This window comes from Bradyrhizobium sp. BWC-3-1 (genome assembly GCF_032917965.1).
In the GTDB taxonomy this organism is placed as follows: domain Bacteria; phylum Pseudomonadota; class Alphaproteobacteria; order Rhizobiales; family Xanthobacteraceae; genus Bradyrhizobium; species Bradyrhizobium canariense_D.
Genome location: NZ_CP136625.1, coordinates 3,019,713 through 3,077,383 on the forward strand (window position 1 = coordinate 3,019,713; position 57,671 = coordinate 3,077,383).

Genomic DNA, 57,671 nt, shown 5'->3' on the forward strand with positions numbered 1-57,671 from the left:
GGCGACGCCAAGACCATACCACTTCGTGCCGCAGAATCGAACTGATGTCAGTCTTACGGTAGGAGTGGATATGAGCCACAGGTCCGAAACGGCGTTCGAGCGGGTCACGCTTCCAAGGCTGCAGCTGTGGAAGGAGGAGGGGCGGCGCCTCGTGATGACGACCGCCTATGATGCGGTCACCGCACGCATTGCGGATCCCATCGTGGATATGATCCTTGTCGGAGACAGCGTCGGCAACGTCTGCCTCGGATTCGATAATACGCTGCCGGTCAGCATGGCGATGATGAATCACCATCTCGAGGCGGTTGCGCGTGCGAAGCCTCGAGCCTTGCTCGTGGCCGATATGCCATTTCTGAGCTTTCACCTCAGTCCCGAGGACACGATACGTAACGCCGGAGGTTTCCTGCAGCGTGGCGCTGACGCCGTGAAGCTCGAGGGCGGATCCAAACGCGTCGCAATGATACGTGCCCTGGTCGAGTGCGAGATTCCCGTGATGGGTCATCTCGGCCTGACCCCGCAGAGCGTCAATGCAATGGGCGGATTCAAGGTGCAGGGCCGCAAGGCCGATGACGCCTTGCGCCTGCTCGACGACGCCCATCGCCTGCAGGAGGCCGGCTGCTTCGCTCTGGTCCTGGAAGGCATCCCGACCGAGCTCGCTGCGCGAGCGACGGAAACGCTGACGATACCGACCATCGGGATTGGCGCAGGTCCTGGTTGTTCGGGGCAGGTGCTGGTGTTCCACGACGTGCTCGGCTTGATTGAAGGCCATGTCCCGAGATTCGTTCGGACCTACGCCGACGGCTTTCGGGTGTTGCAGGAGGCGCTGTCGCGTTGGGTTGCCGATGTCCGCAACGGTACATTTCCGGCACCGCAAGAATCCTATCGGCTTCCCGAAGGCATAGGTGAGACGATCGCAAACTGGGCGCCTTCCAACCGAACCCGATGTGAAGCGTAGATATGCAGACAATCACGACGGTCGCCGAGCTTCGCCGCGCGCTCGCGGACGCTCACAGAGCCGACAAACGTGTCGGACTTGTACCGACAATGGGCTATCTGCACGACGGCCATTTGGCGCTGATCGAGGCCAGCCGGGCGCAATGCGACGTCACCGTGGTCAGCATCTTCGTCAATCCCACCCAGTTCGGGCCACGCGAGGATCTAAGTACGTATCCGCGCGACTTCCAGCGCGATGAGAAGCTATGCCGCGATGCCGGTGTTACGATCGTCTTCGCGCCGGTTTCACAAGAAATCTATCCTGCTCAATTCGAGACCTTCGTCGAACCGGGCGAGCTCGCGAAACCGCTTTGCGGCGCTTTCAGACCGGGACATTTTCGTGGGGTTGCGACGGTTGTATGCAAGCTGTTCAATATGGTGCAGCCGGACGTCGCGTTCTTCGGGCAAAAGGATTTTCAGCAGTGTGCGGTCGTGCGTCGGATGGCCATCGATCTGAATCTGCCGATCGAGATCGTGACCGTGCCGACCGTTCGGGAGGCGGACCGTCTCGCAATGAGCAGCCGTAACCGGTATCTCAGCGAGGAAGATCGGGGGCAGGCCCTCGCCATCAGTCGTGGACTGTTCGCCGCAGCGGAGGCGTTCGGCTTGGGAGAGCGGAACGTGGACAAGCTGGTTGCAATCGCCAAGAGGCATTTGGAAACGGTTGATCAGCTGCAATACCTCGAGCTCGTCGACGGCGACACGCTCAAGCCCGCGTCAAGTCCGCTGCACCGCCCCGCGGCGCTGTGCGTGGCCGCCTATGTCGGCTCGACGCGGCTTATCGACAACGTGATACTTCAGCCAACTCCATAGTGCGACAGAGGCGAAAGAATCGTTTTGATTGAAGCTGTCCGACGCGAAGCGCCTCAGGCAGGCCGTCCTCACTTTCGTAGGGCGGCTGAACGGATCATCTTCGAAGAAGTGCAGTTTCGGCGCGCGGACCGTCAGGTTCTTGCCATTCCCGAGCTTCGCCTGGACGAGCGCCGGATCGGCCTGGTTGGTGACAATGAGAAGGGGCGCGCGGTGCTCGAGCTCATGGAAGCTCGGCCTTCTGAAGCCGAGGCCGGAAGGCAGGCAGCTGGAGCCGAGCCGCCGCCACCACACCCGCGGCTCGTCTTCCTGCCTCGACCCGGCTCGGCCGGGATCAGCGCCGCCGAGCCGCCCGCGAACGGGCGCGCGCGAAGGCTCCCTGACTCCTCCTGAGCGGCTTCCGTCGAGCCTCTGGTCATCCCGGAAAACCGAAAATCGTTTGCCCAAGGCTCGAATCGCAATGCTCCCTTCGCGAGCTGATGCTACGGTACGTCCAGCAGGGGGACTAACGCTGGGCCATCTACCGAATATTTCAAAACTCACCTCTTGGGCCTGAATAGATCACGCGGCTTTCCAGCGCTTACGAGAAGGCCCTCCGTACGATTGGCGTACAGGATCGAAACGATCCGCTCACCGAAGTGATACCGCCGGGAAGATCATTGAGATCGGGCAGACGGGCCTCAAGGACCCCGCCAAGATCTGCCTCCGGGCCATCGAGGAGTTATGCCTACCGAAAGGATAATTGCGAATAAAAAGGTCCGAGGTTCCCGCTGCATGTCAGGGCGCGGACAGGTACTCAGACACATCGCCGAATTACAGATCAGCTCGGCGTCGCCGAATTCACCGGTTCCGGATCGCCCGTGGCTGAACGCGAGCGCCTGCGCAGCCGGGTTTTCGCGAGAGCGCTTCGGCTCGCATGACGGCGACATCCGCTCGCGGGTGGCTCGCTCATCCCGTCATGAAACGAGTTCGAGTCTTTCCCGGGGGCCTTTTCCGCCTCATGCGACCGGAGAAGCGCCCTTCGCGCAGAGAAATCGGACGAGGTTTGTAGCTGTTCTCGCGGTAAACGCCCGCAACGAAATCGCAATGAATTGGGTGAAACGACAGTGAACAAAACGGGACGGGAACGACTGCCACACCAAGAAATATCAATAACTTAAAAGATACTCACTGCGTTCGGGACGCAGAGGCCCCACGGTCAGATCGCAACTTGAACCGAATGTCGGTATCGGTGGTTGCGCCTCCGGGATTTGAACCTTATTCGAGCACCATTTGGGTAGCGAGGAATCGCGCTCGAACGGCGGCTTTTGACGGGCTATCGGGAGGCCAGCTCGGGAGTTAGGCTGCCCGCCGATAAGAAAACAGGGCTTCCAAAAGAGTGGGTTTAGCGATGTAGCGCTCTAGTGACTCCAACCCCCGACAAGCAACCCCCGCGGCCCACTCCACAAGGTCTTGGCGAGCGTGCGACCTTCGGGTTCGTGGATGATCGCTATCCCGCGTTGGCCTTCAACCCCGCGGCCTGGATGCCGGCCACCGCACACGCCTCGTCATTGTCCGACGTGTCGCCGGAGACGCCGACGGCGCCGAGCAGCGTCGTGCCGTCCATGATCAGCACGCCGCCGGGGACCGGCACCAGCGCGCCCTTGGCCATGGTGTTCACAGCATCGATGAAATAGGCCTGCTCCTGCGCGCGCTGGAAGAGGGCGCGTGAACCGATGCCCAATGCGAGCGCGCCATAGGCCTTGCCGTGCGCGATCTCGGCGCGCATTAGGCTGGTGCCGTCCTGCGCCGCGGCGATCTTGAGCACCCCGCGGGCGTCGAGGATGGTAACCACCAGCGGCTTCAGCTTCAGCTCGGTGGATTTCGCGAAGGCGGCATCGAGGATCTTGCGGGCGGTGTCGAGGGTGAGGTCAGCCATGGCTGGTTTCCTTTGCAACGGGAGGGATTGCGGATTCGGTCTTCGCACGATCGAGGCTCACCGCCAGCACGCGCGCAACGTGAAGCGCCTCGCGCTGGGCGCCGTCGTGGATCTGGTGTCGGCAGGAGGTGCCGTCGGCAACGACGAGCGTATTCTGGTCCGCGCGCCGCACGGCGGGTAGCAGCGAGAGCTCGGCCATCTCGATCGAGGCATCGTAGGTGTCCGCGCCATAACCGAACGCGCCGGCCATGCCGCAGCAGCTCGACTCGATGGTCTCGACCTTCAGGCCGGGGACGAGGCGCAGCACCTGCTCGACCGGCTTGAACGCGCCGAAGGATTTTTGATGGCAATGGCCGTGCACCAGGGCTTTGTCAGCGACGGTGCCGAGCGGCAGTTGCAGCCGGCCGGCCTCGGCCTCGCGCACCAGGAATTCCTCGAAGGTCAGCGCATGGGCGCCGACGGCCTTGGCGTCGTCGTCCTTGCGCAGCGAGGCGAGCTCGTCGCGCAGGGTCAAAAGGCAGCTTGGCTCGAGGCCAACGATCGGGACGCCGCGCGCGGCGAAGGGCGCGAATGCGGCGACGAGACGATCGAGCTCGGATCTGGCTTCGTCGACGAGACCCGCTGACAGGAAGGTGCGGCCGCAGCACAGCGGACGGCTGCCGCTTGCAGGTTTCGGTAGATGCACGCGATAGCCGCCGGCTGCGAGCACGCGCAACGCGGCCTCGAGGTTCTCGCGCTCATAGATGCGATTGAACGTGTCGGCGAACAGCACCACCTCGCGCCCGGTTTCCGGCCCGACCGCCTCGGCCGGCGGCACGAACACGTCGCTGCGGAACGCGGGCAGCGCGCGGCGGGCGCTGATGCCGGCAAAGCGCTCGAACAGCTTTCGCAGCAGCGGGCTGCGGTTGCGCAAATTCGTCAGCGATGCGAAGCGCGACGCGAGGCCGGCATAGCGCGGGAGGTAGCCGACCAGGCGGTCACGCAAGGTCAGGCCATGCGAGGCCGCGCGCGCGGCAAGCACCTCGATCTTCATCTTGGCCATGTCGACGCCGGTTGGGCATTCGTGGCGGCAGGCCTTGCAGGACACGCAGAGCTTTAGCGTCTCCATCATCTCGTCGGAGGAGAGCGCGCCTGCGCCGAGCTGGCCGGAGATCGCGAGCCGTAGTGTGTTGGCGCGGCCTCGCGTCACGTCCTTCTCGTTGCGCGTCGCGCGGTAGGACGGACACATCACGCCGCCCTCGAGCTTGCGGCATGCGCCGTTGTTGTTGCACATCTCGACCGCGCCCTGAAAGCCGCCGCCGGCCCCGGGATAAGCCGACCAGTCGAGTTTTGTCTTGAGCTCAGCGACGCGATACTCAGGCGCGAAGCGAAACAGCGAGCGATCGTCCATCCTGGGAGCGTCGACGATCTTGCCGGGATTGAGCACGCCATCGGGATCGAAGCGTTGCTTCACCTCGCGGAAGTCGGCGACGAGGCGCTCGCCAAACATCGTTTCGTGGAATTCGGAGCGCACCAGGCCGTCGCCGTGCTCGCCGGAATGCGAGCCCTTGTATTCGCGCACCAGTTCGAAGGTTTCTTCGGCGATGGCCCGCATCGCCTTGACGTCCTTCTCCAGCTTTAAGTTCAGCACGGGCCGCACATGCAGGCAGCCTTCGGAGGCGTGAGCATACATGGTGCCGCTGGTGCCGTGCTTGGCAAACACCTCGCTCAGACGCGCGGTGTAGTCGGCGAGATGCGGCAGCGGCACGGCGCAGTCCTCGACGAAGGAGACCGGCTTACCCTCCTGCTTCATCGACATCATGACGTTGAGGCCGGCGGCGCGGAAATCGGCGATCCCGCTCTGCAGCGCGGGGTCGGTGATTTCGACCACGCCGCCCCATTTGCGCTTGTCGTTGTTCCAGCCGAAGCCGAGATCGCCCATCAGCTCGCCGAGCTGCTTCAGGCGCACGAGGTTGTCCGCCTGGTCCTCCTCCGCGAACTCAACCACGAGCACCGCATCCGGATCACCCTTGATCGCGGTGGAGATGATGGGCCGGAACATCGCGATGTCGCGGCCGAGCGCCAGCATGGTGCGGTCGACCAGCTCGATCGCAATCGGCTTCAGCTTGACTAGATGCTGGGCCGCGTCCATCGCCTCGTAAAAACTGCCGAAATGGCAGATACCGAGCACCTTGTTGCGGATCACGGGCCACAGCTTCAGCTCGACCTTGGTTGTGAAAGCGAGTGTACCCTCGGAGCCGACGAGAAGGTGCGCCATGTTGTTGCGCGCATTGCGCGGCACCAGCGCATCGAGATTGTAGCCGCCGACACGGCGCTGCACTTTTGGGAAACGCGCCGCGATCTCCCCGGCTTCGCGGGCGCCAAGATCGAGCATGTCGCGGAACAGGGCGCGGGCGCTGTCGTTCGCATCGAGATCGGAGAGATCGCGCGAGACCTCGCCGAAGCGGCTCAGCGTGCCGTCGGCGAGCGCGGCCTCCATCGACAGCGTGTTGTCGCGCATGGTGCCGTAGCGCAGGCTGCGGCCGCCGCAGGAATTGTTGCCGGCCATGCCGCCGATGGTAGCGCGCGAGGCCGTGGAGACATCGACTGGAAACCAGAGGCCGTGCTTCTTCAGCTGGCGGTTGAGGTCGTCGAGCACGATGCCGGGCTCGACCACGCAGGTGCGCCCTTCGACGTCGAGCGACAGGATCCGGTTCAGGTGCTTGGAGAGATCGACAACGAGGCCGTCATTGACGGTCTGGCCGCATTGTGAGGTGCCGCCGCCGCGCGGGGTCACCTTCAGTCCCTCGTCGCGCGCGATCGCCAGTGCCTTGAGGGCGTCGTCCATGGTGCGCGGCACCACCACGCCAGTGGGCACGATCTGGTAGAAGGACGCGTCGGTGGCGTAGCGGCCCCTGCTGAAAGCGTCGAACAGGACGTCGCCGGTGATTTCCCGAGCAAGACGGGCCGCGATGCCGTCCTTTTTGGCCAAATCCTGTGATTTCCCGGGCACTTCCGCCGCCATGGTCCGCTCTTGCCTGTTCGCCGCCCCCGTCTTGCTCCCGGTCACGGCCCTTGGCAAGGCGAGCCCTGCTTCTTGTGCATTGACGGACCCCGCCCGGCGAGGGACAAGCCCGGCGAATAGTGATATTCGAGCAGCTCGCTCAGCCTCCTTCAGCCAACAGGCTCGAAGTCGAGCTAGGCTCAAGACAGACTCAGAGACCGGGAAGGACGCCGATGACCGTGCATACTGGAAGGCATTTTCTCCAGATTCCAGGACCGACCAACGTGCCCGACCGGGTGCTGCGGGCGATGGATATGCCGACGCTGGACCATCGCGGTCCGGAGTTCGCAGAGCTCGGTTTCGCCGTCCTCGCCGGCATGCAGCGGGTGTTCCGCACCAAGCAGCCCGTGATCATCTTCCCCTCGTCCGGCACCGGCGCCTGGGAAGCTGCGATGGTCAACGTGCTCGCGCCCGGCGACAAGGTGCTGATGTGCGAGACCGGTCAGTTCGCCGTGCTGTGGCGCGGCATCGCCGACAAGTTCAAGCTCGACGTCGACTTCATCCCGAGCGACTGGCGCCATGGTGCCGATCTCGCCGAGATCGAGAAGCGGCTTGCCGCCGACAAGCAGCACGCGATCAAGGCGGTCTGCGTCGTCCACAACGAAACCTCGACCGGCTGCGTGACGCCGCCGCTGGAGGTGCGCAAGCTGCTCGACCGGGTCAAGCATCCCGCGCTGCTGATGGTCGACACCATCTCCGGCCTCGGCTCGATGGAGTACGAGCACGATGCCTGGGGCATCGACGTCTCGGTCGCGGGCTCCCAGAAGGGCCTGATGCTGCCGCCGGGCCTCGGCTTCAACGCCGTCTCGGAGAAGGCGCTCGCGGTGGCCAAGGCCAACCCCGGCATGCGCTCCTATTGGGACTGGCAGGAGGTCATCGGCTTCAACAAGCTCGGCACCTTCCCCTATACGCCGGCCACCAATTTGCTCTACGGCCTGCGCGAGGCGATCAAGATGCTGGAAGAGGAGGGGCTCGACAACGTCTGGACCCGCCACAAGCGCCACAGCGCGGCGACGCGTGCCGCGATCAAGGTCTGGGGCCTGGAGACGCAGTGCGCCGATCCTGCCGCGCATTCGCCGGCGCTGACCGGCGTGCGCGTGCCTGATGGCCACGATGCCGACGCCTTCCGCAAGGTGGTGCTGGAAAACTTCGACATGTCGCTCGGCACTGGTCTGAACAAGGTCAAGGGCAAGGTGTTCCGCATCGGCCATATCGGCCATTTCAACGATCTGATGTTGATGGGCACGCTCGCCGGCGTCGAGATGGGCCTCGATCTTGCAAAGATCCCGCACCGGAGCGGCGGCGTGTTGGCGGCCATGGACGTCCTGAAGGGACGCGACGTGGTGCCGATGGCCAAGGCTCAGGTGGCTTAAAGGCTCAGGTGGCCTGAAGGCTCAGCTTGCCTGAGCCAACTTCGAGAAAAGAGAGCGCGCGATGAACGCACCGACGACCGCCAATGAAGACCTGCTCTACTCCGTCACGGACGGCATCGCGCGGATCACCTTCAATCGCCCGCAGGCGCGCAACGCACTGACCTTCGCCATGTACGAGCGCATGGCGGAGATCTGCCAGGAGATCAACGCCGACCGCTCGATCAAGGCGCTGATCCTGACCGGCGCCGGCGACAAGGCGTTTGCCTCCGGCACCGACATTTCTCAATTCCGTGCGTTCAAGACCGCGCAGGATGCGCTCGACTATGAATCCCGCATCGACCGCGTGCTCGGCACGCTGGAGCAGTGCCGCGTGCCCGTGATCGCGGCGATCGCGGGGGCATGCACCGGCGGCGGAGCCGGAATTGCGGCTTGCTGCGACCTGCGCATCGGGACTGAAACGACGCGCATCGGGTTTCCGATCGCGCGCACGCTCGGCAACTGCCTGTCGATGTCGAACATCAGCCGCGTCGTCTCGCTGGTCGGCCCCGCCCGCACCAAGGATCTGATCTTCAAGGCGCGCCTCGTCGAGGCACCGGAAGCACTGGCCCTCGGCCTCCTCAACGAGATCGTTCCCGACGTCGAGACGCTGCAGCGCCGCGCCGACGAGACCGCCAGGCTCGTGGCGAGCCACGCCCCGCTGACGCTTGAAGCGACCAAGGAGGCAGTGCGCCGTATCCGCCGCACGCTGTCGCGCGAAGAAGGCGAGGATCTGATCCTCAAGGCCTATATGAGCGAAGATTTCCGCGAGGGAATGGACGCCTTCCTCAACAAGCGCACGCCGAACTGGAAGGGCAAGTAGCGCATCTGCGGCGTGGCTTCGTCAGCCGAAAGTCATAGGCAGCGGGATACCCGCGTGCTTGAACTCGCTCGCATTAGTCCGCACAATGCGTCGAGAAGCAAAGCTAATAATCCAGGGGACGAAACTCGTGCGAATTCTAGTGAAAGCTGTTGGCGTCGCAGCAGCGCTATCGTTGAGCACGCCGGCCTTTGCCGGCTGGGAGCCGACCAAGCCGGTCGAGATCGTGGTCGCCGCGGGCGCGGGCGGTGCCTCCGACCAGATGGCGCGGATGATGCAGGCCGCCATCCAGAAGAACAGTCTGATGAAGCAGCCGATCGTGGTCTCGCTCAAGGGCGGGGCTTCCGGCGCGGAAGCACTGATGTACATGAAATCCAGCGAGGGCGATCCCAACAAGGTGCTGATCGCCTATTCGCTGATCTACATGCTGCCACTGTCGGCGAAGATCCCGTTCAACTGGCGTGAGCTGACCCCGGTTTCTGTGATCGCACTCGACCAGTTCGTGCTGTGGGACAACAGCGCGGGTCCCAAGACGGTGAAGGAGTTCGTCGCCGCCGCGAAGGCGGCGAGCGCCCCGTTCAAGATGGGCGGCACCGGCTCCAAGCGCGAGGATCACGTGCTGACTGTGTTCCTCGAACAGAAGACCGGCGCGAAATTCTCCTATCTGCCCTACAAGTCCGGCGGCGAGGCCGCGACCCAGCTCGTCGGCAACCACACCGAATCCAACGTCAACAATCCATCCGAAAATCTCGAAGTCTGGCGCGCGGGCCAGGTGCGTCCGCTCTGCGTGTTCGACAAGGAGCGAATCTCCTACACCAGCAAGGTGACCGAGACGCAGTCCTGGGCCGACATCCCGACCTGCAAGGAGGAGGGCGTCGATGTGCAGTATCTGATGCTGCGCGCGATGTTCCTGCCCGGCAAGGTCACGGCGGAACAGCAGGCCTTCTATGTCGAGCTGTTCCACAAGGTGACGCAGACCGCGGAATACAAGGACTACATGGAAAAGCAGGCGCTGAAGCCGATCTTCCTCACCGGCAAGGACATGGTGCAATTCCTCGAGGAGGACGATGCGGTCAACAAGTCGCTGATGACGGAAGCCGGATTCGTCGCGAAGTAGCGGCCTCTTCTCGCTCGCCCCGTTCTTTCGGAGACGCGACGAGCTTTGCTCTCGATGGGAGGTTGGGGTGAGGGGTCTCTCCGCGAGTCCAACTCTCGCCGTCCCCTTTGAGACTTCCCGCACCCCACCGTCTCTCCGCAAGCGGGGAGAGGGGGGAATTGAACTTACTCCGTCCCAAACGGCTCATGCCCCAAACCGATCTTGAAATCGTCGTCGACGATCCGACCGCGCCCGAAGACGACTCGCCTTCCGTCGTCTCCTCCGGCACGATCGAGATATTCGTCTGTCTCTTGCTGCTCGCGCTGGCCGCCACGCTCGGCTACGACAATTGGCGCACCGGCGCCTCCTGGGATTCGACCGGGCCGGAGCCCGGCTATTTCCCGTTCTATCTCTCCGTCATTCTCGCTGGTGCCAGCCTCTACGGCCTGATCGTGGCGCTGGTCGCGAACCGGGCGGCGCCCGAAACCTTCGTCACGCGCGCGCAGGCCCGCCGCGTGATGGCGGTGTTCGTGCCGACGCTGCTGTTCTGCCTGGCGACGCAGTTTCTCGGCCTTTATGTCGCGAGCTTCCTGCTGATCGCGAGCTTCATGCGCCTCGTCGGCAAAATCGCGCTGTGGAAGTCGCTGCTCACCGCTGTCGTATTCACGGCGATCATGTTCGTGACCTTCGACGTCGCCTTCGACGTCATCATGCCGAAAGGGCCGCTCGAAGCGGCCTTCGGCCACTAAGGCGAGCCCGCGATGGAAGCTTTCGGTCTCTTGCTTCACGGCTTTGCGGTCCTGCTGACGTGGAAGACGCTCGTGCTGATGATGGTCGGGCTGGTGCTCGGCATCTTCGTCGGCGTCTTGCCCGGACTCGGCGGACCCAACGGCGTCGCGATCCTGTTGCCGCTCACCTTCACGATGGATCCGACCTCGGCGATCGTGATGCTGTCCTGCATCTATTGGGGCGCGCTGTTCGGCGGCGCGATCACCTCGATCCTGTTCAACATCCCGGGCGAGGCCTGGTCGGTCGCGACCACCTTCGACGGCTATCCGATGGCGCAGCAGGGCAGGGCGGCGGAGGCGCTGACGGCGGCGTTCACGTCCTCCTTCATCGGCTCACTGGTCGCGGTGCTCCTGATCACCTTCCTCGCCCCGATGATCTCGTCCTTTGCGCTGAAGTTCGGCCCGCCGGAATTTTTCGCGGTGTATCTCTTGACCTTCTGCTCCTTCGTCGGTCTCGGGCGCGAGGCCAAGCACAAGACCGTCATCTCGATGTCGCTGGGGCTGTTGCTGGCCGGCATCGGCATGGACACGGTGTCTGGCAATCTGCGCATGACCTTCGGCTCGTCCGAGTTGCTCCGCGGCATCAACTTCCTCGTCGCCGTCATCGGCCTGTTCGGCATCAGCGAGATCCTGCTGACGATGGAGGAGCGCCTGGCGCTGCGCGGACACGCGGCGAGCATTTCGTTGCGCGTCGTGCTGAGTGTGTGGAAGGACCTGCCGAAATACTGGGTGACGCTGCTGCGCTCATCCTTCATCGGCTGCTGGCTCGGCATCACCCCGGGCGGCGCGATCGCGGCCTCTTTCATGGGCTACAATCTCGCCAAGCGTTTCGCCAAGGACCCCGAGAGCTTCGGCAAGGGCCGCATCGAGGGCGTGTTCGCGCCAGAGACGGCGGCGCATGCCTCCGGCACCGCGGCGCTGCTGCCGATGCTGGCGCTCGGCATTCCCGGCTCCGGCACCGCCGCGATCCTGCTCGGCGGGTTGATGGTGTGGGGGCTCAATCCGGGACCGCTGCTGTTCGTCGAGCACAAGGATTTCGTCTGGGGCCTGATCGCCTCGATGTATCTCGGCAATGTCGTCGGCCTTGTGCTGGTGCTGACGACGGTTCCGATCTTCGCCTCGATCCTGCGCGTGCCGTTCGCCGCCGTGGCGCCGATGATCGTGGTGTCGTGCGCGATCGGCGCCTATGCGATCCAGAACGCGATGTTCGACATCTGGCTGATGCTCGGCTTCGGCGTCGTCGGGTACGTCTTCAAGAAGATCGGCATTCCGCTGGCTCCGTTCACGCTGGCGCTCGTGCTCGGCAACCGGGCGGAGGATGCCTTCCGACTGTCGATGATCGGTGCCGGCGGCGACCTCAAGGTGTTCTGGTCGAACGGCCTGGTCGGCTCGATCACGACCTTGGCGATCGTGCTGCTGTTCTGGCCTGTGATCGACGGCTTCCTTGCCCGGGTCGGATTGACGCATCGCGCGAACTCGCGGCCACGCTAATTCATTAAAATCAGTAGCAAAATCAAGATCCTACGCAGGCTTAACGTGCTCGTCATCCCCAGCTGCTTTGAGCACGATTGTTTCTCAATGTTGCCGCTGCGTGACAGCCAGACGCGGCCCTTAAGCCTATCCTGTGGCCAGATTCAGCGGGAAGGTTTTTTTGATGAAGCAAATTGCATTGGCGGTTACGACCGTGATCTCCCTATTTGGAACCAACGCCGTGGCGGCGGACTTGGCGGCGAAGCCTTACGCGAAGGCGCCTGTCATGGTCGACCCCGGCTACAATTGGAGCGGTTTTTATGTCGGTGGCAACGTCGGCTATAGCTGGGGTCGCGAACGCGACGACGGCACGCTAAGCGGCGTCTCGAGCGCGCAGGTATTCCGTACGGCAGGTCCGACCCCGGTGGGCGCTCCGGTCGTGACGGCGCTGGGCGCGGTTCCGGTCTGGGGCCGCTCCAATGTCGATGGCGTCATCGGCGGCGGCCAGTTCGGTTACAACTGGCAGCAGAGCAATTGGCTCGTGGGCCTCGAGGCCGACCTTCAGGCCAGCGATGAGAAATCGACTGGCACTATCTGCGTGGCGGTTGGCTGTCCGACAGGTTCGGCGCTGTTTCCGGCCAACTACAAGCTAGATTGGTTCGGTACCGTGCGGGGTCGTGTCGGCTGGCTCGCCTCTCCGCGCATCCTTCTGTATGCGACCGGAGGCTTAGCATATGGACATCTGGACGCGAGTGCTCCGGCCGTCGGAATTGGCTGGGGCGGCACCAACGCCGGTTGGACCGTGGGTGCTGGCGGCGAGTTCGCGATCGACCGCAGCTGGTCGGTGAAGGTCGAATATCTCTACATGGATCTCGGCTCGTTCAACGGAGCTTCGGCCAGCGCGACCACCGTCACCAACGCGCTCAACACGCCTGGCGTCGGTTTCAACACCGTGACCACGACCACGACGACGGCAAACTTCGGCACTCGCTTCACCGACAATATCGTTCGCGTGGGCGTGAACTATCGGTTTTCCGGACCGGTCGTCGCCAAGTACTGAGGCAAGGCCCAGGCTTTCCTGCGCATTCAATGGCAGAGCCCGGCCTCAAGCCGGGCTTTGTCATGTCAGGACACGCGTCCGTCTGTTGTGAGTGGGCCTAGACTACTTTGGCTTCTTTGAGCCGCGCAATCTCATCCGCGCCGAAGCCGAACTCCTTCAGCACTTCCTCGGTCTGCTCGCCGAACTCTGGCGGCCGCGCCACCATCCTGCTCGGCGTGCGCGACAGCGTCACGGGCTGGCCGATCAGGCGGATCTCGCGACCCTCATCATTCGGCACCTCCTGCGCGATACCGAGATGCTTCACCTGCTCGTCTTCGAACATCTGGTCGATGGCGTAGATTGGCCCACAGGGCACGCCGGCCGCGTTGAGTTCACGGACCCAGGTCTCGGTGGACTTCCTCAAGGTACGCTTCTCGATCTCGGCATTGAGCGCGTCGCGGTTCTTGGAGCGTGCCGGCGCGGTCAGATAGTCGGGATGGCTGTAGAGTTCCGGCGCGCCGATCGCCTGCGCGCAGCGCTCCCAGATCCGGCCGCCCGTGGTGGCGATGTTGATGTAGCCGTCCGAGGTCTTGAACACGCCGGTTGGAATGCTGGTCGGGTGGTTATTGCCGGCCTGCTTTGCCACTTCCTTCTCCATCAGCCAGCGTGCGGCCTGGAAGTCGAGCATGAAGATCTGGGCCTGCAGCAGCGAGGTCTGCACCCACTGGCCCTTGCCCGAGACCTCGCGCTCCAGCAGTGCGGTGAGAATGCCCATGGCACAGAATAGACCGGCGGTGAGGTCGGCGACCGGAATACCGACCCGCATCGGCCCTTCGCCCGGCGCACCGGTGATCGACATCAACCCGCCCATGCCTTGCGCGATCTGATCAAAGCCCGGCCGCTTGTGGTAGGGCCCGTCCTGGCCGAAGCCCGAGATGCTGCCGTAGACGAGGCTGGGGTTGATCCTGGCGAGGCCCTCATAATCGATGCCGAGCTTCTTCTTCACGTCAGGGCGAAAATTCTCCACCACAACGTCGGCCTTGGCAGCGAGGCGCTTGAACGCGGCGAGCCCGCGCTCGTCCTTCAGGTTCAGCGTCATCGCCCGCTTATTGCGATGCAAGTTCTGGAAGTCGGAGCCCCGCCGCGGCCCGCCCGGCTGCTCGCCGCCGGCATCCTCGGTGAGCGCGTCGATCTTGATGACGTTGGCGCCCCAGTCGGCGAGCTGTCGCACGCAGGTGGGCCCGGACCGGACGCGCGTCAGATCGAGCACGGTGAAGCGCGATAGGGCTTCCGAGGCATGTGGAAAGAGCATTTTTGGAACTCCGGACGCAAGGGCGACATGCCAAGCTTCTGATGGCAAAAATATAAAATCAATGGCCTGCCTCGGGAACAGATGGCAAGCCTGCTCTTTTGCTGATAAGCGCCTCCGCCTCAAACATCCCGCAATTGATGGTAATTACCGAGTTGCGTGGACGAGTGTAGTTGTGGACAAATGGTTTCTGCCCCGATCGCCTTTTGCCGCTTCCATGGAAACTGCAAATTAAGAATGACGGATCAATTCTTTGGGCAGCATGACGCTGCGGCGGCAAAGTGCGGAGTTGGTTTGTGCCGCATCTACGCCGGTTACGAAGCCGGAACCCCAATTTGAGGCGAGGCGATGAGATCGGCATCTACCCAGGACCCCCTGCTCTCGGACGATCCCTTCTACACGGTTGTCGGCGGTAGTATTCAGGGAAGCTACTTCCCGGACACTTCGGGAGCCACTCCGAGTTCGACCACCACGACCGGCTCCGTCATGTCGGTCACCTCGGGTGGGATCACCATCAACTTGATCCTCGATGCGGCGGCGCAGGGTGCGCCGGACAGCTTCAAGAACGGCCTGCAACAGGCGGTCGCGATCCTTGCCGCCAACATCACGGACAAGATCACCGTCAATATCAACATCGATTACAGCGGGAGCGGCGGCGGCGCTTCGGCCGGCCCCGACAGCGGCTACTATGAAACCTATGCCTGGACTCACTCGCAGTTGGTAAACAATGCGAGCGCCGGCGACGCCACGTTCAACAGCCTGCCGGCTGGCTCCGCGATCCAGGGACAATCGAACGTCGCGGTCTGGAATGCGCAGCTCAAGCTCTGGGGAGTGATTGGCGCCAACGACACCACCACCGACGATGCCAGCGCGAATTTTTCCACCGACATCAATCCCAGCCTGCTGGTTGGCGTCGCCCTGCATGAGCTGACGCACGCGATGGGCCGCGTGCCCTACGGTTCGGCGCCCGACGTCTTTGACCTGTACCGGTTCACAAGCCCCGGCGTTCGCCTGTTTCAGGGCGGCGCAACAGCGCCAGCCGCATTTTTTTCGCTGGACGGCGGCGCTACCAAGATCGCTGATTACGGCCGGAGCTCCGACCCTAGCGACTTCCTCAATGGCGGCGTGCAAGGGTCCAATGATCCTTTCAACGAATACTATACAAGCTCCACCATTCAGGGATTGACGACGGTCGATCTAAAGCAGCTGGATGCGCTCGGATTTCATCTCGCGGTCAACTCGCCCACGACAATCGAGTCCTATGGTTTCACGACCCTTGTTGAGGCCGGCAGCAACTACTTCATGAACGCGATGGCCGGCGGCGCGGGGCCGTCGGTGAAATACGGCGGTTCGGCATACGTTGCCGGGCAGTTCGGCGGTTGGTCACCGATCGGAGCGGAAGCGATTTCGGGCGGCTACGAAGTGGCCTGGAAGAGCGGATCTCAGTTCACGATCTGGTATACGGATGGCAGCGGCAACTACATGTCAAACGCTGGATCGCTCGCGGCCAACAGCACCAGTTTGGAAATGTTCGAGACGAGCTTTCATCAGGATCTGAATGGAGATGGCGCGATCGGAATTCCAGCAGCGACGATCGAGTCATATGGCTCGACGAAACTGGTTCAGGTTAGCAACAATTATTTCTTCAACCCCGTAGCGGGAGGAACGGGACCGGAATTCAGCTATGGAGGATCTCCCGTTGAGCAAGGTCAATTTGGCGCTTGGTCACCGGTCGGAGCGGAAGCGATTTCGGGCGGCTACGAAGCGGCCTGGAAGAGCGGATCTCAGTTCACGATCTGGTATACGGATGGCAGCGGCAACTACACGTCAAACGCTGGATCGCTCGCGGCCAACAGCACCAGTTTGGAAACGTTTGAGACGAGCTTTCATCAGGATCTGAATGGCGATGGCACGATCGGAATTCCAGCAGCGACGATCGAGTCATATGGCTCGACGAGCCTGGTTCAGGTTAGCAACAATTATTTCTTCAACCCCGCAGAGGGAGGAACGGGACCAGAAGTCAGCTACGGAGGATCTCCCGTCGCGCAAGGTCAGTTTGGCGCTTGGTCACCGGTCGGAGCGGAAGCGATTTCGGGTGGCTACGAAGTGGCCTGGAAGAGCGGATCTCAGTTCACGATTTGGTATACGGACAGCGGCGGCAAGTACACGTCAAACGCTGGTTCGCTCGCGGCGAACAGTACCAGTTTGGAAACGTTTGAGACGAGCTTTCATCAGGATCTGAATGGCGATGGCACGATCGGAACTCCCGCAGGAACGGCGGGGAGGACGACGATTGAATCATACGGCGCGACGAGCCTGGTTCAGGTTGGCAACAATTACTTCTTCAACCCCGTAGCGGGAGGAACCGGACCAGAATTGGGCTACGGAGGCTCTCCCGTCGCACAAGGTCAGTTTGGCGCTTGGTCACCGGTCGGAGCGGAAGCGATTTCGGGTGGCTACGAAGTGGCCTGGAAGAGCGGATCCCAGTTCACGATTTGGTATATGGATATCAGCGGAAATTATACGTCGAACGCTGGATCGCTCGCGGGCAACAGCACCAGTTTGGAGACCTTTGAGACGGGCTTTCATCAGGATTTGAATGGAGACGGCATTTTAGGAGTCACAGCACAGGTCTCCGCACAGTCAAATCTCAATGTTGAACGGCAAGTTGTCTCTCCTCTTCCTGCGGGCGAGCAATTCCATTTTGGACAGGGCCAAGAGATTTTGCTGGCTCGGCCTAGCGCGCTCGATCTGGCTCAGTTCGATTGGACTGATGGTAGCTATTCGCATTCAGTGCACGTCAATCCACCCTCCAATAGCTTTCTTTCAGTTGAAATAATGCCAAACCACGATGCCATGAGCGCGTGGCATGAACTCGCCCGTAGCATTACTGGTGACCACGGGCACCTGCTGTTCACGTAACCTAAGCGACTGCCCTTTTTTTATACGACCCATAGCTAAGTTGACGAGCCCAATTCAAAATGGGCTTTTCCAAGAAATTGTAGGATATCCAGCAGAGCACGATCGTGCATACGAATGCGGCAATGAGCAAACCTAGGTCCTCTAGAGTTTGCAAGCGTTCTCCTCGCCGCATTGCGACGAAGAACAGCCCAATCACCATCGGGTGGAATAGATATACAGAATAAGAGATCGTCCCGAAAAACTGGAGCGGCGCGCAGTGAAGTACTCGAAGCGTGTCGTGATCTCTGTTCAAGACGATGACTAGAATTGCAGACCCATACAACAGGCCAAGATACAAGTGACCCCAATAATACATCGTATCTGCGGGTTGCTTAGAATACAGGACGAGGAAGAACGGAATAGCCCCCACACAGAGAGCCAGAACTAATGTGACCAGGGGGCGGCGCCTGTTCAACCACGCGAGACTTTGTTCTCGCCTAAATGCCAAGGCGATCAGTCCTCCCAGACAAAGCTCATCAAGTCGTAGCAATGTGTTCACATAAGGAGCAAAATGATTCTCGGGATACTTCAGATGAAAATACGCACGCGCCGCAGCCGAGATCGCGCCGGTCGCCCAAAGAATGATCCTTAAGCGGGACACTGGCGTCAGATAGACGACAGCAGGGAAAACCAGGTAAAATTGCTCTTCGATGGCAACTGACCAAGTAACGCTGGAGGCGCTCGGTCCCCATTCATTGTGGAAGGACATATACCAATTTTGTAAGAAGAGTAGGTAGGTGACGGGACCTATATCTGCATTGAAATAAGTGTTTGGGGGAAGGCACAATGTGAACCCCCAGAAGAATACGAGCAGTAAGAAATAGGGGGGCAAAATCCTCGCTGCACGACGTAGGTAAAACGTCGCAAAGTACCTCCCTTTCTCCCGTTTATCGACAAGAATTCCAATGATCAAAAAGCCGGAGAGCACAAAGAACAAGTCAACGCCCGTGCGACCAAAGACCAGTATGCTAGAGAGCCATGTGGATGCGCTGCCTAGGCTCGGTGAGATGACAGCTCCAATGAAATGCCAGAGAAGGACCATCAGCACTGCGACGCCTCTGATGCCGGTCAGCTCGACGATGTGCTGTTCAGAGGAAAGAATTGCGTTCCTCATGATTTCTCCCGAAAAACAGTTTAGACGCGGCTTTTAGCTCCATTCCGATCGGATGATATATCTAATCGCGGAATGCAGCCCAGCCGGGTTCAAGTTGTAGAATGCCGTCGAGCGAGGTGAATATCGCGTCGGGCATCGGTGAGAGTCTTGTAGTTTCGAAGATGAACGAGCTCGCTTTTGAGGATATGAAGAAGCCGTTGATGGAAGCTTGTCGAATGGATCGATCCTAGCACACAGATCGTCGCACCGGATTGCGCGTTGCGGTCCTTGATGGAGCGGGAGCTCATGTCGGGCGTCCGGCACTCAGCGCCGCAGCACTGGGCCGTGCAGATTCGAGCTCTCTTTGGCCGCCGATGTGATCGGCGCCTCCATACCGCCAGCTCAATGGCCTGGCGCTTGTACTCTTCGGTGAACGACCGACGAGGAGGTTCTTTCCATTCGACGCCTCCCGGCTCTTTGAGCCTAATGCAGCTCTCTCTCATTCGGGGGAGGTTCACCCTGGGCGCTCCAGTTCTGAAATCTTGGAAGGGATCTGTGTCTTGGAAAGATCGGTGTTTCGCTTTATGCGATTGATGTCGCTCGGGATGGCGCGCTGCTCGTTTATGCTCCGGATAGGTTGCAGGTACTATCAGGACCGCCTACCAGCGGTTCCGCTCCGCCAGGAGGAAGCGCCACGTTCGACTAAAGGCGCTTTCACCCGTCCAATCGGTTGGTAGGTCTAGCGCCCACACATCATTGAGGAAGTCAAAGTTAGAACCCGCCACAACCCAGAGTTGGTCTGAGAATACAAGGGCTGAATGCGCCATCCGCGGTGCCCACACTTTCGCGAGGTAGGGGTACCAGGTTGTTCCGTCCTTGGAGTACCAGATTTCGTTTGATCCCGCCCGAGTCGATGGAACCAGTCCTCCCATAGTCCATAAAGCGCCGCGAAACGACGCGCTGGCGGACCAGATCCGGCCAGGCCATTCTGCCATCGCTGTTTTCCTGGTCCAGGAATGACCATCGGGGCTGCACCACACGTCTTGGTAAGCGACGGCTTTCTTGCCCCAATATCCGCCGCCCAAAATCCAAATCTGTCCTTCGTGAACAACCGCGTTGTGGAACGCACGAGCTGGCCAAGGTGCGTTTTGAAGGACCTGCGTCCAGGTCGTCCCATTGTCAGTGACCCAGATGTCGTTGAAGTTTGGCTCCGTGCCTTCGTTTCTCGGATGCCGAGTGCCGCCGAGCAGCCAAAGCCTTCCGGAAAAAGATACGAGTGCGCCGCCACCGCGTGGTGACCAATCTGCCTCTCCAGCTCGGGTCCAGCTTCGCCCATCTTGAGACGACCAAATTTCAGCGACTGGCGTAAAGGTGTCGCCGTCTTGATAGAAGCCGCCCATTCGCCAAAGCCGTCCTGCGAATGCAATGACCATCGATTGAACGGTAGGGCTCCATGGAGCTTGATTTAGCTCTTTAATCCAGGTCAGACCTTCCGCTGAACTCCAGCAATCACTGAGCCCTTGTGGTGTTTTCGCTGGAGTGCCTCCAATCAGCCAAATTCGGTTTTCATGAACGACCAAACCTGCGTTGTCCCTGGGGGCCCACGGAGCAGCCGAGGTTACTGCTCTCCAAGACGGGTCCGGCGCGGGGCGATAGGAGGCTATCCCAACGGCCCCGCTTATGAGCCCTCCGACGAGTATGAGGCGCCGGGTAGGTGGTCGAGGATTCATCGCGCTGCTCCGTTGTCCTTTCCACTGTCTAGATCAAGAAAATCGTAGCACTTCAAGCGAATGGATTTGTTCGCTGGATGAACAAACCGACACTTCACTTGCCTTGCACAATTGGATGCTGTTAGAGGAAAGCTATCTTTCATGTCGCCTTTTTCGTGTGGCGGAACCATGTCTTCTACGAGGCCGAGGTAAGCGTGGGCACGATCAGGTTTGGCCTACTTGGCCGCGGACGCATAGCGAACCATGGCGCGGATTTGCTGGGCTGCGGTAGCCTCATGGGAGCTGCCCGCGCCCACATTCGCGGCAACTTACCTGATCGCGCGGATACCGGGGCTTCCTCAAGAAAAAGATCTCATGCTGTCTTCTATCGCGGCCGAGGAAAAGCGCGTTTACAATGTGCGCTCGGGCCTGCGGCCGCTGCTGTTTCCGAACGCGCATCGGTATCAAGTTGCATTCTCTCGCTGCCAACGTTCGCCGAGATCGCAATTGCTCAGCAAGCTGCTGTCATTGATCTGGTTCGCACGCTTGACTAGTCCTCGGCCGACGGCTCGACTGGCGCAGTCCCTCATCGCGTCGGGATTTGGTCCACTCACGTCGCAGGCTTTCTCAATCGCGCTTGTTCCTGTTTTGTTTCGGTTATATGAGCCATCTGATTTCGGTGTCTGGGCGGCTATCCAGGCCGTGGCGATAATGGTCGGCTCGCTGCTCTCGTTTCGGTTTGACCTGGCCCTGGTAATCGAGCGCGACTCCCTGGCCGCGAGTCGTCTCTTCCTGGCCACGATAGGTCTCGTTTGTGTCATGTCGCTCGTGCTGGGCGCTGTGACCGCCATATTCATGAGGTCCATTCAACAGCTCGGAATCGGGCCGATGCCTGTAGCGTTGGGTTGGGGCTGGTTGTCGCTCGTGGGTCTTGCAGTCGTACTCCAGGCCTGGTTGATGCGGGAGGGGGCGTTTGCTCGAATCTCGACGGGCGTTGTGCTGAATGCGATCACAGCTAATCTCGTCCAGCTCGGAGGAGGCTTTAGCGGCGACGGCGTGTGGCTGGTCGTTGGCAGTGTTGTTGGGCAGGGAGCCGCTACGCTTTTCTATGTTTGTAGCATTCAGCGGTCCACTAAGCGGCCGGCCTATTCGATGGATGTCAGTGGGATGATGACTGCCTTGATGCGCAACAGGCGCTTCCCGCAGTTCTCGCTGCCCTTCACGGTCCTTTCCTTGCTACGCGAGCGAGCGCCTATCTTCATAATCGGAGCATTCAGCACGGCTTCGCTGGTCGGAGTCTACAGCCAAGCTTGGAGATTGACGCATCTTCCGTCCGCATTCACCAGTGCCTCTCTTAGACCCGTGTTCTTTCACCGCGCAGCGACGGAAGGACTTGCCCCTCAAGGTGACGCGGTCGACCGGATCATGCGATGGCTGCTCATCGTGAGTAGCCCATGGATTGCCCTGCTCGTGTTTGGAGGAGACGAGCTCTTCATGTTCGTGCTCGGATCTCGATGGCAGGGGGCGGGGTGGTTCTCCGCAATGCTCGTGGTGCCTGCGTCTCTCTTCATGATGACAAATTGGATGGATCGACTGCTCGATTCCATTGGCCGTCAGGATCTCAATCTGAGGCTCGAGGCCGTTGCAGCAATCAGCTCTGTCGGTTCTCTTTTGGCGATGCTCGCTTCGGGACGATCGTTGACCGAAGCCGTTGCCCTGCAAAGCGTAATGCTGACTTTGAGCTACCTTGCGTTTCTCTGGATCTGCTATGGTGCCGCGGGTTGGTCCCGCTCTGTATTGCTGAGATCGATTGCTATTTCCGGGGTTCTCGGAGCGGTGGTCTATGTCATGCTTTCCATACTCCGGCAGCTGCTTGCGCCAGTGGCCGTGATTGCGTTGGGCGCCATGTTGGGGGGCGCCATCACAGCCATCGCCTTGTTGAGAGCTAGGAGGGATTTGCTATGATCACCATTATCGACTACGGCGTCGGCAATCCCGGTGCTCTCGTCAATATGTTCGAGTTTATTGGCTACGAGGCACGAATTGCTAGTCAGGCCTCGGCCATCCTCGAAGCTAGTCACCTGCTGTTGCCCGGAGTCGGTGCGTTTGATGCGGCCATGCAGAGGTTGCGCAATTCAAATCTCATTCCGGCACTCGAGAAAGCTGCTTTTGGCCAAAGAACCCCTTTGCTGGGAGTTTGTCTCGGCATGCAGCTGCTCGGCCGCGGCAGCGAAGAGGGAGCTACCAAGGGACTCGGCTGGATCCCTGCCGATACGGTCCGAATGCGCCCCGACCCTGCACTGAAGCTGAAGGTGCCGTTCATGGGATGGGCGGACATCGAAGCTGCGCCGAGCGCGAGGCTACTCGATGGTGGCAGCGAGCTTTGCTTCTACTTTACCCACAGCTACCGCATGGAATGCGACTATGCCAGCGATGTCGCTGCGACCTATCAGTTTGACCGCCCGGTTGTTTGCTCTGTGCAGCGCGATAATATTTATGGAGTGCAGTTCCATCCAGAGAAGAGCCACCGGTTTGGCATGAAGCTGCTAAGCAATTTCGTCGAGAGATCCGCAGTATGAGACCCCGCGTCATTCCGGTTCTCCTGCTTGATAGCCGCCGTCGACTCGTGAAGACGCGACGTTTTGGTGAACCCGTCTATGTCGGTGATCCCTTCAACGTCATTCGCATCTTCAATGAAAAGGAAGTGGATGAGATCTGCTTGCTCGATATCAACGCAACGGTTGAAAAAAGGCGGCCGGACGTCGGTTTCATTCGCGAGCTCGCGAGTGAGTGCTTCATGCCGTTGAGTTACGGTGGCGGTGTGACATCTGTCGCGGACGCGACGCCTATATTCGCGGCGGGCGTTGAAAAGGTGGTCCTTGGTCGTGCTGGAGCGGACATGCGCGCGGTCCGGGCGCTTGCCAACGATTTTGGATCCCAAGCCGTCACCGTCTGTATCGACTGCACGCGCGTGAATGGCACGTGGCGAGTCGCACAGGACCGTTGTCGTGTCGTTACCGATCTCGATCCTGTCACCTTTGCAAAGGCCGCCGAAGATTCCGGTGCTGGTGAAATCTTGCTGCAGAATGTCGATCGAGACGGAGAGCGCGGCGGGTACGACCTTGCCCTAATCTCCCAAGTCTCCCGCGGCCTCGAGGTCCCGTGTGTTGCGCTGGGAGGCGCTGGTGAGCTGCAGCATCTGACGGAAGGTCTCGCGGCAGGCGCCAGCGCTGTCGCTTCTGGAAGCGCCTTCGTTTTTGTTGGTCGCCTTCGAGCCGTCCTTATCACCTATCCTTCGGGCAGTGAGATACGGCGTCTGCACGCAACTCTGCAGAGGGTCGTTTGATGCTGCAGAACAACCGAAGTTATCAAGTCTGTTCATACTGCGTGATGGATAACACTAATCCGGGAATCGCCTTCGACAGCAACGGACAGTGCAACTGCTGTCGCGACGCCATTGCACGCAAGCCTCACGAATGGTGGCCCAGCGACGAGGGGCGAGCAAGCTTAAACGCGATCGTCGACAACGTTCGAAACGAAATGAGCAACAGACCGTATGATGCCATTATAGGGCTGAGCGGTGGGATAGACAGTGCTTATGTGGCGCATCTGCTGGCAAAGGAATATGGTCTTCGCCTTTTAGCGGTGCATGTAGATGGTGGCTGGAATACACAAGCCGCTGTTCGAAATATCGAATTGTTGGTGAGGAGCTTAGACATTGATTTGCATACCGAGGTGATCGAGTGGGAGGAAATGCGTGACCTCCAGCTGGCATATCTCAGTGCCTCGGTACTCAATCAAGATGCGCCCCAAGATCATGCATTTTTCTCAACCCTCTACAAGTTGGCCAAAAAGTACAATCAAAAGTATTTCTTTAGCGGAGTTAACTTCAGCAGTGAGAGCATTCACATCCCTGCAGGTGGTTATCCAGCGATGGATGCGCGCAACCTGAAGGCGATCCATCGTGCACATGGCGCAACTTCGCTGCGAACTTTTCCCGTCATGAGTTCGCTTCAGTATCTTTGGCTAGTGAAAGTCCGAAGGCAGGTGCAAATAGTGAAGCCACTCAATTATCTGCCCTACGACAAAGAGGCTGCGAAGCGCTTGTTGGTGCAGACTTACGGCTTCGTGGATTACGGCAGCAAGCATCAAGAAAGTCGATTTACGAAATTCTACCAAGAGATCTACCTGCCCGCTCGCTACTCCTTTGATAAGCGCAGGCTGCATTATTCAGCCCTAATAGTTGCGGGGCAAATCACCCGCGATGGTGCGATGCAAGAGCTAAGTGTTCCTTTGATCTCCGAAGGGCAGGCGATGAGAGATAAGCGCTTCGTGGCAAAGAAGCTTGGAATTGAATTCTTGGAGCTGGAACGCCTGATCGCTTTGCCAGCGGTTCCGCACGAGCACTATGCAAACAACGCAGCCCTCTACAGGTTGAACCACGCTTTGCGACGACTGGTCCCGAGGTTCTCATGATCATCTCTTTAACCTACGTCGTGGCCGCTTTAGCAATCTATGTTGCCGCGATCTATCTAGTGTACCGATTGGAGCCTCGCATAACTGCGTCTTCGATTTTAATCTGCTTCCTATTTTTGATATACGGTCCGCCTTATATCGCCTACATGCTGTTCCGCAGGCCCATCTCGGCAGTCGATTACTTAATTTCCAGTTCGGTTGATTTCGACCAGGTGGTCATTGGTCAAAATCTTTCGATTGCGCTGATGTTCGTCTCTGTAATTGCAGGCATAGAGCTTTTAAATGTGTTGATGGCTAGCTCGATCCTGAAGATGCAAGAAAATCTTAGGGCGTGGAACAAGCAACCACTGACGTCATCGTCAAAGAGGTCGTTGGCGCTATTCAGCGTAGTCCTCGGGCTCGCGATTTTCATGGGATGGACATCGTACCGGGAGGGTCACTTTCAGACGCTGTCGGGATATCTCTCCGTACCAGGGGATGAATTTGCTAAGATCGCTTACCGCCAGCAGCACGGCGGAAGCCAAAGTTATCTTTACAATTGTGTCGCAGCTTCCGTCGCACCGATGATGATAGTCTGGGCAGCTCTCGCAGGATGGGCGCAGCGATGGTGGGCGCTGCTAGCGGCGGCTGCTTTGCTCGTTATGACGACTTTGTTAGCAAAGCTCGAGACGCTCAATAAGGCGCCTAGCGCCTTATTTCTCCTTCAGCTCGGCTTCGTGGGGTATTTATTGTTTCGAAATAATCTGAACTGGCGCATAGCAGTCGGGGGTCTCGCGGTCACGATATTGATTTTCGTTCCGATATTTCAGCTGGCAATTCCTGGTATGAACGCGACGGAAGCGCTTGGATTCTTCTATTATCGGGCGTTCGATTACTCGAACGCGGCACTGCTGGAGTATTTTGGAGCGTTCCCTTGGAGGCTTCATCACATGTGGGGAGCCAACATCCGATGGGTAGCCACGCTGTTGAATTGGGACTGGACCCCATCTTACGACGTGGTGGCGAGGCTGTGGCGGTCGGCCGAAGGGACGCATACGACCGCTATGTTTATTGCAGATGCATGGGTCGACTTTTCCTATGCGGGAGTAGTCATATACAGCATAGTCGCGGGCGCGGTCTGCCGGGCTATAGATGCGGTGTTTCTCAAGGAGGGAAAAACGACGGTCGCGGTGGCGGCTCTGGCCGCTGCGTTCATTGGGGTCTACAACTTGATGATCTCCGCGCTTCCAACTTCGATGCTGTCCGGCGGATTGGGACTGCCGTTGATTGTCGCGCTCCTGCTTGGAATCGGCAAGCGCTTGAGGCGCGAGGAACATGGCGAGGCAGCCGATGCTGTGCCTATCGTCTTGGAAACTGGGACGGGGAGCTAATGCTGACCACATTGCCCATACGCATTCTTGATGTCTTAATGGGGTGGAAGGCATGGAGGTCAGGGGCGGTTTCCGTCGGAAGCGGAACCTCGTTGGTTTGGCGCCGGCTTCGTCGTGTTCAGGGCAATCGACTGAGAATTGGCGAAAGCTCTATTGTCCACGCGAATATCATTTTTGAAAGCCGGGGGGGCGACGTTCTAATCGGTGATCGGACATATGTTGGCCTATCCACCGTCATTTGCTTTCAGCAAATTTCCATTGGAAATGACGTCCTCGTATCTTGGGGCGCAACGATCGTTGACCACGATTCGCACAGCCTTGAGTGGAATCTGCGTCGGAACGACGTGCGCGAATGGTCGCGCAATCGAAAGGACTGGTCTCACGTCCCTAGCGCGCCAGTAGTAATCGCCGATAGGGCGTGGGTAGGATTCAATGTCACGATATTGAAGGGGGTGACTATCGGGGAAGGTGCTGTTGTTGCTGCGTGTTCCGTTGTGACGCGAGATGTTCCGCCTAATGCTCTCGTTGCGGGAAATCCGGCTCGGGTGATTCGGATCCTGAGTAACGGTGCCAGGGCCGAACTATCGCAATGAGGATTTTCCAGAACAACGGGCTCTCGCGCGGATTTCGAAGCTACCGCACCAGGCTGCGTCGCAACACGTTCCGCCAGCAGATTCTGGACTTCCTGGGCACTCGATTCGCCGCCTTGCATATTCTGTCTCCCGTACTGGAGGACGACGCACGTGCGTTCTATACAAACGGCGATGATGAGCGATTGCAGACAGCCTGGGCGCTAGAGCAGGGTCTCCAAACGAGCGATTTGACGAAAATACTCCTTGCCCAGATCGAGCACCACAATGCCGAAGTCTTCTACAATCTCGATCCAATGCTATATGGGTCCGATTTCGTAAAAAGGCTGCCGGGCTGTGTCAGGCACACGATATGCTGGCGTGCAGCACCTTCGGGCAACGTAGATTTGAGCGAATACGACCTTGTCGTCTGCAATTTTCCCTCGATACTGCAGGATTGGGAGAGAAAGGGATGTCGAGTAGCGTATTTCGCGCCTGCATATGATCCTTCAATGAGCGAATATGCGGGTGAGACGACCAAACCACTGGATTTGATATTCGCTGGAGGTTTTTCGCGCCATCACATCGCGAGATCGGCGATATTGAGTATGGCGGCTGGCCTTCAGGGCGTAAAGTCGCGCTTCCATCTCGAGCAGGGGCGACTGACGCGTGTTGCGAATGCGTTGCCGTTTGTTCCTTTGCTGAGCAAGTTCGCGTACCCGCGTCAAGTCGCAGAGCGGGCTATGAAACCGCTCTACGGGCGAGAAATGTACTCGGCATTCGCGAGCGCGAAAATAGTCCTGAACGGGGCGGTCGATATGGCTGGAGCCGACCGGGGAAATATGCGTTGCTTTGAAGCAACTGGTTGCGGTTCGGTCCTGCTGACGGACGCCGGCAACTACCCGGAAGGGTTCGTTGATGGAGAAACGATGGTGACCTATTCCGCCCCCGGTGAGATCTCAACGCTGGTTAATCGGCTGCTGGCCGATCCATCTTGGGCATCGTCGATCGCGCAGGCTGGGCACCACATGGTGAAGAGTCTGTACAGCAAGACGAGACAATGGGATCGCTTCCAGGAGCTAGTGGAGTGAAATTGGCTATGGTCTCGCACTCATGAATGCTGCATTAAAAGGCACCTGGGAAGACGCCGTGTGCTGGCTCCGCAAACAACCGGAGCAACGGCAGCTCGTCTTGGACGCCTTCTATGACGATCCGCTCATCGCAGCAGCCGAGAGGTACTTCCATTCCTCCGAATGGGAAGAGATATCACGCCTCTTGTCCAACAGGTCGGGCAGGGCGCTGGATGTTGGCGCGGGCCGAGGAATAGCGAGCTATGCCTTGGCTCGCGGTGGATTCGAAGTTACTGCGCTCGAGCCTGACCCGAGCGCAATTGTTGGGGCTGGCGCGATCCGCCATCTCGTGGCGGAAAGCCGGCTCGGCATTGACGTCGTGGAACAATTCTCGGAGCAGCTACCCTTCGCCGAAGCAACTTTTGATGTGGTTTTCGCGCGCGCTGTGCTTCACCACACTCGTGACCTTGAGAACGCATGCAGCGAGATGTATCGAGTGCTCAAGCCAGATGGCTTGCTTATAGCTGCAAGAGAACACGTGATCACCAAGGATGCGGACCTGCCTCGGTTTCTTGCGCTGCATCCACTGCACCATCTATATGGGGGAGAACATGCGTTTCGGTTGGATCGATATCTGGCCGCGCTCAGGCACGCGAAATTCCGCTCTACTGAGGTGCTTTTGCCGCTCAAGAACCCCATCAATCTCTACCCTTACACGATCGATCGCATTCGCGAAGAGGTCATCACAAGATGCTCGCGCAGGCTTCCTATTGCTTCAATATTGCGGGCTCTGACTCCACCTATGCTAATTGAACTAGCTTTGTCGGTTGCTACCCGTTTCGACAATCGGCCAGGGCGACTGTACACATTTGTCGCCTATAAGTAGGCGCTCAACCTTGCTTGTCCTCCCAGAGGGACGCTGCGCGCTGTCGACGGTCTGTGAGTGCTGCAGCGTGGCGGTGTTGACCAACCCCGGTCAAACGAGCTGTTGAAGTCGAGAAAAGAGTCCATGAAGCCACTGGTCCCAGGTGCGGTCGCCGACGGCCCGCGCAAGCACAACGCCGTCAACATGCTGGAGCGCCTGGATTAGCAATTTCGGGCCGTCCGTGTGTTGACCGTCAAGCGTCACTAGTGGGATCCCATGGCTATCCCGACCTGGATTTGTGGTTGGAGCACAAGAAGGAGGCGCTACGCTTAGGAACTGAGGATCTTCCGGGCGCACTGGGTGAGCGACGGAGACTCCGAGGAGCGTACCTCGGCCGCGCCCCATGATCAGTTTTGCTGCCTAAACGCACAGAAATGATGCGGTCCGCAGTCGGATTTAGGGATTCCGAAATAGCTGTCTGGCAAAGCTAAGTTTGAGCTCTGATTCGTTTGGGTTGACGGAATGCAGGGAACGAGATGGATCAGCTTTTTAGGCCTAGGACTTGATTTAAAAGGGGTATCTCGAATATAGACGACCTACGTTCGACCACCGGGCGCAACGGAAGGGATCGCTGAATGATCAGGTTTGGCCTGCTCGGATGCGGGCGTATCGCCAAGCGTCACTCGGAGCTGTTGGGGAGTGGTCAAATTGAGGGCGCGCGCCTCGTTGCGGTCTGCGATGTGGTTAAGGCTCGCGCCGACGCTGTCGCCACGAAGTTTGCAGTCCCGGCCTACGACGATTTGAACGAGTTTCTCGCACGCACCGACATGGATGCCGTCGCGGTCCTGACGCCGAGCGGCATGCACCCGGAGCACGCCATTGCCTGTTCGCGCGCCGGCAAGCACGTCGTCGTCGAAAAGCCGATGGCGCTTCGGTTGCAGGATGCCGACGACATGATCCGCGCCTGCGACGAAGCCGGCGTAAAGCTGTTTGTCGTCAAGCAGAACCGCTTCAACGTTCCGGTCGTCAAGGCGCGAGAGGCGCTGGACGCCGGTAGGTTTGGCCGGCTCGTCCTCGGCACTGTGCGAGTGCGCTGGTGTCGAGACCAGAGCTATTACGATCAGGATGCGTGGCGCGGCACCTGGGCCTATGACGGCGGCGTGCTGACCAATCAGGCCAGCCACCACATCGATATGCTGGAATGGTTTTTCGGGGACGTCGTGAGCGTTCATGCCCGCGCAGCTACCGCCTTGGTGAAGGTCGAGACTGAAGACACTGCGGTCGCGACACTGAAATTCCGCAACGGCGCGCTCGGGATCATCGAGGCGACCACGGCGGTTCGCCCAAAGGATCTCGAAGGCTCTCTTTCGATCCTTGGTGAGAAGGGCACGGTCGAGATCGCGGGGTTCGCGGTCAACCAGATCAGGCACTGGAATTTCGTCGACGAGTTGCCGAGCGACAAGGTCGTCGTCGAGAAGTTCTCGGTCAATCCGCCCAACGTCTACGGCTTCGGCCACCAGGCCTATTATCAGCACGTCGTCGACTGCCTGTTACATCAGAGCGCTGCTCTGGTCGATGGTCTGCAGGGCCGGAAGAGTCTCGAATTGATCTCCGCCCTCTACGAGTCGATAGAGACCGGACAGGAAGTCGCGCTTCGTTTCGAGCCGCGGCGGAGCAAGCTCGGTGTGATCTCGTGAGCGGCAAGCCTCAGATGCACCAGGTTGCCGTGCGCGACGTTAAGTTCGGTGAGCGCGTCAAACTGGTTGAGCCCTGCAATCTCTACGGCTGCGAGATCGCGGACGACTGCTTCGTCGGCCCGTTCACCGAGATACAGACCGGGGTAACCGTCGGCCCGCGAACCCGTGTGCAGTCGCATGCCTTCATCTGCGAACTGGTGTCGATCGGCCAGGATTGTTTCGTCGGACACGGCGTGATGTTCATCAACGATACGTTTTCCACCGGTGGGCCGGCACGCGGGCGCCGTGAATTGTGGCGCGCGACGAAGATCGGCAATCGCGTTTCGATCGGCTCGAATGCCACTATCATGCCGGTGTCCATCGCCGACGACGTCGTGATCGGAGCAGGTTCCGTCGTAACGAACGACATCACCGAGCCCGGCAGCTACGCCGGAAATCCCGCCCGCCGCCTCAAGGGCAAGATCTAGGGAATAGCATTCATGCCGGTACCTTACGCGGATCTCGGGCTCCAGTATCAGTCGATCAAGGATGAGATCGATGGCGCCATTGCTGCGGTCATCCGCGATAGCGCCTTCATCCGGGGACCCTATGTCGATTCCTTCGAGCGACAGTTTGCGGCTGCGGCGAGGGTCAAGCACTGTGTATCCTGTGCGAACGGCACTGACGCACTCTACCTCGCGATGGCAGGGCTCAAGGTCAAGTCGGGTGATGAGGTCATCACGACCGCGCATTCCTGGATATCGACGTCGGCGATGATTACTCATACTGGCGCCCAAGTCGTGTTCTGCGATACCGACGGCGTGACCTTCACGATCGACCCGGCGGCGATCGAAGCCGCGATCACGCCGCGGACCGTCGGAATCATTCCGGTGCATCTCTACGGCCAGCCGGCGGACATGGACGCGATCATGGCAATCGCGCGCAAGCATGGACTCTGGGTCGTTGAGGACTGCGCCCAGGCGCATCTGGCCTGCTACAAGGACCGGATGGTCGGAACGTTCGGCGCGGCCGCGACCTACTCGTTCTATCCCGGCAAGAATCTCGGCGCTATGGGCGATGCTGGCGCTGTCGTCACCAACGATGCTGAACTTGCAGAGCACATGACTATGGTGGCGCGCCACGGCGGCCTCATCAAACATCAGCACAACATCGAGGGCATCAACAGTCGGCTCGATGGGTTGCAGGCAGCAATTCTTTCCGCGAAGCTGCCGCATCTCGCTGCCTGGACCAAAGCCCGGCAACATGCGGCTGCGATCTACGATGCCAGCCTCAATCAGATAGAAGGTGTGGAGGTGCCGCAGGTCGCACTCGGCCGCAGCCACGTCTATCATCTCTACACGATCCGTCATCCGCGACGCGATGCGCTAGCCGCTCATCTCAGTTCCAGCGGGGTGCAAACTGCGATCAATTATCCGACCGCACTGCCATTTCTTCAGGCTTACAAGCGGTTCGATCATAGCGTGCGTGAGTTTCCGAATGCATACCATGATCAAAACAGTATTCTCTCGCTCCCGATGTATGCCGAGATGACGAGCGAACAGCAGGAAATAGTTATCGATTGCATTCGCTCCTTCTAGTTGGTCATGCCTTTGTCGAGCCAGGTACTAAGACGGGGGTGAGATATTGTTATGACCATTTGGATCACCGGTGCCAACGGTTTTATTGGAAGGTATCTGACGCGCGAACTGGCCGAGCGAGGACTCGCTGTACATGGCCTTGGCCATGGGGCGATTGCAGAGCCCGACAAGCACTATCTCGGAATGCGCGATTGGTTGAATGGTGAAATCGAGTCTGCCAATCTCAACGCCTTGGCAGTGCGAGCGGGGTTACCAAACGTTGTCTTCCATTTGGCCGGCGGATCCTCCGTCGGAGTGTCCATCGCGCAGCCCTACGAAGATTTTTCGCGCACGGTAGCAACCGCGGCTCGTCTTCTGGAGTGGCTGCGTACAAATGCGCCGGAGTGTCACGTCGTGGTAGTGTCTAGTGCGGCCGTCTATGGCTCCGCGCTTGTGGAGCGCATTTCTGAAAGCGCAACGACCGAGCCCGTATCTCCCTATGGTCAGCATAAACTCATAGTCGAGCAGCTCAGTCGTAGCTATGCCACCACGTTCGGCTTGCAAAGCACAGTCGTGCGGCTCTTTTCGGTCTACGGTGCCAATTTGCGCAAGCAGTTGCTTTGGGATATTTGCATGCGTTTGCGCGACGGGGCTGGCGCGCTTACACTCGGGGGTACCGGGAGAGAACAGCGCGATTGGACAGAGGTCCGTGATGTGGCGAAGTTGTTAGCGCGCGTTGGGTGCAATCCGCCGGATCAAGCAGTCGAAATCATCAATGGAGGCTCGGGCATTGGAACGTCCGTTGCCGATATAGCTCAGTACGTCACGCATGCTTGGGGCTTAAATATTCCAGTGGAGTTTTCAGGTGTAGCACGGCCCGGCGATCCTCTATGCCTGGTGGCAGATGCCAGTCGGCTGAACGCATTATCCTTTGAATGGGAAATTGCCGTTCGGACGGGCATTGCCGAGTACGTCACTTGGTTCAAGGGGCAATTTCCTTGACTCGGCCGCCCCTCCGTGTCGGCTTCACATTCATTCCCCGCCGGTTGCATGCAGGGGGGTTCAACTATCTCAAAAACCTGTTTGCGGCTCTTCACAGATATCAGCCCGGCGAACTCGAGCCAGTAACATTTGCGGGCCTTTCGGACGATGACCAAGATCTGGCTAGTTTTCTGCGGATTCCAAGTGTCGAAGTCGTAAAGCATAAGGCGTTCGAACGCGATCATTCCGGGTTGACTAGTGCGCTCGTTGCCGGAATAGACCACGCGGCCGCTGCTGCTTTCGATGCGGAGAGAATTGACGTCGTGTTCGAGCATGCTCGGTTTTTCGGTTGGCGCCTTCCACTGCCGACCGTCGCCTGGTTTCCGGATCTGCAGCACAAAAGCCTGCCTCAGCTGTTTTCCGTGACGGCCCATTGGCGTCGTGAGCTTGGATTTCGTGCTCAGCTTGCCGCACGACGAGCGATCGTTCTGAGTAGCGAAAGTGCATTGAAGGACTGCAGGCGCTTTTATCCGGGCGCGACAAATCAGTTCTCGGTCGTCAAGTTCGCCAGTTACCCGACTAACGACCTTCTTGCAGTGAATCCTCGCGAGATTATCAGCCTTTATGGCTTGCCTGAGCGATACTTCTATCTGCCGAATCAGTTCTGGCGACACAAGAACCACCAATTGGTGCTCGATGCACTGGCGATTTTGGCTGAGCGGGGTATAAAGATTGTAGTTGCGGTATCAGGTGGGCCCGATGAACCGCCCAGATCCTTCAACGGCATCATGCGACAGGTTGAGGAGCGCGGGCTCAAGGAAAACTTTCGTTACTTGGGGATGATTCCTCTCGCGCACGTCTACGCGCTACTCCGGGCATGCCGGGCACTGATCAACCCGTCACGGTTTGAAGGCTGGAGTACGACCGTGGAAGAAGCGAAGTCCTTTGATGTACCCATGATCGTATCGGATCTGGACGTACACCGCGAACAGACTGGTGGCTCGGCTGTGTACTTCAGCGTCGACGATGCCGCGGCTCTCGCCGGATGCCTCGCCGAAGCTATGTCGAGAGATGAGCCCTTCGTCGTAAGGCAGTTGGGATCCTCGGTCGAACGGCGCGTTGCCAAGTTCGCCGAAGAGTTTGCGGATGCCATCAAGCGCGCTGCGGCAGCCGGCTCTTTACTCTCGCGGCGTGTCAAATAGGATCGGTCAGAGTTTCGCCCTAACCGGCTGATCGCCAACTTCGCTTTTCGGCCAGGATCTGAGGGCCGCATTGCGGTCTTGCGATGCGCGATGTCGATCAATTCACGCCTGCCTGATGCCATTGACGACCCAGCGGTACCGGTCGAGCGCGACATCTTCGTAATATTTCTCGGCAACAGTGGCCGCACGAATGCCCTTGTATATCGTGGCCTGGCGATCTCTAGCGGCTTCGCGGATGATGCGGGCAAGCTCGGCCGGATTTTCTGGCGGAACGACCCATCCGATTGCCTCTTCGTTGAGCACCAGAGCTCCCTCCGAATCTACCGCAGAGGCTACAATCACTGGCCGCCCAACGGCGAGGATGTTGTAGAGGCGACTCGGTATGGAAACGCCAGCCACGTTGCGACGATACGGAATGATCCAGAGATCGGCGGCGGACAGGAACTCAACGAGCTCATCCTCAGCGACTGGTTTCAGCATCGTGATGTTCTCGAGTCTGTCCTTCGCGAACAGATCGTTCAGGTCCTTCCAGCCAACGCCCCATCCCGAGAGGATGAAGTGGATGTCCTTGTCTTCCCGCAGCAGCCTGGCCGCCTCGAAGACCGTCGCAGGATCGTGGGTGAAGCCGAGATTGCCCGAAAGGCCAACGATGAATCGTGACGGATCGGGTCGGCGGAATCGACTGGCGTGAGCGATCTCCCGATATCCGATTGGAACCAGCGCCCAGTTGGGAATGTAGTGAAGCTTGCCGGAATCGACACCTCGATACTTCTGGATGAGCGGAGCAGCATCGCGTCCAATCACGACGATGGCGTCTAGGCGCTTAAACATAAGGGTGTTGGCGAATCGAATCAGACGGACCGTAAGCGAGTTGGACTGCACCATGCCGGCCGCCTCGAGTGCCTCAGGATAGAGGTCGTAGATCAGGAGCATCGTGGCCGCACCTCTCAGTTTCGCTGCCAAGAGTACGGTATAGGGCAAAGTGAAAGGTGTCGTGACACAGAAGACGAGATCTTCCGGCCTTGCGCGCCTGAGAACGGAAAAGAACATCCGGGCCGCCAGCAGACAGATGGCTACGGCGCGTCGCACTAGTGCGGACTTGGGCGGATTCCAGGTGCCGACTTCGACGACGGTCGGTTTGCCGGGAGCGTTTGAGCGGCTTGAACCGGGCGTGGCGGAAACGACGACCACTTGGTGATCTATCGCAAGGGCGTCGGCGATCCGGCCGACATAGACCGCTGTCGTGCTCGTATCTGGCGGATAGAATTGTGCTGCGATGATCAGCGTTGCGGGCTTGTCCATGTGTCGATTGATCTTCGCCACTCAAATCTGCGGCTCTGAAAAGGTGTTGGCATGCTCCGTCAGGTACGCCGAGTAGGCGCGCCGAATTCCAAGCTCCAGCAAGGTCGTCGCGCGCCAGCCGAGCCCTTCGAGCCGGCTGACGTCAAGCAGCTTACGCGGCGTGCCGTCGGGCCGCGAGCTGTCGAAACTGATCTCGCCGTCGTAACCGACGGTTTCGGCGACGACCCGCGCGAACTCGGCGATGGTGACGTCCTCGCCGGTGCCGATGTTGACCAGCTCTGCGCTCGAATAGGTCTTCATCAGGTGCACGCAGGCATCCGCCATGTCGTCGACATAAAGGAACTCACGCCGCGGCGTGCCGGTGCCCCAGACGACGACGTTCTTCGCGCCCGCAACCTTCGCCTCGTGGAAGCGGCGGATCAGGGCCGCGACGACGTGGCTCATTTCGGAATGATAATTGTCGCCGGGGCCGTAGAGATTGGTCGGCATCACGCTGATGAAGTCGCTGCCATACTGGCTGCGATAGGCCTCGGCCATCTTGATGCCGGCGATTTTTGCAATTGCATAGGGCTCGTTGGTCGGCTCGAGCGGGCCGGTCAGCACGCAATCTTCGCGCAACGGCTGCGCCGCCAGCTTCGGGTAGATGCAGGACGACCCCAAGAACATCAGCTTCTCGGCGCCGTTCCGATGCGCGGCCTGGATCACGTTCGCCGCGATCGCGATGTTGTCGTAGATGAACTCGGCGCGCAGCGTATTGTTGGCGACGATGCCGCCGACCTTTGCCGCGGCGAGGAAGATCACCTGCGGTCGCGTCCTCGCGAACCAGTCGAACACTGCGGCCTGGTTGCACAGATCAACCTCGCCCCGGTCCACGGTGACGAGCCTGACGTCCTCCCGTTCGAGCCGGCGCGCAAGCGCGCTGCCGACCATGCCGCGATGGCCTGCTACGTAGACACTTTTGCCTGTCAGCTCAAACGGAGCGTTTGCCACTCGTCGCGTCCCGTTTTGCTACCGCCAGATCGCTCGCCATCATCTCCGCGACGAGCTCTGCAAAGCTCCGCTTTGGCGTCCAGCCGAGCACCTCGCGCGCCTTGCTGGCGTCGCCGACGAGGAGATCGACCTCGGTGGGGCGGAAATAGGTCGGATCGATCTTCACCACCGTCTTGCCCGTCTTGATATCGACGCCGGTCTCTTCGACGCCTGCCCCGCGCCATGCGATGCGGCGGCCGAGCTGGGCGAACGATAGCTCAACCGTCTCGCGCACCGAGTGCATCTCGCCGGTGGCGAGCACGAAATCGTCGGGCTTGTCGGCTTGCATGATCTTGTGCATGCCCTCGACGTAGTCGCGCGCGTGGCCCCAGTCGCGCTTGGCTTCGAGATTGCCGAGATAGAGCGTCTCCTCCAGCCCGACCTCGATACGGGCGACGGCGCGCGTGATCTTGCGGGTCACAAACGTCTCGCCGCGGATCGGGCTCTCGTGATTGAACAGGATGCCGTTGCTCGCGAACATGCCATAGGCTTCGCGGTAGTTCACCGTGATCCAGTAGCCGTAGAGTTTTGCCACGCCGTAGGGCGAGCGCGGATAGAACGGCGTCGTCTCCTTTTGCGGGATCTCCTGGACGAGGCCGTAGAGCTCCGAAGTCGACGCCTGGTAGAACCGCGTCTCCTTCTCCATGCCGAGGATGCGGATCGCTTCCAGCAGGCGGAGTACGCCGATGCCGTCGGCATTGGCCGTGTATTCCGGGCTCTCGAAGCTGACGGCGACGTGGCTCTGGGCGGCGAGATTGTAGATCTCGGTCGGCCGGATCTGCTGCACCAGGCGGATCAGATTGCTCGAGTCCGTCATGTCGCCGTAGTGCATCAGGAACGGCACGTTGCCGACATGAGGGTCCTGGTAGAGATGATCGACCCGCGCGGTGTTGAACGAGGACGAACGCCGCTTGATGCCGTGCACGACATAGCCGAGCGACAGCAGATATTCGGCGAGATAGGCGCCGTCCTGGCCGGTGACGCCGGTGATCAAGGCGACTTGTGGTTTGGATCCTTGAGCATTCATTGTGGTTTCCAGGCAACCCAGCTTGCGATTGACGCTGCTGCCTATCGCACTTTTCTAATGATGTCTTGTCCTCTAAGGCGGTCCGATTGCAAAAAAAAATTACACGAATTTTCAATGGGTTAGCGGGGCGTTGCAACAGATGAACCGCGAGCCAACTTTAACGCCTCATGCAACAAAGGTCTCTTCTAACCAACCAGCCGCTGGTGGCGCGGGCTCCACCAGCATCGGCCAACGAAAACGGTGACTGAGATGTTGTCCTACACGCCATCCTGGGACAGGATTCGCCGAATCCGGCGATGATTCGGGAGTGTGGGTACGCAAGCAACAGCGCGCACAGTCCTTTGGTCCCTTCTAAGGACCTCAAGTGCAGCCACAAAGTCGAGCTGACGCTGTGATGTGATAACGAGGAGCTCGCGGAAGCGCTGCGATCGAAGTAGGTCGCGGTCATGGCAGTTCCCACGATCCAATTTGATATATCGACAAATTGGGCGTCTGTGACGTCACCGCGGCGATGGAACCAAGGCAACCGGGGGATTAATGAGCATCAGGTGTCGAGCTGAGGTGGATGGTCTGCGTGCGGTTGCAATGAGCGCCGTGATCGCGGACCAGGCATTTGAACGCTATTGTCCAGGCGGATACCCAAATCAGTTGAACGACACCGTCCGACATTCTTAATGCCGGACGGACCGGTCACCTGATCGAAGTGCGCCCGCGTCAGGCCAGCCAGATCGGTTCTTGAGCGCGCCAGGCCGGTTCGCCGAGCAGATGAGTTAGAGTTTGGCCGTGCTTTTGGCGAGCGGAGCTTCTGAGATTAAGCCAACAAGCGAGCCGTACCATTGCCTCATCGCATTTGTCGCGCCGGCGGAGCAAGTTCTCGGGCGTCAGATGGGCTCGTACCATTTCACCGCAACGTCATTTCATTCTAGATCATCGCCAGCATTCACGAGCAGCATCGCGCAAGGTGTTGTTTAAAGCGGACGGAAGGTCTGCGACCCGCAACGCTCGAAGTCGCTGAATATCCGAAGTTATTCAGCTCATTGTCTTTGAAGAAAACGCTGTAACCCCAGCGTTTTGTCTGCTCCGTAGCTCCGCTTCGCAGGCAGACGATCCACGGGATGGATGAGTTCGGGGGCGCTGGGATTGGTACCGATATTTCGAGCGCTGGTTGAAGCTTGGCCTGGGCTGCTGCGGTCTTGAGAGAGTTGATCACAGTTGGGGCAGATAGATTCGGGGAGCCTGTTTGTGCATGCTGCGGGGGTCGGCAATGGATGAACAGGCTGCCAAAGAGGCAGCGGCTGCGATCGCGAACGGGGTACTAAACCAGTGGCGGCAGCCATGGCTGGTGATGTCCCGTCGAATCAGGATCTTGAGATCTCCCACCGATCCTGGTTGGACATACAACAGAGCCCATTTTGAACGATACTGCATGATCAAGTGTGTCGCTCTCGCAACATCAGAATTGTTCCGTCGATCTTCGCAAAGCTTATGACTTCACAGGGTGCCGAATTCGGTCTTTGATGATGTCCGAGCCGGGAAGAGATTCATCCGGACATTTTTTAAGCCAGGATCAAGAGGCCATTTCTTGAGGGCGTCGACGCCAATGCAGATACGTAATGTCGCCACATCAATTGCCTGGACCGGGCTCGTGGGCGTCATCATCCTCTATTTGATCTTCGGCCCGGGCTAGGCTGCGCACTCCATTATCTCGATTGATCGGGTCGGGCTGACGATAGCATGTAAACCCGTCACTGAGATCGAAGATGGAAGGTGACGAAGAAAAGCCGCCCGAAAAGAAATTGCACCAGCTCGCCATTCTGGCGGCGAAACGCACCCTGGCCGTTCTCAAGGTGTAGGGTTCAAGGGAATCGCTATTGGCGAGGGGTTTGGCGAACGGTGTTGGGGCTATCCTCCAGGGAAGATGGCTCGCCGGCTTTAAGAGAAGACGGCTCGCTCCTATTGCGCTAGGAAGCCGACACCGCGCGATTTGAGGGCCACGTCGGACTACCTCATCGGACAGTTATCATTCGAACAGTCCTGACCAACCAGGTCCAAGCGCAGCTCACTGCAGCGACGCTGCTGAGCGCAATCGAACTGAAGATCGAGGTGTTGGGCGCGGACGGTTCGAATTCGGAAATCGACGAATTCTACGATCTGAAACGCCGTGTTGAAGAATTCCTTGCTGCAAACCCAAAGAGGGACGAAGCCCCGATCGCTGATGCCACGCTGCGATCGCCGATGGATTCCGTCGTTTCTGGACCGAAAAGCACGTCAGCATCTGCGAAAAGACCCTCGACATGACACTGTTCGGCACCGGCCTCGCCTTTTGCGGATGGCAGGAGTGGGCGGTTCCTACCGAGTTGTCGCGTGCCATCGTCGGCGGCAAGACTGTTGCAGCCGGAGCGAAGCTCTTACCCGGGAAGGGCGCACCCGAATGCGGACGCGAGTCCCTGTTCTTGCACAGCCATCACGCGCGGTAGCTCGCGCGTTCCAGTTCGCCCCGTTCTGTTCACGCGCAGCGTTCGTGCACAGGTTATTTTGCAGGGGGGCGGCGTTCGGCAACGCGCGCATCATGCCGGGCTCGGGCTCCCGGCAAAGCCGCTCCATGCGCGTGCGAGCTCGTGGAGAATGGCCCGGCTGCACCTCGCCAAGATCGGCGTCAAGCTCACCGAGCTGCGCAAGGACCAGGCCGACTACATCGGCGGGAAGCAGGAAGGTTCGTACAATTCGGACCATTATCGGTACTGAGATCAGGCCCTGGAGCAATCCAGGGCCTTTATTGCAGTTGGATGACCTACACGCTCGATCGTTCCCCGAAGATTGTGGATTGTTAACGAGTTTCGAATGACCTTGTTACATGTTCGATCCGAATTTGTGAGCGCCCAGGCAAACCCATGACATCTGTGGATGAGCCGGCAGGAAGTCCGGGCCCGCCGTCGCAGGCCTCCGCCACCGAGTTTCTCAATCCGGAGCGCTGAGGCTTGTCGCACAATGCTGGATCGTGGTCGCGGCGATTGCCTACTTGGTCGGTCTGTTTGGTCGAATGCGGGTCGGCCTGACGGACGGCATTCACACCCCGTTCGGCGGCGACTTCATCAACTGTTGGTCGGGCGCCTATCTCGCACTGCATGGCCAGGCGGCCGAGGTCTACAACTTCGTCGCCTTTCATGAGTTCGAAAGCTCCGTGGTCGGGCCTCAGATCGATTTCCTTCACTACTCCTATCCGCCAGTTCTTCTTCTGCTGACTGTAGCGCTCGCGCTTCTTCCCTATGGCTGGCGCACATGGTTTGGCTCGTGTCGACCTGGTACGGCGTCTACCGCGTGCGCTGAAGCTTGCTGGCGGTGACAAGGCGTTGCTGCTGTCGCTCGCGGCGCCAGCGGTGTTCGTCAACGCGGCGACCGGACAAAACTGGGCATTGACGGCGGCGCTTCTGGCAGGGGGGCTGCTGCTGGTTGACCGCCGGCCGGTTGTGGCGGGAATTCTGTTTGGGCTGCTCGTCTACAAACCGCACCTCGCAATGATGCTGCCTGTTGCGGATCGCGAGCCGACGCTGGCGCGTGACCGGTGCTGCCGGCGCCACCGCCCTCCTGCTGATCGCGGCCAGCGTCGTGGTCTTTGGTCCTGCCGTTTGGGTCGAGTACCAGCACAACCTCTCGGTGCTGCGCGCAGTCATCCTCGAGGATGGTTCCGGGGCCTGGCACCGCATGGTTTCGGTGTTCGTATTTGTCCTGCGTCTGGGAGGCGGCGTTGAATTGTCCTGCGCGCTCCAGATAGCCGCTGGGATCGCTGCGGCGCTAGTCGTTGGTTGGAGCCGGGTGCGTAACGATCCGGCCTACATTCGCAACGCCCTGGTCGTGGTCGGGACCTGCCTCGCCACGCCCTATCTTCAGGACTACGACCTCATGATCGGCGCATTCGTGGCGGTGTGGCTCAAGAACGCCCAGCAGCACTCAAAATCGACGCTCGCTGGTTCCGACGCCGGGGCGGTAATGGTGCTGCTGCTGCCCCTGGTGGCCGCCGCACTTGCCAACTTCAGCGGGCTGGCCTTCGGGCCCCTGTTCTTGATCCCGTCCTTGATATTAGTCGGTGCGGTCGCGGCGGAGCAGCGTCGAACAGGTTGCACCGTTACGACCAGTTGACCCGCCGCTGCCGCGATCGGACAATTCTCTCCGGAGGAGATCCGATGAAGAACGCCCCCACAAGAACAACATTTCGACGTGCTGATCGTCGGTGCCGGCCTGTCCGATATCGGCGCGGGTTATCACTTGCAGCCCGACGAAGAGTGAGGCGTCGGGCACTTTGCTGCAATCGGCGAGTAACATCTATCTGTTTAACTTAGACGGCATCGTAGCTGCGAAGGCCGCCATAGCGATAGTGACGCTACCTGTTGGCCGTATTGTTACGGGAGCCGTAAAGGGCGTAAGCCAAGGTTTGGAGAAAGGTCTTTCCCGCGGGGTCCAGGATCGCTTTCGCGGCCGCGAACGCGTGAGAGAAGCCGAACGTCGACCCGCATAAAAGAAAGCGGCAGCAACAGAAACAAAAACGGCCCCTGCAAGAAGGCGAAGAAGGCCAAGAAATCTGAGAAAACGATGAAACGATAGCGAGCGCGCTGTTTCGCTGTGAGCGCGGGAGTTTCGTCGCTCCCGCGCCCGTGGTCGTCACCCCGGCGTGTGTCGCCAGCCGCTGCCGGTCGCGCATCCTGTGAGTTCGGTCCCGCGTTCTCGGCCGTTACGGTTTCAGGTTCTGCCGGTGCAAGCTTGACGCCAGCGCCACTTCGCTCTTGAACATGCCGCCGCGCTACTTTCGCCTATTGCTGTTGCTGGGGCTGGCATTGTCGTGTTTAAGACCGTGTCCCGGTACCCACGAAAGCGGAACAAAAGGCAACTAGGCAGGCTTATGGGCGGAATCGGTTATCGATCTGACGTGGACGGTCTGCGTGCGGTTGCGGTTGGCACCGTGATCGCAAACCACGCCTTCGAACGCTTCTGTCCCGGTGGCTTCGTTGGAGTTGACGTATTTTTCGTGATTTCCGGATTTTTGATCACGGCGATCTTGGTTGAGGAGACATCAACCGGCACCTTCAGTGTAACCGGGTTTTACGCTCGGCGCGTCCGTCGAATCTTCCCTGCGCTGATTCTTGTCCTCGCAGTGGTTTTGGTCCTCGGCTGGTTGCACATGATGCCGAACGAGCTTCTATCGCTCGCTCGGAACGTCTTCGCGAGCACTCTCTTCTCCGCCAATCTGATGCTGCTATCCGAAGTCGACTATTTTGACCTTGCAGCAAAAAGCAAGCCGCTGCTTCATCTCTGGTCGCTCGGCGTTGAGGAACAATTCTATCTCATCTGGCCGCTGCTGCTCGGTGCCCTGGCTGCCGCTCGATTGTCCGCGAGGAAGGCAATCGTCATTCTCTCAGCAATATCTCTTGCCGCAAGCATCTATCTCACACGAACTCACCCCGCAGCCGCATTTTACCTGCCCGTGAGCCGCGCCTGGGAGTTGGGCACCGGCGCATGCCTCGTGCTGTTTCGAGCCGAAATCTTACATCAGATGCGTTCGCGCCTTTCCCGCGAATTAGCAGGCAATCTGGGGATTCTGGCGATTGCGGCCGCCGCTGTCGTGTTCAACGGAAAAACGCCATTTCCAGGGGCCGCAGCAATTGTGCCGGTGTTGGGGGCCGCGCTGTTTATCTCGGCGCCTGGGTCATTCGCGAGCACAGTGCTTTCAGCCCGGCCGCCAGTTTTCATTGGTCTGATCTCCTATCCTTTGTACCTGTGGCATTGGCCAATTCTTGTTTTTTCTGAGCTTTTCGCCATGCATCCGCTCAGTATTCGCGAGCGCGCGATGTGCATACTCGCCAGCACACTGGCTGCCACGCTTACGTTCCTTTTTGTTGAAAAACCGATCCGCCGCAGACCATTTGCGATCCCACCACTGGTCGGAGCAATGAGCGCGATCGCGGCTCTAGGGATCGCGGTAATCAAGGCTGATGGATTTCCGTACCGAATACCGCAAGAGATCCGTCAAGCAGCGGTGGTCCTTCCTGGGCGTGACTTCATCCGGTACGGTGAGTGCCATGTCTCCGCCAGCGACCACGCTCAACTATCTCCCAACTGCATCGAGAAGAACCGCAAGCCTCTAATTGCGGTTTGGGGCGACAGCACGGCTGGAGCTCTTGCGGCCGGGCTTTACCAACTCGACGATCGCCTCAGGCCTGGCATCGCTCAATTGACGTTGAACTCATGTCCCCCGGTTCTTGTCGATGCTGGCGAGTTGCCGCCCGACTGTGTTGAGGCCAACAAAGACATCCTCGCTCGCATCACGCGCGCGAAACCAGACGCAGTCCTTTTGCACGCTATTTGGAACCTATATTGGCAGGAGCCCATCATCGGACCAACCGTCCGCGAGCTGCAACGGGCTGGAATTCGGACAATCATCGTGGGTCCGGTGCCTATCTGGGAGCAGCCTTTGCCGCGACTGTATGCGGAATACTATGCGGCGCGCAGGACAGTTCTCCCGGAAAGAACGGCACAGTTTCTCCGACCGTTGCTAGCTGAAGACGGGCTGCGGCAAACATCGAATAACCTCGGTGTCCGCTTCTACTCGCCCCACGCAGTACTTTGTGATCCGACCGGATGCCTGACCCGCACCTCTCCCGAGCTTCGAGACATCGTCCAATCAGATTTCGTTCATCTGACGCCGTCCGGCGCAAAATTTGTCGCGGCAAAGATGGTCCAAGATCTTGGACTAAGGAGAGATCCCGATCCGCAGGCAACGGAAACTGACCAGCCTCGGCATTAGGTTGCTCGTCAGCATCCGATGATGTGCCAGCGTGCCTGGACTGTCCGGTCATCGTCGCTTGGGGGCGGCCTGATCTGGGTATTGTCCGGCTAGCGGCTGGGCTTCGCTGCGAATTCGGGCCGGCCAAATACTCGCACGTGCTAATCCACCGCTTTACAGCCATGGGGAAAACCGCCCCCAGGTCATTTCCGAATCCTCGAGCGTGCTCGCTATCTCCACAGTGTTCTGGTTGAGGAGGTGCGCGTGAGCCAATTTTTATCCGTGCTGCTGCTCGTTACGAGTTTGATGCGGTGGCCTAACATCAGCGCTCAACTTCAGGCCCAAAGCTGGACGCCAACTCGAATAACTGAAGCTGCACCCTTGCGCTCCGCTCCGGTTGCGGAAGCATGCCCAGGGGAGCGTCAACTAAGAGGGCGCCCCCGGGGTTTCGAGCGATTTAGGGACGTACTCGATCACGCGCGGTTCGCGCGAACACCCAAGTGCGGATCACGGCGTGATGATCTACGGCGGAAGGTCGATGCGATGGGCTGTGAGGCGCGCTTATAATCGAAAGTACTGGAACCCTGCCGACACCAGCGGTGGGGTGCAGAGTGCGGAGGGCAACCCAATGCGCTTCCATAGCCCCATCGGGAACAAGTTTACCTCCACGATCGTTTAAAAATAACAAGTGGAGGAGGATGGCGTGAAGCGATTTTGTTTAGCATTCGCCGCGTTGGCAGCGCTTAGTGCGGGCGAGATAACCACAGCGAAGGCCGTGGAATTTGATGTCGGTCCGGGTGGCGTCTACGTAGGGCCACACCGGCACCGGGGCTATTACCACGACCGGGACCGGTATGACCGGGACCGCTATTCCGGTTCATATGCCCGAGAGGGAGGCGACAGTTGTGGTATGTGGCTTCACGAATGCGCTCGCTCTTATGGTGAGGGAACGCGTCTATACGAAGTCTGCATGTCCCGACGAGCGGCTGTCGTTGCTTGCGGGCGCTAACAGCGTCCGTCTGGCATAGACCTGCCGCTATGTTACCGATTGGGAACGCGCAACAGCGTCGCTTGATAACGTCGCCGCAAATGCCACTGGCGACTTTGCACTTTCGACAATCATCGGTTTTTCTCTCCGGTTACTGAACCGCGTGCACCTGTGCGCCAGTGCTATGAACGGTCGCTCGATTATGAAGTAGGTCATTAGTGACGTGCCAAGCGTGATCGCGACGAACGTCGGAAGATGGTCTGGTAGATGCCGCTTGGTTTGCCAAATGTAGTCGACCACGATCGGATGCAGTAGATACGCCGAGTACGAAATGGCCCCGATTCCCTGCATGATCGGCAGGGACGCGCGCGCCGGCCGCTGCAGCCAATAGCAGATCAGCACTGCGGTTGCGAACGCTGCATAGGTCCCCTGGAAGTAGCCCCCCAAATTGCGCGCCGTGATGGGGATGGCCAGACAAATCACTAAAACCGCAACGGCCGTGTTGAATGCAACATCGTTTGCAACAAACTTCGGCAGCTTCTGATCGGCGGCCCAAAGAGCGACAATCGATCCAACAAGGAACTGGTGATAGTATGCAAACGTCAGGGATTCGCTGTGAGCTAACCGAGCCGCGATGCTCGCCACCACCAAAATCAGGAAGCACAACACGGGATAGCCGGTTTTCCGCGCGATGAAGAGAACTGCCGGAAAAGTAATGTAGAACCAAAACTCGACTGCGAGGCTCCACAGCACGCCGTAGCTATATCCGAACCAAACCGCGAAGTCCGAGGTGAACGTGAGAAGGCCTGGTATCTGAGAGGCGAAATTATCAACATTATCGCGATAGAGCCAAAGCCAGAGGATCGCGATCTGCGCAACATACATCGGATAGATCCGCGCAACTCGACGACCCCAAAACCTCACCACGTTCGGAATTGTCAGCATTCCCTCACGGAGGAGAATGCTACAGATCAGATAACCGCTAATGACGAAGAAGACGCTAACCCCAATAGCCCCTCCTGGAGCTGTGGATGGGCTCGCATGCCCGAGCATCACGAACAAGACTGCCACAGCCCTCAGCCAGTCCAGATATTCGACGCGATCTGTGATTTTCGATTGGCCCAAAACGCACCCCCCACTGCGCCTGTGTTACCTCAGCCGCAGCAGTTGGGAAAGGCGGAACCTTGCCAAACGTGGCTAGAACGTCGCGCCCCGCTCGCGTCCATGGGGTTATATTGCCTCGATCCTTTCATTGGATTGGTGCATGGGACGCCTCCACCTGGGCCTCGAAGCTGATCGCTTCGGACTTGGAGCGCTTAGCCTTGATGCCGTGGCCGGTTGTGGCATCCTCCGGCATCAGCTTCTTCAGGTCGGCCTTGCGATCTCGTGCTCGCCATGCGCCTCGCGGGTGCGCAGATAGGTGGCCGCCAAATCCGCCCACTGATTGGAGGTCGACATGTCGACGACCTTGATCGCTTCCAACTTGGGCCGCGGGGTTTCGATGTTGCACAGGACAGGCGGCTCGCCACTCTGGACGCAGCGCCAGAACATCTTCTCGGCCGTGAGCAAGAGATGCTGGTAGAGCGGATCGGCGTGGATCTTGATCTCGACCCATTTGCCGCCGCCGGTAATGATTGAGAGCACCGCGCTACGGGAAGCCATCACCCACATGTTGTGCTGTAACTGCGCGATGTGCTTGTCGGCCGCGGCCTCCTCGGTGAAGGCCCATGGCAACATGAACTTGGCCTCGAACACCGCGTCGGTTTGTTCGACAATGCCGTCGAGCGCCGCTCCCATCCATTTGTGCACGGGATGGCGAACGCGCTTCTGGATGTCCTTGATGGTTTGCCCGGAGGATCGTTGATACCAAGCGTGGTTGAGGACCTCGGTTATGGTGCCGAGCTGGACTATCAAATTGTCCGAGAGGTCTTCTGGGTCGATCTCGCCGCGCTTCTCCCGCCCGAGTCGTAAAAGCGAGTCCTGATCGTCTCCCATGATGGTCCGCGCATCCGAGCCGCCGATGAAATGACGGCGGTCGTTAGGGTTAAACCGAACAATGTGATTGGGCGCATCCGCGCCGTTTGTTTGAACTGTTGTCGCCGGTATTTCCTACGCAAAACAAGCGGCTTCACATGCCGCAATGCCTGAAGCCCCGCGTCCGCGAGGCGAGATACCGGCGCTACGATCGATGGGGCGCCCAGTCGAATCAGTGACGCTCCAATCACAGATGAAGGCCAGTCCTTTCTGCAGCAACAATCTTGCTCGTTATAGCGGCAGAAACGGCTTTTGTTCTTACGCGCTTAGGCCAGGGGCGGGACGACGCTGATCGGTACAAAGACCGACAAAACGAAGCCAATTCACGCATGAATAGCAAAGACGTGGATGCAAAAGGCGCGCTCGCAGTGAACGATTGTCTGGTCGCATGACATGTTGAAATGAAGCCGTGATTGTCGGAAGATCGGCGGGTATCCCCTCCAATTTGGGCTAGTGAGATTTGAAGCGCCCGGCAGTATTTTTCGATCGTGATGGCGTCCTCAATGAGGACGACGGCTATGCTTTCGATCCCGGCAAGATCCGGTGGGTGGAAGGAGCCCAACAGGCCGTAAAAGCAGTCAATGATGCCGGATACCTTGCATTTGTCGTGACCAACCAATCAGGAATTGCGAGGGGGCTTTATGAGGAGCGGCATGTTCGCAATCTGCACGACTGGATGTCGCGTGAACTTGCTATCGTTGGTGCCCGTATCGATGCATTCGAATTTTGCCCACATCACCCGGATGGTCTGGTTGAGCGTTACCGTGTCCTCTGCAACTGTCGTAAGCCGCAGCCGGGGATGATCAGAGCCCTCCTTGAGCGGTATTCGGTGAATATCGATGCTAGCTTCATGGTCGGCGACAAGCAGAGCGATCTTGCTGCGGCTCAAGCGGCCGGAATAGCAGCCTATCTGTTTGATGGATCAAACCTCCACACGTTCATTGCCCCGTTGTTGACGGATTCGTCGTAGCCTCCGGGTCGGTTACCATCGCATCGTGGAGGAGCCGGAACCGAGGATTGAGGTCGTGCACTTTGCGCGAAGCGGATTGCTCGACTGCTAAGTAGAGAAATCAAGGAGGCAAGTTGGCTTAAAGCGACAAATCGAAGCCAATCGCGCAAACGCAGAGAGGAGTACCGGGCCGCAAACAACCGCCGGCAAAGCAGCATCGAGCCGCAACGCCTATCGGCATAGCTTATCTCGTTGGGACGAACCCGCTGGTTCTGGTTTCGCTGGCTTCGATGCAGTTCTTGCGGAAGACTTCAAAGGTACGGACATGGATGTCGCAGTTCAAGATCTGGCTCAAGCGAGGAGTCGCCAGGAACGCCTGCGAGCTCTTAGGTTAATTCTGATCTTTGGAGGTGATTGAGGGCGCAGAACCAAAGGAGATATCTGTCGAGCTTGGAATGGTATGAGAAGGCTGCTCTCTCGCAGCAACGGCGGGGGCTCAAACATTTGAAGCGGAATGCTGGATGAGAACCACGAGTTGAGTAGGACATTGGCGGTCTAGGGTCTCAGGCCGGGGAGCGCCGCGCCGATTGGACGGGCTGCTAGTATTTCAAAGTCTTGGAGCGCTGCATGACTACATTTTCCCACTGCTCGCTGTCGCGATCACCATCGGCCTGTTTGTGCTCTACGCCATGGTGCGGCAGAGCTTGCGTCGATCCCGCGCCGATGAGGTTCCTCACTGGCCGGATTCTAGCCTGAGATAGCGATCGGGCGTAGAAGCGTCCATCGCCATACGCAGGCGCATCGAGAAAATCAAAACTGAGCTTGCGCCGCTCGGGCAAAGCGACAGATAGAGCCTCCTTGGAAGTAGCCCTTTTCGATCGAGGAAGAGATGAAACGCGCGCTTGCCATTGTGATGATGCTACTCTTGCCAACGTCGCTGAACGCCGGATCAACGATCGTGGGCGCTGGCTCGCAATCTTGTACCGCTTGGCTGAATAGGAAGAAGAACTTAGTCGTAAAGGCGACCTTTGAATCCTGGGTCGTGGGTTTCGTCAGCGGACTAAACGTGAGTGCTGAGAGGGACATTGTTGGCGGCGGCGATTTCTCCGCGATTGTTGTTTGGATGGACCGGCGCTGCAAATCTCATTCTTCAGATCAAATTGGAGTCGCAGCTCTCGATCTGGCGATGGAGTTGGCTGGTAACGCGGCGAAGCGCTGATCTGCTACACACGCCAGCCCGGCGGAGCCGGTCATGGATCACGGAGACACATGTGCGGATCAAGCTACCCGAGACAGACCTCAAGTCAGTGCAAAGCCTTGGTAGCATTGAGCGCAAAGACGAAGGGGCGGACACGTCGGCCAATACTTTTTCGGAAAGGGTCACGGCCGGACCGTCTTCCTATTCGGGAAGTTCAAGGGCACTTTCAAGACCCACGCTGAGTGTCAAGCGTTCATCGATGGCGTGACCGCTGTGATTGATGACAATCGCCTCCCGCAGCAAGGAAACTGAAGCTGATGGCAAAGGCTTCGATAGCTTGAGTTTTGAGACAGTTCGCGCATTCTTCTGGCGCGCCAATGGCAGCGCAGACCGGAGCAGGTGTTTGAGCTTGGCAAAGACCGGTTCGATCGGGTTCAGTCGGGTGCGTATTTTGGCCGACACGCAATCCTCGCGCCAGCCATTCCGGCTTATGAAAAAGGGCCAGGCTGATGGCTGACCCTTTAGGTAGATTATGTGATATGAAAGCCGTCAGTAACGAGACGCCGAGGCAGCGCCCCAATTGAACCGATAGTTCAGGCCGGCCTTGATGGTGTGCTCGTCATTGCGGAAGCCGACGGCGGTAACAACACCTCCGGCGCTGGTGAAGAGAGCGTTCCGCGTGCCGAAGTCATAGTACTGATATTCGACCTTGCCCGACCAGTTCTGGGCGAACAGGTATTCGAGACCACCGCCTACCGTGTAGCCGTCGCGACCACCGCCGTTGTTGGTGAAGGTGCCGCCGCCGAAGCCATTCGTAAGGCGGGAGTCAGCCCAGGCATAACCGCCTTTGACGTACACCATCGCCGGACCCCAGGTGTAGCCAAGGCGACCGGTGACCGAACCGAGCCCACGGTTGACGAAGGAATTGTCATTGGTGTCGAGGAAGCTGTAGTTCGCTTCAATGCCCAGCACCCAGTTCGGTGAGAACTGATGGTCGTAACCGACCTGCGCGCCGCCCATGAACACACCATCGTTGCTGTTGGTGCCGGTGAAGCCGGGGGCCAGAATGTTGTTGTTGCCACCGAATGCGCCACCGACGTGACCGCCGATGTAAAAGCCGGTCCAGTTGTAAATCGGCGAGGCCTCCATCGCTGGGGCTTTGGTGTAAGGACGCGCGGCCATATCAGCTGCCGATGCCGTACCCGCTAGGACGCAAAAGCGACGGTAGCGAGTAGGAACTTTTTCATTTTGGTTCTTTCAAGTTTCAGAAGCTCTCCCAAGAGCTACCCCAGTCCGCCGAATTTGCTGTAGTGCGGAAGACACACCGCGGATTAGAATGCTTAACCAGCAGCCATTTTTTGCCCAGACTGGAGGGCAACTGCGCCTGGGTGATTGCGGGACATTCCGCCCTCAACCGCTGCGACTACGCTCTTGCGAAGATCGAGAGAGTAAGGCTTGGCCATCCATGCTGCCCTACGCCCAGCAAGCATGGTGGTGATCAGAGACACCCTGATTTGCGAATCTCAAGTATCTCGCTCTAGTTGATCTCAGCTGACTGATTGAACCTTGCCGTCGCTGCGGCCCAAAGCGGACGTCGCGCTTGCCTGGTCTGAAAGGCGATTCGAGGCTTACGCAACGTCAGACCTGTGCATCATTGGAACTGGCCAAGGCGCACTGCGACTCTTAAGGAGCCGCACCGTCATGGCCGTGGCGAGACCCGTGGCAATCAAGTACGCGGGGGAGATGTTCCACCCGCTACCTGCGAGCACTAAATAGCTCAGCAGTCCCCCCGTCGAGACGGTGAAACCAAGCCAGCAAGCTCGGAAAATGAAATCCACGTTCGCCGCGCCAAAGATCGAGCACGAGGTAGAACACGAGAAAGGTATTGCCGAGCGCCGCCGGCAGCAAATCTATGATGATCCCTTGCCTGTCATTTTTCGACCCCGCTGCATGTGGAGCGCGCAACCCTCGGATTTCGGGCGTTTTGCGCAAGTTTCGCCCGAACATAACTTGTTTTGGCGAAATATTCGGTGCTACGAGAATAAGGTCAGTTCTACCGCTCGTCCGCGATCACCTTACCGTCGTTCGGCAGCGCACCGGGCCTCACCAGTTCAACCTCGCCTCCGAGTTTCGTCACGGCGCGCAAGGTGCCTGCAATCTCCTCGCGCAACGCATCGTTCGCGGCCGCCGTCTCCGCTTTCAGCGTCATTGCATCGGCCTCGCCTTGGCGCGTGACGACGAGGCGTAATCTTCCGAGCGCGGAATGGCGCTTACCGATCTCGGCGACCTGCTCGGGGCGGACGAACATGCCTTTGACCTTGGTGGTTTGGTCCGCGCGGCCCATCCAGCCCTTGATGCGCATGTTGGTGCGCCCGCAGGGGCTGGTCCCCGGCAGTGCCGCGGTGAGGTCGCCGAGAGCGAGCCGGATCCAGGGATGGTGCGGGTCGAGCGAGGTCACGACGATCTCACCGACGTCGCCGGGTGCCACGGGATCGCCGGTACCGGGCTTGACGATCTCCATGATCAGATCCTCGTTCACGACCATGCCCTCGCGCGCCGCGGTCTCGAAGGCGATGAGGCCGAGATCGGCGGTGCCGAAGGCTTGGTAGGCGTCGATGCCGCGCGCCTTTATCTCGGCCTGGAGCGAGGGCGGGAACGCCGCGCCGGAGACCAGCGCGCGCTTGATCGAGGAGACGTCGCGGCCCGAGCTTGCGGCAGCATCGAGCAATATTTTCAGAAAGTCCGGCGTGCCGCTGTAGCCGACGGGACGGTAGGCCTCTATCAGCTCGAATTGCTGCTCGGTATTGCCGGGACCTGCGGGGATCACGGCGCAGCCGAGCGCGCGCGCCGACGCATCGAAGATGAAGCCGCCGGGGGTGAGATGGTAGCTGAAGGTGTTGAGCACGATGTCATCGGGCCGGAACCCGGCCGCGAACAGCGCCCGCGCGCCGCGCCAGGGGTCAGGCTGCCGCCCCTCCGGCTCAAAAATCGGCCCGGGGGAGGTGAAGAGGCGGGCGAACGAGCCGGGCGCCGCCGCGACGAACCCTCCGAAGGGCGTGGAGGCCTTGTGCAGGGCCGGCAATTCCGACTTGCGCAGCACAGGCAGGCCCGCCAGAGCCGCCCTGGAGGTCACGGCGGCCGGATCCACGCCTTTCAGCCGATCGGCATAGGCGGGCGCGGTCATCGCAGAGCGCAGCACGCCTGGCAGGCGGGCGAACAGATCGGCCTCGCGCGCGGCTTGTTCGCGCGTCTCGAGGGCGTCGTAATGGGCGGTCATGGCTGATCTTTCCGGGTTGGCATCCGTTGCACGCCGCCGCCGGCATGGGTATCAGACGGCCATTGGCGAGGTTTGAAGAGGACGCGATGGCGGACGCGGGAATCAGTGCGGCGGACGAGGCGGCGGACGTCGTCGCGCGCCTGAAGCGCCGCATGATCGACGAGGCGCTGCCGCTGTGGTCGACGGTCGGCTGGGACCATGGCGCGGGTGGTTTCATCGATCGGCTGCACCGCGACGGCAGGGCGGACGTGACCGCGCCGCGCCGGGTGTTCGTGCAGGCCCGCCAGATCTGGTGCTACGCCAAGGCTGCGCAGATGGGCTGGTACCCTGAGGGGCGCGCCATCGCACTGAAGGGGCTCGAGCATCTGCTCGCCAAAGCAAAGACGCCCGACGGCCGGCCCGGCTACGTGCACCGGCTGACGCCAGAGGGCGCGGTGCTGGACGGCCGGCGCGACGCCTACGACCACGCCTTCATCCTGTTTGCGCTCGCGGCCGCCTATGCGCTCGACCAGGACGCACAAATTCGCGCCGAGATCGATGCGCTGCTCGCCTTCCTCGATGGCCATCTGCGCTCGCCGCACGGCGGCGTCCACGAAGGCCTTCCGGTCTCGCTGCCGCGCCGGCAGAACCCGCATATGCATCTGTTCGAGGCGATGATCGCGTGCTTCGACGCAACCCACGATTTGTCGTTCCAGAACCGTGCCGGCGAGTTCTTCGCGCTCTTTCTCGCCAATCTCTACGACAAGCGAACGCGCGCGCTCGGCGAATATTTCGAAGAGGACTGGTCGAAGATCGCGCCAGTCAGCGTCGAGCCCGGCCACCAGGCGGAATGGGTCTGGTTGCTGAAGGGGTTCGAGCGCATCACGGGCTGCCCGACCGGACAGCGGCGCGCCGAGCTGCTGGAAACCGCGCTGCGCTATCGCGACGAGGCCACCGGCTGCCTGATCGACGAGGGTGACGACGCCGGCAACATTCGCCGCACTACACGCCGGCTGTGGCCACAGACCGAGATTGCGAAGGCGTGGATCGCGCAGGCCGAATCCGGCGAGGCGGGCGCGGCGGAGGAGGCGCGCATGGCGCTGGCGCGGCTCGAACGCCATTATCTCAGCCATCCCGTGCGGGGCGGCTGGTACGACCAGTTCGAGCGCGACGGCAAATCGCTGATCGACACCATTCCTGCGTCGTCGTTCTATCATGTTCTCTGCGCAGTCACGGAAGCGGAACAGGTATTGGAAGGTTAAAGCCAGCGCTTGCGCCGCTTGAAGCTCTTGAGGTTCTTGAAGCTCTTGCGCTGGTCGCCGGCGCCGCCGAGGTAGAATTCCTTGACGTCCTCGTTGTCGCGCAATTCGTCCGCGGTGCCGTCGAGCACGACCTTGCCCTGCTCCATGATGTAGCCGTGGCTTGCCACCGACAGCGCAGCGCGGGCGTTCTGCTCGACCAGGAGAATGGTGACGCCGAGGTCACGATTGATCTTGTGGATGATCGAGAACACCTCTTTCACCAGCAGCGGCGACAAACCCATCGAGGGTTCGTCCATCAGGATCATCTTCGGGCGCGCCATCAGCGCGCGGCCGATCGCGAGCATCTGCTGCTCGCCGCCGGAAAGATAACCGGCCAGCCCGGTGCGCTCCTTCAGGCGCGGGAAGTAGTTGAAGACCATGTCCAGATCGGCGCCGACCTCGCGGTCCCTGCGGGTGAAGGCGCCGAGCTTGAGGTTTTCCAGCGAGGTCATGTCGGCGACGATGCGCCTGCCCTCCATCACCTGGAAGATGCCGCGGCGGACGATCTTGTCGGGATCGATGCCGTTGATGCGCTCCCCCTCGAACAAGATCTCGCCGCGCGTGACTTCGCCATCCTCGGTCTTGAGCAGCCCAGAGATCGCCTTCAGCGTCGTCGACTTGCCGGCGCCATTGGCGCCGAGCAGCGCCACGATCGCGCCCTTGGGCACGTCGAGGCTGAGACCGCGCAGCACCAGGATGACATCGTCATAGACGACCTCGATGTTGCGCACGGCAAGGAGGGGCGGCGCGGGTACGATTCCGGGGGAGGGACGCTCGATGTGAGCCGCTTCACTCATGGTCAGTTACTCTCTCGATGACGTCACCCGCCTTGTGCGCAATTGCGCACTGGGGCGGGGTGACCCAGTATTCCAGAGACGCCGGAGATTCACCGGGAAGCCGCGGCGTACTGGATCCCCCGCTCCAGTGCGCGCTACGCACAAGGCGGGGGATGACAGTTGTGCGGAGGGCGAAAGCGAGGCTCACCAGCCCAGCAATTCCGGCTTGCGCGGCAGCTCGACGGTCTTGACCTTCTCGAGCTTGATCGCACCCTTGGCCATGAGGTCGTTGAGGTCGCCGTCGGTCGCGCCCGCAATCTTGGTGCGGTAGAGATCGACCTTCAGCGTGCCGCGGTGGTCCTTGTCGGTCCAGGTCGAGGCATTGCAGACGCCTTCCACACCTGCCGGCACCCAGTCCTTCTTCTGGTAGAAGCCCTTGGCGACGTTCTCGCCGGTGGCGCCGCCGTTCTTGGCGGCCCAATCGATCGCCTCCTTCATGTAGAGCGCCGAGCACACCGCCGCGATGTAGTGCACGGGCCGATAGACCTTGCCGGTCGGGTCGGACATCTTCGAGATCTCCATCACGGTCTTCATGCCGGGCGCATCGCCGCCCCAGCTCACAGCGGTGCGCAGCGGGAAGATCACGCCGTCGGCGGCATCGCCGGCGGTCTTGGCGGCGTTCTCGTCCATGCCCCAGACATTGCCCATGAACTGGATGTCGACTCCGGCGGTCTTGCAGGCCTTCATCACCGAGATGTTGGACGCGGCGGTGTTGCCGAGATAGGCGTAGTTGGCGCCCGAGGATTTCAGGCTCAGGCACTGCGCGCTGTAGTCACCCGGCGCGAGCGCGAACACCAGCGGCGGTAGCACCTCGAAACCGAGCTCCTGCGCCATGGCTTCGCCGGCGGCCTTCGGTGCGTTCGGATACGGGTGGTTGGCACCCATGTGGACGAATTTCGGCTTGCCGGGCTTGCCCTTGGCCTTCCAGTCCTCGGCCGCCCACATCAGCATGGCGCGGAGCGAGTCCGAATAGCTCGGCCCGTAGAAGAAATTGTACGGCGCGGGCTTGGCCTTGCCGCTGACACCTTCGGGATCGGTGAGGGCGGCGGCGTAGGAGCCGGAGAGATCGGGGATCTTGTCCTGGGCGAGGAAGCCGGTCAGCGCCTCGGTGTCTGCCGTGCCCCAGCCCATGATCGCCGCGACCTTGGAGTCCGGCGCCGACCACTTCTTGTAGAGCGCGATGGCGCGCGGCACCTGGTAGCCATAATCGTTGGTGTCGACATTGAGCTGCTTGCCGCCGACGCCGCCGTTCTTGTTGACCCAGGCGAAGGTGTCGGCGACGGCCTGGCCATAGGGTGTGCCGACGTCGGAGGTGCCGCCGGAATAATCGGCGAGGTGCCCGATCGCGATCTGCGCCTGCGCGCTTGCCGAGAATGCGGCGATCGCCAGCGCCAGCGACGCGGTGCTCAAAAGGGATTTTGTCTTCATGGGTTGCCTCCTCCTGTTTATTGGTTGGTTAGCGAGTTGCCCGCGCTCAATGCGAGAACGGGTAGAGTTTCCAGTACGCCTTGATCTGTCGCCAGCGATGGGCGAGCCCGTCGGGCTCGAACATCAGGAACGCGATGATGATCACCCCGATTGCGATCTCGCGCAGGAAGGTGATGTTGTTGTTGAGCGACAGCGCCTTGTCGATCGCGCCGCCCTTCAGCGCGACGCTGAGGAACTCCATCGTCTCGGGCAGCAGCACCACGAACGCGGTGCCCATCAGCGTGCCCATGATCGAACCGGTGCCGCCGATGATGATCATGGCGAGGAACAGGATCGAACGTTCGATGCCGAAACCCTCTTGCGATACCACGAGCTGGTAGTGCGCATAGAGCGCGCCGGCGATGCCGGCGAAGAACGCGGCAAGGCCGAACGACAGCGTGCGATACTTTGTGAGATTGATGCCCATGATCTCCGCGGAGAGATAATGGTCGCGGATCGCCACCAGCGCACGGCCATCGCGGGTACGCATCAAATTGGTGACCAGGATGTAGCTCGCCAGCACATAGGCCAGCACAACGTAGAAATACTGCCTGTCGCCGCGCAGCGTGTATCCGAAGATCGAGAACGGACTTGCGCTTGCGGGCACCGAGCCGCCGGTGAACCACTCGGCGCGGGAGAAGAAGTCGAGCAGGATGTATTGCGCGGCCAGTGTCGCGATCACTAGGTAGAGCCCCTTCAGGCGCGCCGCCGGGATGCCGAAGATCAGCCCGACCAGCGCCGTGATGATGCCGGCAAGCGGGATCGCGAAGAACACCGGGATCGGCGCGTTGTTGGAGATGTAGGCCGAGGTGAAAGCGCCGAGCAGGAAGAAGGCGGCATGGCCGATCGAGATCTGGCCGGTGAAGCCGACCAGGATGTTCAGCCCCAGCGCCGCGATCGAGAAGATGCCGATCTGGATCAGGATACTGAGCCAGTAACCGCTGAAGAACTGGGGCGCGAAGCACAGCAGCAGCACGCCGACGATCGCAAAATTGCGGCTGGTCGTGGTCGGAAAGATCGTGGTGTCGGCCGCATAGGAGGTGCGGAAGTCACCAGCAGGGATGAGGACAGGGCCGGCCATGGATCAGATCCGCTCGATGTCGTGGGTGCCGAACAGGCCGTAGGGCTTGATCATCAGCACGATGATGAGGACGTAGAACGGCGCGATCTCGTAGAGATTGCCCCAGTGAAGGTATTCGCTGTCGACATATTGCGCGATGTTCTCGAGCAGGCCGATGATGATGCCGCCGAGCACGGCGCCGCCG

Annotated in this window: 42 protein-coding genes and 4 pseudogenes (1 of these 46 only partly in view); 29 read left to right on the forward strand and 17 right to left on the reverse strand. The window is 59.8% G+C overall.

The window, feature by feature from the left end:
* The first annotated feature begins 70 nt into the window (after positions 1 to 70).
* Together panB and panC are read left to right on the forward strand one after the other, a co-directional pair.
* Positions 71 to 955 carry a 3-methyl-2-oxobutanoate hydroxymethyltransferase gene (gene panB, locus RX329_RS14520; RefSeq protein ID WP_231142510.1) on the forward strand — a complete coding sequence of 295 codons (885 nt, stop codon included), beginning with the start codon at positions 71 to 73 and terminating at the stop codon, positions 953 to 955.
* Between the two features lie 2 nt (positions 956 to 957).
* Positions 958 to 1,806, forward strand: coding sequence for a pantoate--beta-alanine ligase (panC, locus tag RX329_RS14525; RefSeq protein ID WP_231142509.1), 849 nt, complete (start codon positions 958 to 960; stop codon positions 1,804 to 1,806).
* Positions 1,807 to 3,292: 1,486 nt separating this feature from the next.
* Here panC and RX329_RS14530 read toward each other — a convergent pair.
* Both RX329_RS14530 and RX329_RS14535 read right to left on the reverse strand, forming a co-directional pair.
* Entirely contained in the window at positions 3,293 to 3,721 is a 429-nt protein-coding gene (locus tag RX329_RS14530) for a GlcG/HbpS family heme-binding protein (protein WP_317246035.1), read from the reverse strand.
* Positions 3,714 to 6,725, reverse strand: a complete 3,012-nt coding sequence (locus tag RX329_RS14535) for an FAD-binding and (Fe-S)-binding domain-containing protein (protein ID WP_317246036.1) — start codon at positions 6,723 to 6,725, stop codon at positions 3,714 to 3,716. Before RX329_RS14535 ends, RX329_RS14530 begins: the two co-directional genes overlap by 8 nt.
* Positions 6,726 to 6,937: 212 nt before the next feature.
* On the opposite strand from RX329_RS14535, the gene RX329_RS14540 reads away from it, so the two are divergent.
* The 6 genes from RX329_RS14540 (at position 6,938) to RX329_RS14565 (ending at position 13,407) form a co-directional block, all read left to right on the forward strand.
* A complete protein-coding gene (locus RX329_RS14540; protein WP_317246037.1) occupies positions 6,938 to 8,137 on the forward strand; it encodes a pyridoxal-phosphate-dependent aminotransferase family protein in 1,200 nt (399 codons plus the stop codon).
* A gap of 61 nt (positions 8,138 to 8,198) precedes the next feature.
* Positions 8,199 to 8,996, forward strand: a complete 798-nt coding sequence (locus tag RX329_RS14545; protein ID WP_231190537.1) for an enoyl-CoA hydratase/isomerase family protein — start codon at positions 8,199 to 8,201, stop codon at positions 8,994 to 8,996.
* Between the two features lie 127 nt (positions 8,997 to 9,123).
* Entirely contained in the window at positions 9,124 to 10,110 is a 987-nt protein-coding gene (locus RX329_RS14550) for a Bug family tripartite tricarboxylate transporter substrate binding protein (RefSeq protein ID WP_085394413.1), read from the forward strand.
* 185 nt (positions 10,111 to 10,295) lie between these two features.
* The gene (locus RX329_RS14555) at positions 10,296 to 10,838 is read left to right on the forward strand and encodes a tripartite tricarboxylate transporter TctB family protein (RefSeq protein ID WP_317246038.1); all 543 of its coding nucleotides are present in this window, start codon (positions 10,296 to 10,298) and stop codon (positions 10,836 to 10,838) included.
* A 12-nt stretch (positions 10,839 to 10,850) separates the two neighbouring features.
* Positions 10,851 to 12,368, forward strand: coding sequence for a tripartite tricarboxylate transporter permease (locus RX329_RS14560; RefSeq protein WP_317246039.1), 1,518 nt, complete (start codon positions 10,851 to 10,853; stop codon positions 12,366 to 12,368).
* Between the two features lie 163 nt (positions 12,369 to 12,531).
* The gene (locus RX329_RS14565) at positions 12,532 to 13,407 is read left to right on the forward strand and encodes an outer membrane protein (protein WP_317246040.1); all 876 of its coding nucleotides are present in this window, start codon (positions 12,532 to 12,534) and stop codon (positions 13,405 to 13,407) included.
* A 97-nt stretch (positions 13,408 to 13,504) separates the two neighbouring features.
* On the opposite strand, the gene RX329_RS14570 is transcribed toward RX329_RS14565, so the two are convergent.
* Complete coding sequence (locus RX329_RS14570; RefSeq protein ID WP_317246041.1) at positions 13,505 to 14,698, reverse strand: CoA transferase; 1,194 nt, start codon at positions 14,696 to 14,698, stop codon at positions 13,505 to 13,507.
* Positions 14,699 to 15,181: 483 nt separating this feature from the next.
* Here RX329_RS14570 and RX329_RS14575 point away from each other — a divergent pair, with 483 nt between their 5' ends.
* Positions 15,182 to 17,617 carry an NF038122 family metalloprotease gene (locus RX329_RS14575; protein WP_317246042.1) on the forward strand — a complete coding sequence of 812 codons (2,436 nt, stop codon included), beginning with the start codon at positions 15,182 to 15,184 and terminating at the stop codon, positions 17,615 to 17,617.
* Position 17,618: 1 nt separating this feature from the next.
* Here RX329_RS14575 and RX329_RS14580 read toward each other — a convergent pair whose 3' ends face one another.
* Positions 17,619 to 18,770, reverse strand: a complete 1,152-nt coding sequence (locus RX329_RS14580; RefSeq protein WP_247441494.1) for an acyltransferase family protein — start codon at positions 18,768 to 18,770, stop codon at positions 17,619 to 17,621.
* A gap of 1,952 nt (positions 18,771 to 20,722) precedes the next feature.
* On the opposite strand from RX329_RS14580, the gene RX329_RS14585 reads away from it, so the two are divergent.
* From RX329_RS14585 to RX329_RS14645, 13 genes are all read left to right on the forward strand, one after another.
* Complete coding sequence (locus RX329_RS14585; protein ID WP_317246043.1) at positions 20,723 to 22,423, forward strand: oligosaccharide flippase family protein; 1,701 nt, start codon at positions 20,723 to 20,725, stop codon at positions 22,421 to 22,423.
* Positions 22,420 to 23,037 (forward strand): imidazole glycerol phosphate synthase subunit HisH, encoded by a 618-nt coding sequence (hisH, locus tag RX329_RS14590; RefSeq protein WP_247441498.1) that lies wholly within the window; start codon positions 22,420 to 22,422, stop codon positions 23,035 to 23,037. Before RX329_RS14585 ends, hisH begins: the two co-directional genes overlap by 4 nt.
* Positions 23,034 to 23,804 (forward strand): HisA/HisF-related TIM barrel protein, encoded by a 771-nt coding sequence (locus RX329_RS14595; RefSeq protein WP_247441501.1) that lies wholly within the window; start codon positions 23,034 to 23,036, stop codon positions 23,802 to 23,804. Before hisH ends, RX329_RS14595 begins: the two co-directional genes overlap by 4 nt.
* On the forward strand, positions 23,804 to 24,934 hold the full coding sequence (locus tag RX329_RS14600) for an N-acetyl sugar amidotransferase (RefSeq protein ID WP_317246044.1): 1,131 nt from the start codon (positions 23,804 to 23,806) through the stop codon (positions 24,932 to 24,934). The genes RX329_RS14595 and RX329_RS14600 overlap by 1 nt, the downstream gene beginning before the upstream one ends.
* On the forward strand, positions 24,931 to 26,304 hold the full coding sequence (locus tag RX329_RS14605) for a hypothetical protein (protein WP_317246045.1): 1,374 nt from the start codon (positions 24,931 to 24,933) through the stop codon (positions 26,302 to 26,304). The genes RX329_RS14600 and RX329_RS14605 overlap by 4 nt, the downstream gene beginning before the upstream one ends.
* A 38-nt stretch (positions 26,305 to 26,342) precedes the next feature.
* Complete coding sequence (locus RX329_RS14610; RefSeq protein WP_317246412.1) at positions 26,343 to 26,897, forward strand: acyltransferase; 555 nt, start codon at positions 26,343 to 26,345, stop codon at positions 26,895 to 26,897.
* Entirely contained in the window at positions 26,894 to 27,964 is a 1,071-nt protein-coding gene (locus tag RX329_RS14615) for a glycosyltransferase (RefSeq protein ID WP_247441507.1), read from the forward strand. The genes RX329_RS14610 and RX329_RS14615 overlap by 4 nt, the downstream gene beginning before the upstream one ends.
* Positions 27,965 to 27,986: 22 nt before the next feature.
* The gene (locus RX329_RS14620; RefSeq protein WP_247441509.1) at positions 27,987 to 28,829 is read left to right on the forward strand and encodes a class I SAM-dependent methyltransferase; all 843 of its coding nucleotides are present in this window, start codon (positions 27,987 to 27,989) and stop codon (positions 28,827 to 28,829) included.
* Positions 28,830 to 29,443: 614 nt separating this feature from the next.
* Positions 29,444 to 30,505, forward strand: coding sequence for a Gfo/Idh/MocA family protein (locus RX329_RS14625; protein ID WP_247441511.1), 1,062 nt, complete (start codon positions 29,444 to 29,446; stop codon positions 30,503 to 30,505).
* Positions 30,506 to 30,519: 14 nt separating this feature from the next.
* A complete protein-coding gene (locus tag RX329_RS14630) occupies positions 30,520 to 30,972 on the forward strand; it encodes an acyltransferase (protein WP_317246413.1) in 453 nt (150 codons plus the stop codon).
* 12 nt (positions 30,973 to 30,984) lie between these two features.
* Complete coding sequence (locus RX329_RS14635; RefSeq protein WP_247441512.1) at positions 30,985 to 32,082, forward strand: DegT/DnrJ/EryC1/StrS family aminotransferase; 1,098 nt, start codon at positions 30,985 to 30,987, stop codon at positions 32,080 to 32,082.
* Between the two features lie 51 nt (positions 32,083 to 32,133).
* Positions 32,134 to 33,063, forward strand: a complete 930-nt coding sequence (locus tag RX329_RS14640) for an NAD(P)-dependent oxidoreductase (protein WP_317246046.1) — start codon at positions 32,134 to 32,136, stop codon at positions 33,061 to 33,063.
* Positions 33,060 to 34,244, forward strand: a complete 1,185-nt coding sequence (locus RX329_RS14645) for a glycosyltransferase family 1 protein (RefSeq protein ID WP_317246047.1) — start codon at positions 33,060 to 33,062, stop codon at positions 34,242 to 34,244. The genes RX329_RS14640 and RX329_RS14645 overlap by 4 nt, the downstream gene beginning before the upstream one ends.
* A gap of 102 nt (positions 34,245 to 34,346) precedes the next feature.
* Here RX329_RS14645 and RX329_RS14650 read toward each other — a convergent pair whose 3' ends face one another.
* From RX329_RS14650 to gmd, 3 genes are read right to left on the reverse strand one after another with little or no spacing between them, the layout of a single operon-like run.
* Complete coding sequence (locus tag RX329_RS14650; RefSeq protein WP_317246048.1) at positions 34,347 to 35,567, reverse strand: glycosyltransferase family 4 protein; 1,221 nt, start codon at positions 35,565 to 35,567, stop codon at positions 34,347 to 34,349.
* Complete coding sequence (locus RX329_RS14655) at positions 35,568 to 36,536, reverse strand: GDP-L-fucose synthase (RefSeq protein WP_317246049.1); 969 nt, start codon at positions 36,534 to 36,536, stop codon at positions 35,568 to 35,570.
* Complete coding sequence (gmd, locus tag RX329_RS14660) at positions 36,517 to 37,602, reverse strand: GDP-mannose 4,6-dehydratase (protein WP_317246050.1); 1,086 nt, start codon at positions 37,600 to 37,602, stop codon at positions 36,517 to 36,519. The genes RX329_RS14655 and gmd overlap by 20 nt, the downstream gene beginning before the upstream one ends.
* A 2,622-nt stretch (positions 37,603 to 40,224) precedes the next feature.
* On the opposite strand from gmd, the pseudogene RX329_RS14665 reads away from it, so the two are divergent.
* Positions 40,225 to 40,347, forward strand: a pseudogene (locus RX329_RS14665) (adenosylhomocysteinase); the annotation flags it as partial.
* An 82-nt stretch (positions 40,348 to 40,429) separates the two neighbouring features.
* On the opposite strand, the gene RX329_RS14670 reads toward RX329_RS14665, so the two are convergent.
* On the reverse strand, positions 40,430 to 40,813 hold the full coding sequence (locus RX329_RS14670) for a hypothetical protein (protein WP_317246051.1): 384 nt from the start codon (positions 40,811 to 40,813) through the stop codon (positions 40,430 to 40,432).
* A 55-nt stretch (positions 40,814 to 40,868) separates the two neighbouring features.
* Between RX329_RS14670 and RX329_RS41935 the strand changes: the two are divergent.
* From RX329_RS41935 to RX329_RS14680, 3 genes and pseudogenes are all read left to right on the forward strand, one after another.
* A pseudogene (locus RX329_RS41935) lies at positions 40,869 to 41,072 on the forward strand (DUF2029 domain-containing protein); the annotation flags it as partial.
* Positions 41,073 to 41,130: 58 nt separating this feature from the next.
* Positions 41,131 to 41,739, forward strand: coding sequence for a glycosyltransferase 87 family protein (locus RX329_RS14675; protein ID WP_317246052.1), 609 nt, complete (start codon positions 41,131 to 41,133; stop codon positions 41,737 to 41,739).
* A 784-nt stretch (positions 41,740 to 42,523) separates the two neighbouring features.
* Complete coding sequence (locus RX329_RS14680) at positions 42,524 to 44,398, forward strand: acyltransferase family protein (RefSeq protein WP_317246053.1); 1,875 nt, start codon at positions 42,524 to 42,526, stop codon at positions 44,396 to 44,398.
* Positions 44,399 to 45,413: 1,015 nt separating this feature from the next.
* On the opposite strand, the gene RX329_RS14685 is transcribed toward RX329_RS14680, so the two are convergent.
* Both RX329_RS14685 and RX329_RS14690 read right to left on the reverse strand, forming a co-directional pair.
* A complete protein-coding gene (locus RX329_RS14685) occupies positions 45,414 to 46,418 on the reverse strand; it encodes an acyltransferase (protein WP_317246414.1) in 1,005 nt (334 codons plus the stop codon).
* 196 nt (positions 46,419 to 46,614) lie between these two features.
* Positions 46,615 to 47,423, reverse strand: a pseudogene (locus RX329_RS14690) (YqaJ viral recombinase family protein).
* Between the two features lie 436 nt (positions 47,424 to 47,859).
* Between RX329_RS14690 and RX329_RS14695 the strand changes: the two are divergent.
* Together RX329_RS14695 and RX329_RS14700 are read left to right on the forward strand one after the other, a co-directional pair.
* Positions 47,860 to 48,369, forward strand: a complete 510-nt coding sequence (locus RX329_RS14695; protein ID WP_317246054.1) for an HAD family hydrolase — start codon at positions 47,860 to 47,862, stop codon at positions 48,367 to 48,369.
* A gap of 868 nt (positions 48,370 to 49,237) precedes the next feature.
* Positions 49,238 to 49,567, forward strand: a complete 330-nt coding sequence (locus RX329_RS14700) for a hypothetical protein (RefSeq protein WP_317246055.1) — start codon at positions 49,238 to 49,240, stop codon at positions 49,565 to 49,567.
* Positions 49,568 to 49,747: 180 nt separating this feature from the next.
* Here RX329_RS14700 and RX329_RS14705 read toward each other — a convergent pair whose 3' ends face one another.
* The 3 genes and pseudogenes from RX329_RS14705 to RX329_RS14715 form a co-directional block, all read right to left on the reverse strand.
* The gene (locus tag RX329_RS14705) at positions 49,748 to 50,008 is read right to left on the reverse strand and encodes a hypothetical protein (protein ID WP_317246056.1); all 261 of its coding nucleotides are present in this window, start codon (positions 50,006 to 50,008) and stop codon (positions 49,748 to 49,750) included.
* Positions 50,009 to 50,095: 87 nt separating this feature from the next.
* A pseudogene (locus RX329_RS14710) lies at positions 50,096 to 50,793 on the reverse strand (outer membrane protein).
* 806 nt (positions 50,794 to 51,599) lie between these two features.
* Positions 51,600 to 52,823: a phenylacetate--CoA ligase family protein gene (locus RX329_RS14715; protein WP_317246057.1), complete on the reverse strand. Its 1,224-nt coding sequence runs from the start codon at positions 52,821 to 52,823 to the stop codon at positions 51,600 to 51,602.
* An 86-nt stretch (positions 52,824 to 52,909) separates the two neighbouring features.
* On the opposite strand from RX329_RS14715, the gene RX329_RS14720 reads away from it, so the two are divergent.
* Complete coding sequence (locus RX329_RS14720; protein WP_317246058.1) at positions 52,910 to 54,064, forward strand: AGE family epimerase/isomerase; 1,155 nt, start codon at positions 52,910 to 52,912, stop codon at positions 54,062 to 54,064.
* Here RX329_RS14720 and RX329_RS14725 read toward each other — a convergent pair.
* The 4 genes from RX329_RS14725 to RX329_RS14740 all read right to left on the reverse strand — a co-directional run.
* Positions 54,061 to 54,900, reverse strand: coding sequence for an ABC transporter ATP-binding protein (locus RX329_RS14725; RefSeq protein ID WP_317246059.1), 840 nt, complete (start codon positions 54,898 to 54,900; stop codon positions 54,061 to 54,063). The two genes, RX329_RS14720 and RX329_RS14725, sit on opposite strands and share 4 nt — an antisense overlap.
* A gap of 183 nt (positions 54,901 to 55,083) precedes the next feature.
* Positions 55,084 to 56,367 (reverse strand): ABC transporter substrate-binding protein, encoded by a 1,284-nt coding sequence (locus RX329_RS14730; protein ID WP_317246060.1) that lies wholly within the window; start codon positions 56,365 to 56,367, stop codon positions 55,084 to 55,086.
* Between the two features lie 46 nt (positions 56,368 to 56,413).
* On the reverse strand, positions 56,414 to 57,487 hold the full coding sequence (locus tag RX329_RS14735) for a branched-chain amino acid ABC transporter permease (RefSeq protein WP_247474531.1): 1,074 nt from the start codon (positions 57,485 to 57,487) through the stop codon (positions 56,414 to 56,416).
* Positions 57,488 to 57,490: 3 nt separating this feature from the next.
* Positions 57,491 to 57,671, reverse strand: the final stretch of a protein-coding gene (locus RX329_RS14740; RefSeq protein WP_018457279.1) for a branched-chain amino acid ABC transporter permease. It continues 713 nt past the right edge of the window; 181 of the gene's 894 nt are visible here — the last part of the coding sequence; its start codon lies off the right edge, out of view; the stop codon is at positions 57,491 to 57,493.

Coding starts and splice junctions, on each gene's coding strand:
- panB (WP_231142510.1), top strand. CDS start 71: ATGAGCCACAGGTCCGAAACGGCGTTCGAGCGGGTCACGCTTCCAAGG.
- panC (WP_231142509.1), top strand. CDS start 958: ATGCAGACAATCACGACGGTCGCCGAGCTTCGCCGCGCGCTCGCGGAC.
- RX329_RS14530 (WP_317246035.1), bottom strand. CDS start 3,721: ATGGCTGACCTCACCCTCGACACCGCCCGCAAGATCCTCGATGCCGCC.
- RX329_RS14535 (WP_317246036.1), bottom strand. CDS start 6,725: ATGGCGGCGGAAGTGCCCGGGAAATCACAGGATTTGGCCAAAAAGGAC.
- RX329_RS14540 (WP_317246037.1), top strand. CDS start 6,938: ATGACCGTGCATACTGGAAGGCATTTTCTCCAGATTCCAGGACCGACC.
- RX329_RS14545 (WP_231190537.1), top strand. CDS start 8,199: ATGAACGCACCGACGACCGCCAATGAAGACCTGCTCTACTCCGTCACG.
- RX329_RS14555 (WP_317246038.1), top strand. CDS start 10,296: ATGCCCCAAACCGATCTTGAAATCGTCGTCGACGATCCGACCGCGCCC.
- RX329_RS14560 (WP_317246039.1), top strand. CDS start 10,851: ATGGAAGCTTTCGGTCTCTTGCTTCACGGCTTTGCGGTCCTGCTGACG.
- RX329_RS14565 (WP_317246040.1), top strand. CDS start 12,532: ATGAAGCAAATTGCATTGGCGGTTACGACCGTGATCTCCCTATTTGGA.
- RX329_RS14570 (WP_317246041.1), bottom strand. CDS start 14,698: ATGCTCTTTCCACATGCCTCGGAAGCCCTATCGCGCTTCACCGTGCTC.
- RX329_RS14575 (WP_317246042.1), top strand. CDS start 15,182: ATGTCGGTCACCTCGGGTGGGATCACCATCAACTTGATCCTCGATGCG.
- RX329_RS14580 (WP_247441494.1), bottom strand. CDS start 18,770: ATGAGGAACGCAATTCTTTCCTCTGAACAGCACATCGTCGAGCTGACC.
- RX329_RS14585 (WP_317246043.1), top strand. CDS start 20,723: ATGGCGCGGATTTGCTGGGCTGCGGTAGCCTCATGGGAGCTGCCCGCG.
- hisH (WP_247441498.1), top strand. CDS start 22,420: ATGATCACCATTATCGACTACGGCGTCGGCAATCCCGGTGCTCTCGTC.
- RX329_RS14595 (WP_247441501.1), top strand. CDS start 23,034: ATGAGACCCCGCGTCATTCCGGTTCTCCTGCTTGATAGCCGCCGTCGA.
- RX329_RS14600 (WP_317246044.1), top strand. CDS start 23,804: ATGCTGCAGAACAACCGAAGTTATCAAGTCTGTTCATACTGCGTGATG.
- RX329_RS14605 (WP_317246045.1), top strand. CDS start 24,931: ATGATCATCTCTTTAACCTACGTCGTGGCCGCTTTAGCAATCTATGTT.
- RX329_RS14610 (WP_317246412.1), top strand. CDS start 26,343: ATGGGGTGGAAGGCATGGAGGTCAGGGGCGGTTTCCGTCGGAAGCGGA.
- RX329_RS14615 (WP_247441507.1), top strand. CDS start 26,894: ATGAGGATTTTCCAGAACAACGGGCTCTCGCGCGGATTTCGAAGCTAC.
- RX329_RS14620 (WP_247441509.1), top strand. CDS start 27,987: ATGAATGCTGCATTAAAAGGCACCTGGGAAGACGCCGTGTGCTGGCTC.
- RX329_RS14625 (WP_247441511.1), top strand. CDS start 29,444: ATGATCAGGTTTGGCCTGCTCGGATGCGGGCGTATCGCCAAGCGTCAC.
- RX329_RS14630 (WP_317246413.1), top strand. CDS start 30,520: ATGCACCAGGTTGCCGTGCGCGACGTTAAGTTCGGTGAGCGCGTCAAA.
- RX329_RS14635 (WP_247441512.1), top strand. CDS start 30,985: ATGCCGGTACCTTACGCGGATCTCGGGCTCCAGTATCAGTCGATCAAG.
- RX329_RS14640 (WP_317246046.1), top strand. CDS start 32,134: ATGACCATTTGGATCACCGGTGCCAACGGTTTTATTGGAAGGTATCTG.
- gmd (WP_317246050.1), bottom strand. CDS start 37,602: ATGAATGCTCAAGGATCCAAACCACAAGTCGCCTTGATCACCGGCGTC.
- RX329_RS14685 (WP_317246414.1), bottom strand. CDS start 46,418: ATGCTCGGGCATGCGAGCCCATCCACAGCTCCAGGAGGGGCTATTGGG.
- RX329_RS14700 (WP_317246055.1), top strand. CDS start 49,238: ATGAAACGCGCGCTTGCCATTGTGATGATGCTACTCTTGCCAACGTCG.
- RX329_RS14715 (WP_317246057.1), bottom strand. CDS start 52,823: ATGACCGCCCATTACGACGCCCTCGAGACGCGCGAACAAGCCGCGCGC.
- RX329_RS14720 (WP_317246058.1), top strand. CDS start 52,910: ATGGCGGACGCGGGAATCAGTGCGGCGGACGAGGCGGCGGACGTCGTC.
- RX329_RS14725 (WP_317246059.1), bottom strand. CDS start 54,900: ATGAGTGAAGCGGCTCACATCGAGCGTCCCTCCCCCGGAATCGTACCC.
- RX329_RS14730 (WP_317246060.1), bottom strand. CDS start 56,367: ATGAAGACAAAATCCCTTTTGAGCACCGCGTCGCTGGCGCTGGCGATC.
- RX329_RS14735 (WP_247474531.1), bottom strand. CDS start 57,487: ATGGCCGGCCCTGTCCTCATCCCTGCTGGTGACTTCCGCACCTCCTAT.